Source organism: Achromobacter sp. SIMBA_011, from assembly GCF_046535435.1.
In the GTDB taxonomy this organism is placed as follows: Bacteria; Pseudomonadota; Gammaproteobacteria; order Burkholderiales; family Burkholderiaceae_B; genus Achromobacter; species Achromobacter dolens.
Genome location: NZ_JAWRWN010000007.1, coordinates 1 through 54875, shown reverse-complemented (window position 1 = coordinate 54875; position 54875 = coordinate 1). Strand labels below are relative to the sequence as shown.

59 protein-coding genes, 1 other RNA gene and 1 pseudogene (1 of these 61 running past the window's edge) are annotated in these 54875 nt (G+C 66.5%); 27 read left to right on the top strand and 34 right to left on the bottom strand.

Annotated features, from left to right (window positions below):
- Both gltS and SB816_RS21995 read right to left on the bottom strand, forming a co-directional pair.
- A pseudogene (gltS, locus tag SB816_RS22000) lies at positions 1–213 on the bottom strand (sodium/glutamate symporter); it reaches 1004 nt to the left of the window's first position.
- Between the two features lie 66 nt (positions 214–279).
- Positions 280–777 (bottom strand): GNAT family N-acetyltransferase, encoded by a 498-nt coding sequence (locus SB816_RS21995; RefSeq protein ID WP_054503503.1) that lies wholly within the window; start codon positions 775–777, stop codon positions 280–282.
- Positions 778–1092: 315 nt separating this feature from the next.
- Between SB816_RS21995 and SB816_RS21990 the strand changes: the two genes are divergently transcribed.
- Both SB816_RS21990 and SB816_RS21985 read left to right on the top strand, forming a co-directional pair.
- Positions 1093–2085: a glycosyltransferase family 2 protein gene (locus SB816_RS21990; protein ID WP_064526266.1), complete on the top strand. Its 993-nt coding sequence runs from the start codon at positions 1093–1095 to the stop codon at positions 2083–2085.
- Complete coding sequence (locus tag SB816_RS21985) at positions 2085–3674, top strand: glycosyltransferase family 39 protein (protein WP_116791537.1); 1590 nt, start codon at positions 2085–2087, stop codon at positions 3672–3674. Before SB816_RS21990 ends, SB816_RS21985 begins: the two co-directional genes overlap by 1 nt.
- On the opposite strand, the gene SB816_RS21980 is transcribed toward SB816_RS21985, so the two are convergent.
- Positions 3631–4026, bottom strand: a complete 396-nt coding sequence (locus SB816_RS21980; RefSeq protein WP_081273537.1) for a GtrA family protein — start codon at positions 4024–4026, stop codon at positions 3631–3633. The two genes, SB816_RS21985 and SB816_RS21980, sit on opposite strands and share 44 nt — an antisense overlap.
- Positions 4027–4062: 36 nt before the next feature.
- Between SB816_RS21980 and SB816_RS21975 the strand changes: the two genes are divergently transcribed.
- On the top strand, positions 4063–4881 hold the full coding sequence (locus SB816_RS21975; RefSeq protein ID WP_410547553.1) for a ChbG/HpnK family deacetylase: 819 nt from the start codon (positions 4063–4065) through the stop codon (positions 4879–4881).
- Positions 4882–4917: 36 nt separating this feature from the next.
- Here the strand turns inward: SB816_RS21975 and SB816_RS21970 are convergent, their stop codons facing one another.
- On the bottom strand, positions 4918–5781 hold the full coding sequence (locus SB816_RS21970) for a LysR family transcriptional regulator (RefSeq protein WP_054503506.1): 864 nt from the start codon (positions 5779–5781) through the stop codon (positions 4918–4920).
- Between the two features lie 105 nt (positions 5782–5886).
- Here SB816_RS21970 and SB816_RS21965 point away from each other — a divergent pair, with 105 nt between their 5' ends.
- Positions 5887–6378: a multidrug/biocide efflux PACE transporter gene (locus tag SB816_RS21965; RefSeq protein WP_175168066.1), complete on the top strand. Its 492-nt coding sequence runs from the start codon at positions 5887–5889 to the stop codon at positions 6376–6378.
- Here SB816_RS21965 and SB816_RS21960 read toward each other — a convergent pair.
- The 9 genes from SB816_RS21960 to SB816_RS21920 form a co-directional block, all read right to left on the bottom strand.
- Complete coding sequence (locus SB816_RS21960; RefSeq protein WP_064526163.1) at positions 6353–7003, bottom strand: GntR family transcriptional regulator; 651 nt, start codon at positions 7001–7003, stop codon at positions 6353–6355. The genes SB816_RS21965 and SB816_RS21960 overlap by 26 nt on opposite strands.
- Positions 7003–7968 (bottom strand): branched-chain amino acid ABC transporter permease, encoded by a 966-nt coding sequence (locus SB816_RS21955; protein WP_054506155.1) that lies wholly within the window; start codon positions 7966–7968, stop codon positions 7003–7005. The genes SB816_RS21960 and SB816_RS21955 overlap by 1 nt, the downstream gene beginning before the upstream one ends.
- Position 7969: 1 nt before the next feature.
- Positions 7970–8872, bottom strand: a complete 903-nt coding sequence (locus SB816_RS21950; protein ID WP_006388713.1) for a branched-chain amino acid ABC transporter permease — start codon at positions 8870–8872, stop codon at positions 7970–7972.
- A gap of 112 nt (positions 8873–8984) precedes the next feature.
- Complete coding sequence (locus SB816_RS21945) at positions 8985–10190, bottom strand: ABC transporter substrate-binding protein (RefSeq protein WP_144657037.1); 1206 nt, start codon at positions 10188–10190, stop codon at positions 8985–8987.
- A gap of 86 nt (positions 10191–10276) precedes the next feature.
- Positions 10277–10996 (bottom strand): ABC transporter ATP-binding protein, encoded by a 720-nt coding sequence (locus tag SB816_RS21940; protein WP_054503508.1) that lies wholly within the window; start codon positions 10994–10996, stop codon positions 10277–10279.
- Positions 10989–11744 (bottom strand): ABC transporter ATP-binding protein, encoded by a 756-nt coding sequence (locus SB816_RS21935; protein ID WP_054503509.1) that lies wholly within the window; start codon positions 11742–11744, stop codon positions 10989–10991. The genes SB816_RS21940 and SB816_RS21935 overlap by 8 nt, the downstream gene beginning before the upstream one ends.
- Before the next feature lie 76 nt (positions 11745–11820).
- Complete coding sequence (locus tag SB816_RS21930; RefSeq protein ID WP_054503510.1) at positions 11821–12732, bottom strand: dihydrodipicolinate synthase family protein; 912 nt, start codon at positions 12730–12732, stop codon at positions 11821–11823.
- Positions 12733–13003: 271 nt separating this feature from the next.
- On the bottom strand, positions 13004–13891 hold the full coding sequence (locus tag SB816_RS21925) for an alpha/beta hydrolase (RefSeq protein WP_064526156.1): 888 nt from the start codon (positions 13889–13891) through the stop codon (positions 13004–13006).
- Positions 13892–13962: 71 nt separating this feature from the next.
- Positions 13963–14850 carry a LysR family transcriptional regulator gene (locus tag SB816_RS21920; RefSeq protein ID WP_064526155.1) on the bottom strand — a complete coding sequence of 296 codons (888 nt, stop codon included), beginning with the start codon at positions 14848–14850 and terminating at the stop codon, positions 13963–13965.
- Positions 14851–14945: 95 nt separating this feature from the next.
- On the opposite strand from SB816_RS21920, the gene SB816_RS21915 reads away from it, so the two are divergent.
- Together SB816_RS21915 and SB816_RS21910 are read left to right on the top strand one after the other, a co-directional pair.
- A complete protein-coding gene (locus tag SB816_RS21915) occupies positions 14946–15350 on the top strand; it encodes a CidA/LrgA family protein (RefSeq protein ID WP_372415440.1) in 405 nt (134 codons plus the stop codon).
- The gene (locus SB816_RS21910; protein WP_144657042.1) at positions 15340–16032 is read left to right on the top strand and encodes an LrgB family protein; all 693 of its coding nucleotides are present in this window, start codon (positions 15340–15342) and stop codon (positions 16030–16032) included. The genes SB816_RS21915 and SB816_RS21910 overlap by 11 nt, the downstream gene beginning before the upstream one ends.
- A gap of 10 nt (positions 16033–16042) precedes the next feature.
- On the opposite strand, the gene SB816_RS21905 is transcribed toward SB816_RS21910, so the two are convergent.
- Positions 16043–16687 carry a LysE family translocator gene (locus tag SB816_RS21905; RefSeq protein ID WP_054503515.1) on the bottom strand — a complete coding sequence of 215 codons (645 nt, stop codon included), beginning with the start codon at positions 16685–16687 and terminating at the stop codon, positions 16043–16045.
- A 230-nt stretch (positions 16688–16917) separates the two neighbouring features.
- On the opposite strand from SB816_RS21905, the gene SB816_RS21900 reads away from it, so the two are divergent.
- The 4 genes from SB816_RS21900 to fusA all read left to right on the top strand — a co-directional run bounded on the left by SB816_RS21900 (position 16918) and on the right by fusA (position 21650).
- Entirely contained in the window at positions 16918–18315 is a 1398-nt protein-coding gene (locus SB816_RS21900) for a PLP-dependent aminotransferase family protein (RefSeq protein ID WP_144657102.1), read from the top strand.
- 46 nt (positions 18316–18361) lie between these two features.
- Positions 18362–18706, top strand: a complete 345-nt coding sequence (locus tag SB816_RS21895) for a TIGR01244 family sulfur transferase (RefSeq protein ID WP_025137488.1) — start codon at positions 18362–18364, stop codon at positions 18704–18706.
- A gap of 87 nt (positions 18707–18793) precedes the next feature.
- Positions 18794–19258 (top strand): universal stress protein, encoded by a 465-nt coding sequence (locus tag SB816_RS21890; protein WP_006388728.1) that lies wholly within the window; start codon positions 18794–18796, stop codon positions 19256–19258.
- 280 nt (positions 19259–19538) lie between these two features.
- Entirely contained in the window at positions 19539–21650 is a 2112-nt protein-coding gene (gene fusA, locus SB816_RS21885; protein WP_116791542.1) for an elongation factor G, read from the top strand.
- A 73-nt stretch (positions 21651–21723) separates the two neighbouring features.
- Here the strand turns inward: fusA and SB816_RS21880 are convergent, their stop codons facing one another.
- Entirely contained in the window at positions 21724–22680 is a 957-nt protein-coding gene (locus SB816_RS21880; protein ID WP_240317256.1) for a DMT family transporter, read from the bottom strand.
- Positions 22681–22924: 244 nt separating this feature from the next.
- Here SB816_RS21880 and SB816_RS21875 point away from each other — a divergent pair, with 244 nt between their 5' ends.
- Positions 22925–23395: an Lrp/AsnC family transcriptional regulator gene (locus SB816_RS21875; protein WP_006388732.1), complete on the top strand. Its 471-nt coding sequence runs from the start codon at positions 22925–22927 to the stop codon at positions 23393–23395.
- Between the two features lie 11 nt (positions 23396–23406).
- Here SB816_RS21875 and SB816_RS21870 read toward each other — a convergent pair whose 3' ends face one another.
- On the bottom strand, positions 23407–24216 hold the full coding sequence (locus SB816_RS21870) for an alpha/beta fold hydrolase (RefSeq protein ID WP_054503519.1): 810 nt from the start codon (positions 24214–24216) through the stop codon (positions 23407–23409).
- A 141-nt stretch (positions 24217–24357) separates the two neighbouring features.
- Here SB816_RS21870 and SB816_RS21865 point away from each other — a divergent pair, with 141 nt between their 5' ends.
- The gene (locus SB816_RS21865) at positions 24358–24855 is read left to right on the top strand and encodes a YbaK/EbsC family protein (RefSeq protein ID WP_049071322.1); all 498 of its coding nucleotides are present in this window, start codon (positions 24358–24360) and stop codon (positions 24853–24855) included.
- Positions 24856–24909: 54 nt separating this feature from the next.
- Here SB816_RS21865 and SB816_RS21860 read toward each other — a convergent pair whose 3' ends face one another.
- From SB816_RS21860 to SB816_RS21815, 10 genes are all read right to left on the bottom strand, one after another.
- Positions 24910–25713 (bottom strand): ABC transporter ATP-binding protein, encoded by an 804-nt coding sequence (locus SB816_RS21860; RefSeq protein WP_054503520.1) that lies wholly within the window; start codon positions 25711–25713, stop codon positions 24910–24912.
- Positions 25710–26753, bottom strand: a complete 1044-nt coding sequence (locus SB816_RS21855) for a FecCD family ABC transporter permease (protein ID WP_064526147.1) — start codon at positions 26751–26753, stop codon at positions 25710–25712. The genes SB816_RS21860 and SB816_RS21855 overlap by 4 nt, the downstream gene beginning before the upstream one ends.
- Positions 26753–27445, bottom strand: coding sequence for a tol-pal system protein YbgF (gene ybgF, locus SB816_RS21850; protein WP_049071329.1), 693 nt, complete (start codon positions 27443–27445; stop codon positions 26753–26755). Before ybgF ends, SB816_RS21855 begins: the two co-directional genes overlap by 1 nt.
- A gap of 86 nt (positions 27446–27531) precedes the next feature.
- The gene (gene pal / locus SB816_RS21845; protein WP_006388738.1) at positions 27532–28032 is read right to left on the bottom strand and encodes a peptidoglycan-associated lipoprotein Pal; all 501 of its coding nucleotides are present in this window, start codon (positions 28030–28032) and stop codon (positions 27532–27534) included.
- A 31-nt stretch (positions 28033–28063) separates the two neighbouring features.
- Positions 28064–29386 (bottom strand): Tol-Pal system beta propeller repeat protein TolB, encoded by a 1323-nt coding sequence (tolB, locus tag SB816_RS21840; protein ID WP_064526145.1) that lies wholly within the window; start codon positions 29384–29386, stop codon positions 28064–28066.
- A gap of 16 nt (positions 29387–29402) precedes the next feature.
- On the bottom strand, positions 29403–30524 hold the full coding sequence (gene tolA / locus SB816_RS21835) for a cell envelope integrity protein TolA (RefSeq protein ID WP_410547552.1): 1122 nt from the start codon (positions 30522–30524) through the stop codon (positions 29403–29405).
- Positions 30525–30563: 39 nt separating this feature from the next.
- Positions 30564–31022 (bottom strand): ExbD/TolR family protein, encoded by a 459-nt coding sequence (locus SB816_RS21830; protein WP_054503524.1) that lies wholly within the window; start codon positions 31020–31022, stop codon positions 30564–30566.
- Complete coding sequence (tolQ, locus tag SB816_RS21825; protein ID WP_054503525.1) at positions 31022–31702, bottom strand: protein TolQ; 681 nt, start codon at positions 31700–31702, stop codon at positions 31022–31024. Before tolQ ends, SB816_RS21830 begins: the two co-directional genes overlap by 1 nt.
- A 2-nt stretch (positions 31703–31704) precedes the next feature.
- Positions 31705–32127: a tol-pal system-associated acyl-CoA thioesterase gene (ybgC, locus tag SB816_RS21820; RefSeq protein ID WP_054503526.1), complete on the bottom strand. Its 423-nt coding sequence runs from the start codon at positions 32125–32127 to the stop codon at positions 31705–31707.
- A 57-nt stretch (positions 32128–32184) separates the two neighbouring features.
- Positions 32185–33915, bottom strand: coding sequence for a proline--tRNA ligase (locus SB816_RS21815; protein WP_054503527.1), 1731 nt, complete (start codon positions 33913–33915; stop codon positions 32185–32187).
- A gap of 65 nt (positions 33916–33980) precedes the next feature.
- On the opposite strand from SB816_RS21815, the gene SB816_RS21810 reads away from it, so the two are divergent.
- The 6 genes from SB816_RS21810 to SB816_RS21785 all read left to right on the top strand — a co-directional run bounded on the left by SB816_RS21810 (position 33981) and on the right by SB816_RS21785 (position 40020).
- Positions 33981–34553, top strand: coding sequence for an RNA pyrophosphohydrolase (locus tag SB816_RS21810; RefSeq protein ID WP_006392918.1), 573 nt, complete (start codon positions 33981–33983; stop codon positions 34551–34553).
- Positions 34534–35220, top strand: coding sequence for a response regulator (locus SB816_RS21805; protein ID WP_020925157.1), 687 nt, complete (start codon positions 34534–34536; stop codon positions 35218–35220). Before SB816_RS21810 ends, SB816_RS21805 begins: the two co-directional genes overlap by 20 nt.
- A gap of 7 nt (positions 35221–35227) precedes the next feature.
- Entirely contained in the window at positions 35228–36760 is a 1533-nt protein-coding gene (locus SB816_RS21800; protein WP_231133066.1) for a sensor histidine kinase, read from the top strand.
- Positions 36761–36973: 213 nt separating this feature from the next.
- A complete protein-coding gene (locus SB816_RS21795; RefSeq protein ID WP_054503528.1) occupies positions 36974–37453 on the top strand; it encodes a tripartite tricarboxylate transporter TctB family protein in 480 nt (159 codons plus the stop codon).
- A gap of 6 nt (positions 37454–37459) precedes the next feature.
- The gene (locus tag SB816_RS21790; protein WP_410547551.1) at positions 37460–38977 is read left to right on the top strand and encodes a tripartite tricarboxylate transporter permease; all 1518 of its coding nucleotides are present in this window, start codon (positions 37460–37462) and stop codon (positions 38975–38977) included.
- A 113-nt stretch (positions 38978–39090) separates the two neighbouring features.
- Positions 39091–40020: a 2-hydroxyacid dehydrogenase gene (locus SB816_RS21785; RefSeq protein ID WP_054503530.1), complete on the top strand. Its 930-nt coding sequence runs from the start codon at positions 39091–39093 to the stop codon at positions 40018–40020.
- Here SB816_RS21785 and SB816_RS21780 read toward each other — a convergent pair.
- Positions 40014–40955 carry a LysR family transcriptional regulator gene (locus SB816_RS21780; protein ID WP_054503531.1) on the bottom strand — a complete coding sequence of 314 codons (942 nt, stop codon included), beginning with the start codon at positions 40953–40955 and terminating at the stop codon, positions 40014–40016. The two genes, SB816_RS21785 and SB816_RS21780, sit on opposite strands and share 7 nt — an antisense overlap.
- A 124-nt stretch (positions 40956–41079) precedes the next feature.
- On the opposite strand from SB816_RS21780, the gene SB816_RS21775 reads away from it, so the two are divergent.
- Positions 41080–41712, top strand: a complete 633-nt coding sequence (locus SB816_RS21775) for an FMN-dependent NADH-azoreductase (RefSeq protein WP_054503532.1) — start codon at positions 41080–41082, stop codon at positions 41710–41712.
- Between the two features lie 56 nt (positions 41713–41768).
- Here the strand turns inward: SB816_RS21775 and SB816_RS21770 are convergent, their stop codons facing one another.
- From SB816_RS21770 to SB816_RS21750, 5 genes are all read right to left on the bottom strand, one after another.
- Positions 41769–42674 (bottom strand): NAD(P)-dependent oxidoreductase, encoded by a 906-nt coding sequence (locus SB816_RS21770; protein WP_054503533.1) that lies wholly within the window; start codon positions 42672–42674, stop codon positions 41769–41771.
- 52 nt (positions 42675–42726) lie between these two features.
- Positions 42727–44331 (bottom strand): gamma-glutamyltransferase family protein, encoded by a 1605-nt coding sequence (locus tag SB816_RS21765; RefSeq protein ID WP_054503534.1) that lies wholly within the window; start codon positions 44329–44331, stop codon positions 42727–42729.
- Between the two features lie 203 nt (positions 44332–44534).
- Positions 44535–46040: a tripartite tricarboxylate transporter permease gene (locus SB816_RS21760; RefSeq protein WP_054503535.1), complete on the bottom strand. Its 1506-nt coding sequence runs from the start codon at positions 46038–46040 to the stop codon at positions 44535–44537.
- A gap of 13 nt (positions 46041–46053) precedes the next feature.
- On the bottom strand, positions 46054–46518 hold the full coding sequence (locus SB816_RS21755) for a tripartite tricarboxylate transporter TctB family protein (protein ID WP_049071356.1): 465 nt from the start codon (positions 46516–46518) through the stop codon (positions 46054–46056).
- 17 nt (positions 46519–46535) lie between these two features.
- Positions 46536–46922 carry a hypothetical protein gene (locus SB816_RS21750; protein WP_156330784.1) on the bottom strand — a complete coding sequence of 129 codons (387 nt, stop codon included), beginning with the start codon at positions 46920–46922 and terminating at the stop codon, positions 46536–46538.
- Positions 46923–47000: 78 nt separating this feature from the next.
- On the opposite strand from SB816_RS21750, the gene SB816_RS21745 reads away from it, so the two are divergent.
- From SB816_RS21745 to SB816_RS21730, 4 genes are all read left to right on the top strand, one after another.
- Positions 47001–47447: a hypothetical protein gene (locus SB816_RS21745; RefSeq protein WP_081273659.1), complete on the top strand. Its 447-nt coding sequence runs from the start codon at positions 47001–47003 to the stop codon at positions 47445–47447.
- Positions 47447–47758: a cell division protein ZapA gene (locus tag SB816_RS21740; protein ID WP_006388757.1), complete on the top strand. Its 312-nt coding sequence runs from the start codon at positions 47447–47449 to the stop codon at positions 47756–47758. The genes SB816_RS21745 and SB816_RS21740 overlap by 1 nt, the downstream gene beginning before the upstream one ends.
- A gap of 43 nt (positions 47759–47801) precedes the next feature.
- Positions 47802–47986, top strand: a non-coding RNA gene (gene ssrS, locus SB816_RS21735) — 6S RNA.
- A gap of 75 nt (positions 47987–48061) precedes the next feature.
- Positions 48062–48832 (top strand): SIMPL domain-containing protein, encoded by a 771-nt coding sequence (locus SB816_RS21730; protein ID WP_410547550.1) that lies wholly within the window; start codon positions 48062–48064, stop codon positions 48830–48832.
- On the opposite strand, the gene lgt is transcribed toward SB816_RS21730, so the two are convergent.
- Positions 48807–49595 carry a prolipoprotein diacylglyceryl transferase gene (gene lgt, locus SB816_RS21725; RefSeq protein WP_049071361.1) on the bottom strand — a complete coding sequence of 263 codons (789 nt, stop codon included), beginning with the start codon at positions 49593–49595 and terminating at the stop codon, positions 48807–48809. The two genes, SB816_RS21730 and lgt, sit on opposite strands and share 26 nt — an antisense overlap.
- Positions 49596–49769: 174 nt before the next feature.
- Here lgt and ilvD point away from each other — a divergent pair, with 174 nt between their 5' ends.
- From ilvD to msrA, 3 genes are read left to right on the top strand one after another with little or no spacing between them, the layout of a single operon-like run.
- The gene (gene ilvD, locus SB816_RS21720) at positions 49770–51455 is read left to right on the top strand and encodes a dihydroxy-acid dehydratase (RefSeq protein WP_054503537.1); all 1686 of its coding nucleotides are present in this window, start codon (positions 49770–49772) and stop codon (positions 51453–51455) included.
- Positions 51439–51774: a c-type cytochrome gene (locus tag SB816_RS21715; RefSeq protein WP_054503554.1), complete on the top strand. Its 336-nt coding sequence runs from the start codon at positions 51439–51441 to the stop codon at positions 51772–51774. Before ilvD ends, SB816_RS21715 begins: the two co-directional genes overlap by 17 nt.
- Before the next feature lie 38 nt (positions 51775–51812).
- Positions 51813–52367, top strand: a complete 555-nt coding sequence (gene msrA, locus SB816_RS21710) for a peptide-methionine (S)-S-oxide reductase MsrA (protein ID WP_054432677.1) — start codon at positions 51813–51815, stop codon at positions 52365–52367.
- A gap of 84 nt (positions 52368–52451) precedes the next feature.
- On the opposite strand, the gene hppD is transcribed toward msrA, so the two are convergent.
- On the bottom strand, positions 52452–53564 hold the full coding sequence (hppD, locus tag SB816_RS21705; protein WP_049071368.1) for a 4-hydroxyphenylpyruvate dioxygenase: 1113 nt from the start codon (positions 53562–53564) through the stop codon (positions 52452–52454).
- A gap of 156 nt (positions 53565–53720) precedes the next feature.
- Here hppD and SB816_RS21700 point away from each other — a divergent pair, with 156 nt between their 5' ends.
- Positions 53721–54197, top strand: a complete 477-nt coding sequence (locus tag SB816_RS21700; protein WP_054503555.1) for an Lrp/AsnC family transcriptional regulator — start codon at positions 53721–53723, stop codon at positions 54195–54197.
- Positions 54198–54875 lie beyond the last annotated feature (678 nt).

The window sequence follows — 54875 nt, the reverse complement described above, 5'->3', positions numbered from 1 at the left end:
TCGGTTTGATGCTGGTTTCCAGGGACACGGCGTGGCCGCCCCAGGTCGATAGCGCGTAGGCGCCGATCGCGAACAGCAGACCGCCGACGATCGGGTCCGGGATGCTGTAGCGCGCCAGCACGCCGATGCGGGTGGTCAGGACGCGGCCGATGGCCAGCACCAGGCAGCAGGCCAGCAGGCCAGCAGGGATTGGACGGGCGAGAGTGAAATCATGGAAACCTTCGTGCCTCGCGGGGCAACGGACGAGAGAGGCGGGCGCGCGTGGCCCCCCGGGGGAGGTCAGAGCGGAAAGGCGCGCGCCATGTAACTGGCCTGAGGGCCATAGCCCTCGAGCTTGGCGGCCAGATCGCGGCCGCCGCCGGCGACCGGCGCATAGCCATGACGCAGCCAATAACCCACGGCCGAGCCCAGCGACACCAGGCTGGCGCGTCGCAGGCCCGCCTGCGTGGCGCGCCCGGCCGCGGTGCGCAGCAGGGCCTGGCCCACGCCCAGGCCCTGCGCCGAGGGCGCCACGGCGCAGTCGTGCAGGAACCAGTGGTCGGCGGGCTCCGGCAGCGTGGTCAGCGGCGCGTCCAGGGTCGGCGGCAGACCGGCGTCCCACGGATACGAAACCAGATAGCCCAGCAGCCCGTCCCGCGGCGTGGCGGCTTGCGCCACCCAGCAGTGCGCCGGGGCCAGCGCCAGCCGGTTCAGGAAGAAATCAGCGCTTTCCAGGAGGAACCCCGGATAGGCGCCGGCCTGGACTTCGAGGATGGCGTCCACGTCGCCGGCCAGCATGGGGCGGACTCGATATTGCATAACACCCTGTGAAAACAAGAACTTCCCGCATTTTACCGACGCCCGGAAGGCGTCGCTTCACGTCTCTTAACAAATCGGGGACAGAGATTTACGCGACTTTATATCTCTGCCGGCCACCCTGCCTAGAATCGCCGGAATGCGACCAGTCTTATAGCCAGGGCATTTGATGAAAATTCGACGATGGCTTGCGCATACTGCCCGGCATAACGTCCCGCATTCCAATTTCAGAGCATCATGCATATCCAATTCCGGTCCGAGCCCCAGGGGCAACACGTCCTGACCAAAGCGTTTCCCATGGAAGCGGTCTGGGGGACGGCGGCCGCCAATGTGCCGTACGACGCCTGCGTCACCTGCGTCATTCCGTGCCTGAATGAATGCGAGAACCTGCGCGTGCTGCTGCCGCTGCTGCGCAGCCGGCTGTCGGCGTTGTGCTCCGGCTGGGAGATCATCGTCGCCGACGACGGCAGCACCGATGGCACCGAGGCGCTGATGGCCGAATGGTCCCAGTACGATGGCTTCCGCTACGTGCAACTGTCGCGCAATTTCGGCAAGGAAGCCGCGCTCAGCGCCGGGCTCGAAAGCGCCACCGGCGACGTCGTGATCTGCCTGGATGCGGACATGCAGCATCCGCCCGCCCTGATCGAGCAGATGCTGGCCCGCTGGGCCGCCGGCGCCGAGATGGTCTACGCCGTGCGCGAAACCCGCAGCGACGAGTCCTGGGTCAAGCGCACCGGCGCCCGCTGGTTCTACAAGCTGCTGAGCGGCGCCCGCGGCGTGGACGTGCCGGCCCACGCCGGCGACTTCCGCCTGATGAGCCGCAACGTGGTGGACGCGCTGAACGCGCTGCCCGAGCGCACCCGCTTCATGAAGGGGCTGTACGCCTGGGTCGGTTTCAAGGGCGAGGCGCTGCCTTACACCCCCGACGAACGCATGCACGGCGACAGCCGCTTCGGCAGCATGCGCCTGGCGCGGCTGGCGCTGGACGGCCTGACCGCCTTCACCACCTGGCCGCTGCGCCTGGTCAGCCTCGTCGGCGTGCTGTTCGCCGTGCTGGCGATGGCCTACGCGGCGTACCTGGTGATCGATTTCCTCGTGTCCGGCAACCCGGTATCCGGCTGGACCACCATCGTGACGGCCGTGCTGTTCTTCGCCGGCGTCAATCTGATCTCGCTGGGCGTGGTGGGCGAATACGTCGCCCGCATCTTCGACGAGGTCAAGGGGCGCCCGCTGTTCGTCGTGCGCCGCCGCCAGGGGCAGGCCGCCCGCGCCGACAAGGTCGCGCACTGATGGCCGCCGCGATGCAACAGCCGGCGCGTTCCGATTGGATCCCGCCGGCGGGCAGGTTCCTGCTCGCCATCGGTTTCTGGCTGGCCTTCCTGGCCTGGGTGCGGCCCCTGACGCTGCCCGACGAGGGCCGCTACGCCGGCGTCGCCTGGGACATGCTGCGCAGCGGTTCGCACATGGTGCCGCTGCTCGACGGCATGCCTTATTTCCACAAGCCGCCGCTGTACTACTGGCTGACCGAGTTGTCCTTCACGGTGTTCGGCGTGCACCCCTGGGCCGCGCGCCTGCCGTCGCTGCTGGCCTCTTGGGCCGCCATTGCCGGGCTGTACGCCTTCGTGCGCCGTTACCGCGACGCCGCCAGCGCGACGCTGACCGCGCTGGTGCTGGCCACCGTGCCGTTCTTCTACGGCGGTTCGCAATTCGCCAACCTGGACATGCTGGTCGCCGGCATGATTACCCTGTGCGTGCTGGCCGCGGCCGACACCGTGCTGCGTGTCGAGCGCGGCGAGGCCTATCGCTGGATGTCGCTGGCCGCCGCCGCGCTGGCCGGCCTGGCAGTCCTGGCCAAAGGCCTGATCGGCCTGGTGCTGCCGGGCGCCATCCTGTTCGTGTGGCTGGTCTGGAGTCGCCGCTGGCGTGGCCTGGGGGCGCTGGTCTGGCCGCCCGCGTTGCTGGTGTTTGCGGTGGTCGCGGTGCCGTGGTTCGCGCTGATGCAGATCCGCTATCCCGGGTTCTACGACTACTTCTTCGTCTACCAGCATTTCCAGCGCTTCGCCGCCTCCGGTTTCAACAACGCCCAGCCGTTCTGGTTCTACCTGCCCGTGGTGGTCGGCCTGAGCCTGCCGTGGTCCCTGTGGGGCGGCGGCATCCTGCGCAAGGCGTTCTGGGCGGAGGGCCCCCAGCGCGACCTGCGGCGCCTGGCGCTGATCTGGTTCGTGGTGGTGGTAGGCTTCTTCTCGCTGCCCAACTCCAAGCTGGTCGGCTACGTGCTGCCGGCGTTGCCGCCGCTGGCCTTCCTGCTGGCGGAAGTGATCGTCGCCGCGGCGCGCCAGAAGAGCGACGTCCTGACGCCGCGCCTGGTGCGCATCTGCGTGGCCGTCGGCGCCGGCATCTGTGTGCTGGCCATCGGCATCGCGGCCCACTCCGCCCGTGGCAGCGCCGGCCCGCTGGCCGCACAGATCCGTTCGCTGGCTCAGCCTGCCGATACCTTCGTGTCGTTGCACACCTATCCGTTCGACCTGGCGCTGTACGCCAAGGCGCCCAACCCGACCTGGGTGGTGGACGACTGGCTCAATCCGGAAGTGCCGGTGCGCGACAACTGGCGCAAGGAACTCTATGACGCCGCCAAGTTCGAGCCCCAGGTGGGCAAGCAGGTGCTGATCAGCGCCGACGAATTCCACGCCCGCCTGTGCGCGGCGCCCGATGGCGCCCGCTACTGGGTCTGGGGCACCAAGTCGGACGCGGGCAGCTACCGCGCCCTGGCCGGCCTCGAACCGGTGGCGAACAGCGTGAAATACGTGATCTGGCAGGTGGTCTCGGACGCCGCGTTCAAGCAGCGGGCTTGTGGCGGAACGCCCAAAGCCGGCTCGTGATGAAGGTGGCCACCGCCAGGCCGATCAGGATGAGCGCCAGCAGGATGTCGTAGCGGATGGCCGTTACCCTCAGCAACCAGGCGTAAGCGGATTCATTGATGATGAAGCCCGCGGCTGAAATGAAGAAGAAACGACGTACTGCTATGGTCCAGGGTGTCTTCGAATGTCTGAACGTGAGCCGATAGTGTCCGCTGAAGGACACCACGAACGCCACCAGCCAGCCGATCAGGTTGGCCAGGAGCGGGGCCGCGCCCAGGCCTTCGACGCAGGCGACCGCGACGCCCCAGTGGGTGGCGGCCGCTGCGCATCCGACGAAGACGAACAGAATGACTTGCTGAAGCAGGGCGCGCATGTGGGGCGTGTCGATGAAAAAAAGCGGGGTGAGGACTTGACCAAACGCATAGTGATTTGTGGTGACGATTTTGGCATGAATGCCGATATTGATGAAGGCATGATCGCGCTCGCCGGCATGGGCCGGCTGAGCGCGGTCAGTTGCCTGTCGCTGGGACCGACCTTCCGCGCCAATGCGGCGCGGCTGGCGGCGCAGGACGCCGATCTCGGCTTGCACGTGAACTTCACCGAGCCCTTGGGCAATGGTTTCGATGCCGACCTGCCGCCGCTGTCGAAGTTGATCCTGCATGCCTATCTGCGGCGCCTGGATGCGGCCTGGGTCGACCAGCACCTGGCGCGCCAGTTCGACGCCTTTGAGGCAGCCTTCGGTCGCGCTCCCGACTACGTCGACGGCCATCAGCACGTGCACCAGTTGCCCGTGATCCGCGAACGCCTGCTGGTCATGCTCAAGCAGCGCTACGGCGCCCGCATGCCGTGGTTGCGCCAGACGGCGCCTGGCATGCTTTGCGGCATTCCGCTGAAGGAATCGCTCAAGGCGCGCATCATCGGCGCGCTGGGCGCGGCCGAACTGGGCCGCCGCGCCAACCGTGAAGGCCTGCGCACCAACCGCCGGCTGCTGGGTGTCTACGGTTTCGAGGGGGGCAAGCGGCGCTATGCCGACCTGCTGCAGAACTGGCTGTTCAATGCCCGCGACTGCGATCTGCTGATGTGCCATCCGGCCAAGGACAGCCAGGGCGGCAGCGCCATGGCGCGCCAGCGCCGCGCCGAGTACGATGTGCTGGCCTGCCCCAAGCTGGGCGACTGGCTGGCCGCCAACGGCGTGCGCATTTCGCGCCTGCCGCACACCGCGCGCTAGGCGCGTCGTGCGCCAGGGCGTCCACGCTTGCCGACATTAGGCCCGCGTCAGGCTCTGCAGCAGCCAGGCGCCGGCCGGTCCCAGCGGGCGGCGGGTCGACCACACCGCGTCCACCCGGATCTGGCGCGGCCAGCCCGGCACCGCCAGTTCCACCAGTTGCCCGCGGCCGAAGCGCTGCAGCATCCAGCGCGGCAACTCGGTCCAGCCAAATCCCAGCGTGGCCATTTCCAGCAGCATCAGGTAGCCCGGCGCCGACCATGTCGACTGCGACGGCGCGGGGTCCTTGTCGTCCAGCTCATAGGTGCTCAGGCGCAGCTCGCGTTCGGTCTTCAGGTGGTCCCGGGTCACCCCGGAAAGCGTCGCCAGCGGATGGCCGCGGCCCACGCACAGCACGATCTCCGACGCTTCGCGCAGCGTCGCGTGGGCCATGTCGGGCGGATAGCTTTCCTGCGCCGCCATCAGCCCCAGGTGGGCGCGGCCCTGCTGCACCAGCGCGACCACGTCCTCGTATTCCGCGATCAGGCACTCGAAGCGCAGCGCCGGATAGCGCTGGTCGATCTGGCTGAGCATGTTCTCAAAGGTTTCGGACTGAAACGTATCCGACAGCACCACGGTCAGGCGCGGCTCCAGTCCGGCGGACAGTTGGCTGGCGCTACGGTTCAGGCGGTCGTTGGCCGCCAGCACCTGCAAGGCTTGGCCCAGCAGCACCTGGCCGGCCTCGGTCAGGGACGGCTGGCGCTGGCTGCGGTCGAACAGCGTCACGTTCAGGTCGACCTCGAGGTTGGCGATGGTCTCGCTGACGGTGGATTGGCTCTTGCCCAGCTTGCGGGCCGCCGCTGAAAAGGTGCCCTCGGCGGCCACCTGGGCGAAGGTGGCCAGGGATTCCAGGGAATGGCGCATGGTGGAGTGTTGTATCGGAATTTCCGATGAATTCTATCTTTATCGTACCGGAAATATCGTCGAAAATCCCCCGGTCACTGAAACAAACGACCTCAGAGGTGGGTCATGACGCAAGCCAAGAAAACCATCAAAGAGCGCTTCATCCACGCTTTCCTGTTCGAAATCCTCGCCATCGGCCTGTGCGCGCCGGTGGCCGCCTGGGCCATGGGCAAGTCGCTGTTCGAAATGGGCGTGCTGACCGCCGTGATCGCCTGGATCGCGCTGGTCTGGAACATGATCTACAACGCCGGCTTCGACCGCCTCGAAAATCGCCTGGGCATCACCCGCAACCTGCGCGTGCGCGTGATCCACGCGTTCGGCTTCGAGCTCGGGCTGATCCTGATCGTGATCCCGCTGGCCGCCTGGTGGCTGAACATCAGCCTGTGGCAGGCCTTCGTGCTGGACATCGCGCTGGTGCTGTTCTACCTGCCGTACGCCTTCTTCTACAACCTGGGCTACGACCGCGCCCGCCCGCGCGTCATGGCCTGGCTGGCGCGCGGCGCCAAGGACGCCGCCGCCCCGGTCGCGAGCGCTACGCGTCAATCACCTTGCGCGTAAACATCTCCAGGTAGTCCATCAGCGAATCCGCGCCCTGGATGGCCGCCGCTTCGTCGCCCGTGGCGATGCCGGCGGCCATGGCCATGTGGCGGCGCGCGCCCTCGGCGATGTCGCCTTCGTGCTGGTAGGCGTACCAGAAGCGCCGGCACTGGATGATCAGCGGTTCCACCGCATTCACGGCCGAGACGTTGCGGCAGGCGCTGTGGCAGACGTGGTCGAGCAACTGGTCGGCCTGCATGTAGTCGTCAAGGTTGCCGCCCTCGGCCGCGCGCACCATCTGCGTCGCGCATTCGACAATCTGGGCGCGTTGCGCCGGCGTGGCGCGGCGCGCCGCGCTGGCGGCGATCAACTGCTCCAGCGCCCGGCGGGTCTGGATCAGGTCCATGTGGTCGGCAAGCTGGATCATCGAGACCCGCAGGCCGCGCCGCGGTTCCTGGCGGATCAGGCCGGCCGCCACCATGCGCAGCAACGCTTCGCGCAGCGGGGTGCGGCCCAGGCCGGTCTTTTCGATCAGATCCGCTTCAACGACCGCGCTGCCCGGCTGCAATTGCAGGGTGGCGATCATGCTTTCGATCTGGTCGTAGGCGACGTCTGCCGCGCGCCTTTTGGGTTCTGCTCCTGCCATCAACGGTTGTTTTCCTTCGTTTTGCGCCACTGCGTGTAGGCCAGCCATTCGCCGACGAACCCGCGCCGGAAGAACGACACGCACAACACGAAAATCAACCCGATGACGATGGTGACGACATCGCCCAGGGTGGCCAGGTAGTTCTGCAGGCTGACGACCAGCGTGGCGCCCACCACGGGGCCCCACACGGTGCCGATCCCGCCCAGCAGCGTCATCAGCAGGACTTCGGTGGAGGTGGCCAGCGACACGTCGTTGAGCGCCACCAGTTGCAGCACCAGCGCCTTGAGCGAGCCGGCCAGGCCGGCCACCGAAGCCGACAGCACGAACGCCAGCAGCTTGCACCGATCCGTATCGTACCCCAGCGAAATGGCCCGCGGCGCGTTGTCGCGGATGGTCTTGAGCACCTGTCCGAAGGGCGAATGGATGACCCGGTAGACGAACAGGAACCCCAGCACGAACACGCCCAGCGTGAAGTAATACATGTTGGTGTCGGCGCTCAGGTCCACCAGGCCCAGGAACTTGCCGCGCGGAATGCCCTGCATGCCGTCCTCGCCGCGCGTCCAGCGGACCTGCACCGCCATGAAGTAGGCCACCTGCGACAGCGCCAGCGTGATCATGGCGAAGTAGATGCCGGTGCGGCGGATCGCCAGCCAGCCGATGGCATAGCCGATGGCGGCGGCCATGGCCACGCCGCACAGCATTGCCAGCTCGGGCGGCAGGCCGGCCGCGCCGTACAGGATCATCATTTCGCCGGCGGCATAGCCGGCCCAGCCGAAGAAGGCGGCATGGCCGAACGACACCAGGCCGGTGAAGCCGGTCAGCAGGTTGAAGGCCAGCGCGAACAGCGCGAAGCACAGCACCTTCATCACGAACACCGGATAGACCACTTGCGGGAACCACGGGACCAGCAGCGCCGGCACCAGCAGCAGCGCGAGGATGCGGATGGAAAGAGGGAAGCGCGACACCTTATTTCTCCTTGCCGAACAGGCCCGCGGGGCGCGTCAGCAGCACCACCGCCATCACGATGAACACGACCACGGTGGACGCTTCGGGGTAGAACACCTTGGCCAGGCCCTCCAGCAGGCCCAGCGCCAGGCCGGTGACGATGGCGCCCATGATCGAGCCGAGGCCGCCGATCACCACCACCGCGAACACGATATTGAGCAGGTTGGAGCCCATCAGCGGGTTGATCTGCATGACGGGCGCGGCCAGCACGCCCGCCACGCCGGCCAGCGCCACGCCGAAGCCGTAGGTCAGCGTGATCATCACCGGCACGTTGACGCCGAAGGCCTGCAGCAGCCGGGCGTTCTCGGTGCCGGCGCGCAGCAGCGCGCCCAGGCGGGTGCGCTCGAACAGGTACCAGGTCAGCAGGCAAAGCAGCAGCGACGCCACCACCACGAAGGCGCGGTACGCCGGCAGGAACATGAAGCCCAGGTCGAAGCCGCCCTGCAGGATCTCGGGCGGCTCGTAGCCCACGCCGGAGATGCCGTAGAAGTAGCGGAACCCGCCTTCCATCATCAGCGCGATGCCGAAGGTCAGCAGCAGGCCGTACAGGTGGTCCAGATGGTAGAGCCGCTTGAGCAGCGTCTTCTCGATGACCACCCCGACCGCGCCGACAATCAGCGGCGCCAGCACCAGGGCCGCCCAGAAGTTGATCTGCGCGCCCGGGCCCAGCAGTTGCGGCAGCTGGGTGAAGCCGATCCACGCCAGGAACGCTGCCATCATGAACTGGGCGCCGTGGGTGAAATTGACGATGTTGAGCAGGCCGAAGATGATGGCCAGCCCCATGCTGAGGATGGCGTAGAAGCAGCCGTTGATCAGCCCCACCAGCAGTTGGGCGAGCAGGGCGGGAAGCGAGATGTCGAACATAGTGGGCGGCGATCGGACACGGGACGCGTCGGTTTGCGGGAGGCGCGCGTTGCCGCGCGCCGCGGGCGGATCGAACCGGCGCCAGGCGCAAGCCGCCCGGCGCCAGCGGGCGTCAGGACTTGTTCAGCGCGCAGGCGGCCTGCGGCTTGGGAAAGACCTCGTCGCCCTTGAGCACCGACTTCACGTGGTAGTAGTCCCAAGGCGCCTTGGACTCGGCCGGCGCCTTCACCTGCAACAGCAGCATGTCGTGCACCAGCGCGCCATCCGCGCGCAGCTTGCCGTTGCGGATCACGGCGTCGTTGATGGTCATCTCGCGCAGCTTGGCCATGACCGCCGGCGCCTCGTCGGTGCCGGCCGCCTCGATCGCCTTCAGGTAGGACAGCGTGGCCGAGTAGACGCCCGCCTGCGAGGCCGTCGGCATCTTCTTGGCCTTCTCGAAGAACTTCCTGGCCCAGGCGCGCGAGGCGTCGTCGTAGTCCCAGTAGAACGCCTCGGTCAGGTACATGCCCTGTGCCTTGGCCAGGCCCATGCTGTGCACGTCCGAAATGTAGGTGAGCAGCGGCGCCACGATCTGCTTCTTGGTGATGCCGAATTCGTTGGCCTGCTTGACCGCGTTGACGGTGTCGTTGCCGGCGTTGGCCAGGGCGATCACGTCGGCCTTGGAGGCCTGCGCCTTCAGCAGGAACGACGAGAAATCGTTGCCGGGGAAGGGGTGGCGCGACACGCCGACGACGCTGCCGCCGTTCTCCTGGATGACTTCGGTGGCGTCCTTCTCCAGCGAATGGCCGAAGGTGTAGTCGGCGGTGATGAAGTACCAGCTCTTCTTGCCTTCCTTGACCAGCGCGCGCGCCGTGCCGGCCGCCAGCGCGTAGGTGTTGGTGGTCCATTGCGCGTTCAGCGGCGAGCACTTCTCGCCCAGGATCGCCGTCGACAGGCCCGCGGACGGCATGGTCACGCGGTTCTTCTGGCGCGCGATCTCCATCACGGCCAGCGCGGTCGACGCGGTGGGGAAGTCGGTGATCATGTCGACCTTGCCCTGGTCGAACCATTCGCGCGCCAGGTTGGCGGCGACGTCGGGCTTGTTCTGATGGTCGGCGGCCACCACCTCGACCGGCTTGCCCAGCACCTTGTTGCCCATCTCCTCGGCCGCCATGCGCGCCGCGATCACCGAGCCGTTGCCGGCCAGGTCGGAATAGACGCCGGACAGGTCGGTCAGCACGCCGACCTTGACGATGCCGTCGCTGATGCCGGCCTCGGCGTGGGCGGCGCCCGCCAGGCCGATGGCGCACAGCGCCGCTGCGATTCGATTCAATTTCATCTGACTACGCTCCGTAGGGGAATGGGGGGACTGCGGTCGGAAGCAACACGGGAACTGCAATGACGGGGAACTGCGCGCGACGGCCTTCAGATGCCGAGCAGGGTGTTGAGCCGGTCCTGCGACCGCTCGACCTCGGCCCGCTCGATCACGGCGGCCACCTGGCCATGTTCGATGACGTAATGGCGGTCCGCCAGGTGCCGGGCGAAGCGGAAGTTCTGCTCGACCAGCACGGTGGTGTAGCCGCGCTCCTGCAATTGCCGGATCACCCGGCCCAGCGCCTGCACGATGACGGGCGCCAGGCCTTCGGTGATTTCATCGAGCAGCAGCAGGCGGGCGCCGGTGCGCAGGATGCGCGCCATCGCCAGCATCTGCTGCTCGCCGCCCGACAGCCGCGTTCCGGGGCTGTGGGCGCGTTCCTTCAGGTTGGGGAACATCGTGTAGATCTCTTCCACCGACATGCCGTCCGGCCCCACCGAGGGCAGCAGCATGAGGTTCTCCTCGGCGGTCAGCGAGGCGTAGATGCCGCGCTCTTCGGGGCAATAGCCGATGCCCCGGCGCGCGATCTTGTGCGGCGGCAGGCCGATGGTTTCCTGGCCTTGCACCTTGATGGAGCCGCTACGCCGGCCCACCAGGCCCAGCACCGACTTCAGGGTCGAGCTGCGGCCCGCGCCATTGCGGCCCAGCAGCGTGATGCACTCGCCCGCCTTCACGTCCAGGTCGATGCCGTGCAGGATGTGCGATTCGCCATACCAGGCGTGCAGATCGCGGATCTCCAGCATGGACCGCGCCGGGGTCTTGTCATTCATCTTCCGCTCCCATGTACGCTTCGCGCACCGCGGGGTTCGCGGACACCTCGGCGTACGGACCCTCGGCCAGGATCTCGCCGCGTTGCAGGACGGTGATGGTGTCGCAGATGTCGGCCACCACCTTCATGTTGTGTTCCACCATCAGGATGCTGCGGCCGGCCGAGACCTGCTTGATCAGGTGCTTGACGCGGTCCACGTCCTCGTGGCCCATGCCTTGCGTCGGCTCATCCAGCAACAGCAGTTCCGGCTCCAGCGCCAGCGTGGTGGCGATCTCCAGCGTGCGCTTGCGGCCGTAGGGCAGGTCACCGGCGGCCACGTCCAGTTGCCCGCGCAGGCCGACCTGGTCGAGCAGCTCCTCGACCCGCGCATGCAGCCGCTCCAGCGAGCGCTCCGAACGCCAGAAGCAGTAGTCCACGCCCAGCTTGCGCTGCAAGGCCACGCGCACGTTCTCGCGCACCGACAACTGCGCAAACACCGCCGAGATCTGGAACGAGCGCACGATGCCGCGCCGCGCCGTCTGCGCCGGCCGTTCGCCGGTGATGTCGACGCCGTCGTAGACGATCTGGCCGCGGGTCGGGATGTGGAACTTGGTGAGCAGGTTGAAGACCGTGGTCTTGCCGGCCCCGTTGGGACCGATCAGCGCATGGATCGCGCCGCGCCTGACGCTCAGGTTGACGTCGTTGACCGCCACGAAGCCGCGGAATTCCTTGGTGAGGCCCCGGGTCTGAAGGATGATGTCGCTGTGCATGGTGTCCGAGAGGCTGGCGGGAGGATGGCGCGCCCCGGCCCTGCGGGCGCGCCGGTCCTGCTTCGGGCTGGGTCGTTTACTTCGACTGGTATTGCCGCGGCCGCTTGGCCAGCGCCGCTTCGATGATGCCGGCGCAGCGCTCGCGCTCGGCGCCCACCAGCGGCAGGCGCGGACGACGCACGTGCTCGTTGCCGACGCCGGCCAGGGTCTCGGCCAGCTTGATGTTCTGCACCAGCTTGGTCGACACATCCAGGTGCAGCAGCGGCGTGAACCACTGGTACAGCGCCAGCGCTTCCTGCCACTTGCCGGCCTTCATCAGGTCGTACAGCGCCACGGTCTCGCGCGGGAAGGCGGTCACCAGGCCGGCCAGCAGGCCGTCGGCGCCCAGCGCCAGGGCTTCGAACGACAGGTCGTCGACGCCGATGAACAGTTGATAGCGGTCGCCCAGCTTGTTGCGCAGGTCGGTCACGCGGCGGATGTCGTCGCTGCTTTCCTTGATCGCCACCAGCCAGGGGCAGTCGGCCAGCTCGGCCATGTGCTCGGGCTTGAGGTCGACGCGGTAGGCGACCGGGTTGTTGTAGATCATGCAGGGCTTGGCGGCGGCCTCGGCCATGGTGCGGATGCTCTGCATCGCCTCGCGCGCATCGGCCACGTAGATGAGCGACGGCATCAGCATGAAGCCGTCCACGCCCAGGTCCACCGCCGCCTTGATGAAGCGCAGCGCCTCGCGGGTGCTGGTTTCCGACACGTTGGCCAGCACGGGGATGCGGCCGCCGCTGACTTCCACGGCGCAACGCGTCACCGCCAGCTTTTCCTCCAGCGTCAGGGTGCTGGCTTCACCGAGCGAACCGCAGGTGACGAGGCCATGCACGCCGTTGTCGATCAGGAAGCCGAAGTGCTTGCGCATCGCTTCGAAGTCGAGGGTTTCGTCGGCATGGAACTTACTGGTTACGGCAGGAAAGACGCCCTGCCAACGCACGTTACTCAACTGGATTCTCCTCGGATGGCCGGCGCCGCGAAGGAAGGGCGGCGGGTGGGAGAAAGTCTAATATCCGTTAAATATATTTAGAAGATATTTTGATATGGGAGTTTCCCGAGAGCGGGTTTCCCCGGGGAGGACGGTGTGGGCGCTCGAAGGCGCAGGGGAATGGGCGGGAAGGGGCGCCAGCGAAATGCCGCGCGCGCCCGCGGGATCCGGCGGGCACGCCCGATCCCTCGGGCGCGAAGGATGGCTCGCCCGTGGTGGCGCGGCGCGAGGGTCAGCCGGCCTTGCGTTGATAGGCGCGGCTGGCGTCGCGCATGAAGGTCTTCACGGCGTCGTCGTATTGCTCGCCGCTGCGGAACGCGCCCGAATGCGTCGCGCCCTCGATCTTGACCAGCCGCTTCAGTTCGGGCGCCACTCCCCGGGCGGCGGCGTAAAGCTCGTCGCTCATGGTGTGCGGCACTACGCGATCGGCGGTGCCATGCATGAACAGCATCGGCGTGTGGAGCTGCGCCAGCGTCTGCACCGAGTCGAACGGTTGCGTGACCAGCAGGCTGGCGCCGGGCACGCGGCCCCACTTCATGGTGGACAGCATCGCGCTGATGCTGGTGAAACTGGATTCGACGATCAGCCCGGCGAAGTCCGGTTGCTCCGGGCGCGCCGCCAGGTTGATCGCAATGGCGCCGCCCAGGCTGTGGCCATAGACGAAGCGGCGCGCCGGGTCCGGTTGCAGGCGGGCCAATTCCTTCAAGCCGGCCATGGCATCTTCCAGCGCGCTGGCCTCGGACGGCAGGCGCGGCGTCGACGCGCCGAAACCGCGGTAGTCGATGGCCAGGATCGAATAGCCCTTGCGGGTCCAGCCGTCGATGCGGAAGGCGCTGCCGTTCAGGTTCCAGCGCGCGCCATGCAGATACAGCACGGTGGGCGCGTCGGCCTGCGGGCTTTGCCAGTACCAGGCCCGAACCTTGTCGCCGTTGGCCAGCGCCAGGTCGTAGACCTGCGTGCCCTTGGCCGGCTCGCGCCACCAGGTCTGCGGCTCGGATTGCGGCGAGAAGATGGTCTGGCGCTGCCAGGAGTCGAGCTGCGAGCAGCCGACCACGCTGGCGGCGGCGAGCACGGCGGCGCCGATCAGGCGGCGCAGGGTGAGGCGGGGCAGGGCGGGCATGGAGGATATGACCCGCGCCGACGGGCACGGTTCCGCCGCCAGCATACAACGGCGGTTGTTGACGGCTCGCGTCAAGCGGTATCCGGATGCATCTCGCGCGCCAGCGCCAGCCAGGCCTGGGCGGCGTGCGAAAGATAGCCGCCGCGGCGCCACACCAGGCCCATTTCCCAGTCCGTGCCGGGATCGCGCAACGGCACCCGCGCCACGCCCGCATGCCGCTCCTCGTTGGCCTTCAGGCGCGGCAGGAAGGCGACCCCCAGGCCGGCCATGACCAGCGCCGCGATGAAGTCGGTCTGGCCGCTGCGGGCGGCAATCGCCGGGGTGAAGCCGGCCCGCTGGCAGGCATCGAGGATGACGCGGTTCAGCGCGAAGCCGGTCTCGAACAGGATGAAGGGCGAGTCGCGCAGTTGTTCCAGGTCGATGGCGGCGGCGCGCGCGCCAGCATGGTCGGCGGGCAACAGCGCGATCAACGGCTCGCGCGCCACCGGCTGCCAATCGAGTTCGCCGGATTCCGGGCGCAGCGACGCGGCCAGTTCGATTTCGCCGGCCATCACCATTTCCTCGAGCCGATGGCCGCCATGTTCCAGCAGGCTGATCTCGATCTGCGGATAGCGGCTGCGAAAGCGCGCGAACATCGGCGCGAACAGCGCGTTGCTGCCCAGTGGCGGCAGGCCCAGCCGCAACACGCCGCGTTTCAGGCCGCGCAGCTCGTCCAGCTCGGCGTAGAGATCGTCGCGTTCGGCCAACATCTTGACCGCGCGCCGGTAGACGATCTCGCCTGCCTCGGTCAGCCGCGGCGGCTGCGCCTGGCGGTCGAGCAAGGGCATGCCGATTTCATCCTCCAGTTGCCGCACGGCCTTGCTGACCGTGGGCTGGGTGGCGAACACGACCTTGGCCGCCTGGGAAAAACCGCCCTGGCGGACCACCTCCACCAAGGCGCGCAAGGGGCGCAGATCCATAACTATGCCTGATTGGAATGGGTTGAATTCATCAAATTCATTTTATCTATGCCCTGGCCAGGCGTAAAACGTTTCCATCCCAAGGAATTTCACCCATGTCTCGCCCACGCTATCCCGTTCTCCTGCGCAGCCTGCTGCGCCGCAGCCGCTTGCTGCAGATCGTCCTCATCACCCTGTTTTCCCTGTTCGGCCAGATGCTGGCCAATGCCGCCGGCCTGCCGGTGCCGGGCGGCGTCATCGGCATGGCGCTGGTGCTGGCGTTGCTGGCTTCGGGCCTGCTGCGCGTTCGCAACGTGCACCGGGGCGCGAGCTGGTTGCTGGGCGAGATGCTGCTGTTCTTCGTGCCCGCGGTGATGTCGTTGCTGGACCACCGCGAATTCCTGGGCGTGCTGGGCGCCAAGCTGTTGGCCGTGATCCTGCTGGGCACAGCGCTGGTCATGGCGGGCACAGCGCTGACGATCGACCTCGGCTACCGATGGATGAACCGCCATGCGGGCTGAATTCAACCTGCTGTTCTGGCCGCTGGCCACCGTGTTGGCCTATGCCTGCGCACGCCTGTTCTATCGCCGCTATGCGTACTGGTGGACGTCGACGCTGGTGGTGGCGCCGGCCCTGTTGCTGATGCTGGCGTTGCTCCTGCATACCGGCTATCGCGACTACATGTCGGGCTCGCACTGGCTGATGCTGATGCTGGGGCCGGTGATCGTTGCCTTCGCGCTGCCGCTGTACGAGCAGCGCGCGCTTATCCGCCGCTACTGGCCGGTGCTGGCGGCGGGGGTGGTGGTCGGCAGCGCCATCGCCGGACTCAGCGCCTGGTTGCTGGGCAGCCTGCTGGACCTGCCGCCGGATCTGCGGCTGAGCCTGTTGCCGCGCTCGGTGGCCACGCCGTTCGCGGTGGCGGTGTCGTCGCACGTCGGCGGCGTACCCGACCTGACCGCGGTGTTCGTCATCGTCACCGGCGTCTTCGGCGCGGCCATCGGCCAGCTCATGCGCCGCTGGCTGCCCCTGCGTTCAGCCCTGGCTCGGGGCGCCCTGTTCGGCATGGGCGCCCACGGCGCCGGCACGGCCAAGGCACGCGAACTGGCGGCCGAAGAGGGCGCGGTGGCCGGCCTGGTGATGGTGATGGCAGGGCTGTTCAACGTGCTGGTCACGCCCGCCGTGGTGGTGGCGCTGCGGGCCTGATCCGGCCGCGTCAGTGGAAGGCTTCCAGCGCCACCGGATACAGCGAGGCCACCAGCAGCAGCGCCATGCTGACGTTGAAGGCGCGGATCGCCCACGGCTTGTGCAGCACGCGCCGCAGTGCGGTGCCGAAGGTGACCCAGATGCCGATGCTCGGCAGGTTGACGATGCCGCACACCACCGTGGCGATGACCAGGTTGGCGAAGAAGCCGGCCTGCGGCGTATAGGTGGCGATCACGCCGACGGCCATCACCCAGGCCTTGGGGTTGACCCACTGGAAGGCGGCGGCCTGCAGGAAGGTCATCGGCTTGCCGCTGACGGCGCCATCCTCCATGCCGCCCGAGTTGGCGATCTTCCAGGCCAGGTACAGCAGGTAGGCTGCGCCCACGTATTTGAGCACCGTGTAAAGCTGCGGCACCTGTTGGAACACTGATCCCAGCCCTACGCCCACCAGGAAAATCATCAGCGTGAAGCCGAGGTTCACGCCCAGCAGGTGCGGCATGCTGCGGCGAAAGCCGAAGTTCAGGCCGGACGCGGCCAGCATGACGTTGTTCGGCCCCGGCGTGATCGAACTGACCAGGGCGAACATTGCCAGGGGACCCAGCAAGGACAGGGAAGCGAGCGGCACGTCGGCCAGGCTGGCGGGGAACAACGTCATTTCTTGACTCCAATGAAACAGGGCTGCGGCCGGTCCCCGTGGCAGCCCTGGCCGCAGCCTTGCCATGGCGATGCGGCGGGGCGGTCCGCGGGGCTTGCGGGCTGATGCCATTGCTGTCACTCTACGCATAGTTATCGGTACAGTACCGGTACACTTATACATGTCACTTCAACCGCTGGCCTGGTGAAATCCCCATGACAGTTACTTCGCCTTCCATGCCCTGGCAGCCGGTGCGCCAGGCCGACGCCACGCTGGTGGCGCAATTGGCCGACGGCCTGGCCCGGCGCATCGACGAGCAGGGCTTGCGGCCGGGGACGCGCCTGCCGTCCATCCGCAAGATGGCCGAGCAGTCCGGCGTCAGCCGTTTCACGGTGGTGGAAGCCTACGACCGGCTGGTGGCGCGCGGTCTGGTCCAATCGCGGCGCGGCGCCGGCTTTTTCGTGCGCGCGCGCAGCGGGCCGCTGGCCCCGGTCGCCGTGCCCGCTTCCACGCAGAATTTCACGCCGCCGGCGCGGGTCGATATCGCCTGGCTGCTGCGTAGCATGTTCCGCGAGGGCGGCGGGCCAGGCATGCCGGGCGGCGCCGGCTTGCTGCCGGCCGACTGGCTCGATCCCGAAATGGTGGCGGGCGCGGTGCGTGCGGTGGGCCGCTCGGTGCGCGGCCATCTCGTTTCCTACGGCCATCCGCAGGGGTTTTCGCCGCTGCGCCAGCAGATCGCCGCCTCGCTGCAGAGCGACGGCGTGCCGGCCCATCCCGAACGCAATCTGCTCACCACCAATGGCGTCACCCATGCCCTGGACCTGATCGCCCGCCTGTTGGTGCAGCCCGGCGACACCGTGCTGGTCGAGGATCCGGCCTGGTTCGTCATCTTTGGCCGCCTGGCCGCCTTCGGCGCCCGGCTGATCGGCGTGCCGCGCGGTCCCGACGGTCCCGACACCGCCTTGCTGGAGCAACTGGCGGCGCAGCACAAGCCGAAGCTGTTCATCATCAACAGCGCGGTCCACAACCCCACCGGCCACACTTTGTCGGCGGGCGCCGCCTACGACATCCTGCGCATCGCCGAGCGTCACGATTTCATGGTGGTGGAAGACGACACCTACGGCGAGCTGCATCCGGGCGGCGCCATGAAGCTGGCGGTGCTGGACCGGCTCAATCGCGTGATCCTGGTCAGCGGCTATTCCAAGATGCTGGCGGCCAGCCTGCGCGTGGGCTATCTGGCCGCCAATCCCGACATCCTGCAGAAGCTGGCCGACCTGAAGATGCTGGCCGGGCTGACTTCGCCCGAGCTGGGCGAACGGGTGGTGCACCGGGTGCTGATGGAAGGACAGTACCGGCGCCATATCGAGCGCGTGCGGCTGCGGGTGGACGAGGCCCGCCAGCGCTGCCTGAAGGGCCTGCAGAAGCTCGGCCTGACGATCCGGCACGAGCCGCAGGCAGGCATGTTCGTGTGGGCCGATTGCGGGCGCGACAGCGAGGTGCTGGCTCGCGCCGCCGCCGACCAGGGCATGCTGCTGGCGCCCGGCACGCTGTTCTCGCCATCCCAGGGGCCGTCGACCATGTTGCGGTTCTCGGTGCCGATGGTCGATGACCGGGGCGTGTGGAATATGCTGGAAAAGCTTTTCGCCTGAAACGGCTCCTACAATAATACGCAGTCATCCCCATCAAGGAATCGCCATGTCCGCACCCATCAAACCCCTCACCGAGAATTTCGCCGTCGCCCCGCAACTGGGCCCCGACGACATGGCCGACGTGGCCGCCGCCGGCTACAAGAGCGTCATCATCAACCGTCCCGACTTCGAGGGCGGCCCCGACCAGCCGACCGCCGCCGACGTGTCCAAGGCCGCCGCCGCCGCCGGCCTGAAAATCGAATACCAGCCGGTCGTCGGCAGCGCCATGACCGCCGCCGATGTGGTCCGCTTCGCCGAATTGCTGCGCACCCTGCCGGGCCCGGTGCTGGCGTACTGCCGCACCGGCACCCGCTGCACCAATCTGTTCGCCGCCGCCCAGCAACTGGGTTGACGCGCATCAAGGACCCCGGGTTCGCTTGATGTGAACCTGGCGGGTTTCCGGTAGCATGGAGCTTCCTCTCAAACAGGAGCAGGCAAGATGTTCAAGAAGATCCTGATTCCCACCGACGGCTCGCCGCTGTCGGCCCAAGCCGCCAACGCCGGCATTTCCTTCGCGCGCTCGGTGGGCGCTGACGTCGTCGCCCTCTACGTGACGCAGCCGTTCGCCGCCACCATCGGTTTCGACGGCATGGCCGCGGCCTACGCCATCACCGACGAAGACTACGAAAAGGCCTCGGCCGAGCAGGCCGACAAGTACCTCAAGCAGATCACCGACCGCGCCGACACCGCCGGCGTGAAGTCCGAGGCGCGCGCCGTGTCCAACTTCAATGTGGCCGACGGCATCGTCCAGGCAGCCGCCGACGCCGGTTGCGACCTGATCTTCATCGGCAGCCACGGCCGCAGTGGCCTGTCGCGCCTGCTGCTGGGCAGCGTCACCGCCAAGGTGCTGTCGCTGGCCAGCACCGCCGTGCTGGTGTACCGCGTCAAGGAAGAAAAGAAGTAAATCCGGCCTCGTTGCCCGTGTCAGGCCGCTGTCAGGCCTCCCGGCGCCGATGCCGGGCCCGGCCCCTCCTGGCGAGGGGCTTTTTCTTGTCCGCGCCATTCCCTATGACCCATATGGCTAAAGCTTGTAAACCGGCCCGCGGCGCGTAATATTTACGGATAAGTGCGGGCGCGGTTTCGCAACACCCGAGCACACCTCTCAACGCGGCATGGCGCCCGCCGCGGCAGTATCCGGTCGGACCTGCCGCCTACTCCTGGTGATTACTGCAAGGAACGAGGCCATGACTCGCAAGACGCCTATCGAGCTATACCGGAACATCGGCATCAGCGCCCACATCGACGCGGGCAAGACGACGACCACCGAGCGCATCCTCTTCTATACCGGTATCACCCACAAGATCGGCGAAGTGCACAACGGCGCCGCCGTGATGGACTGGATGGAGCAGGAACAGGAACGCGGCATCACCATCACGTCCGCCGCCACCACCGCCTTCTGGAAGGGCATGGGCGGCAATTATCCCGAACACCGCATCAACATCATCGACACGCCGGGCCACGTCGACTTCACCATCGAGGTCGAGCGCTCCATGCGCGTGCTGGATGGCGCGGTCATGGTCTATGACGCGGTCGGCGGCGTGCAGCCGCAATCCGAGACCGTCTGGCGCCAGGCCAACAAGTACCGCGTGCCGCGGCTGGCCTTCGTCAACAAGATGGACCGCGTCGGCGCGGACTTCCTGCGCGTGCAGCGCCAGATCAGCGAACGTCTCAAGGGCGACGCCGTGCCGGTGCAACTGCCGGTGGGCGCCGAGGACGGCTTCGAGGGCGTCATCGACCTTGTCAAGATGAAGGCCATCATCTGGGACGACGCCAGCCAGGGCGTGCGTTTCGAGTACCGTGACATTCCACCGGCGCTGCAGGCGCAGGCGCAGGAATGGCACGACAAGATGGTCGAGAAGGCCGCCGAGGCCAATGAAACGCTGCTGGAGAAATACCTGGGCGGCGAGGCGCTGACCGAGGCCGAGATCAAGCAGGGCCTGCGCCAGCGCACGGTCGCCAACGAGATCGTGCCGATGCTGTGCGGCAGCGCCTTCAAGAACAAGGGCGTGCAGGCCATGCTGGATGCCGTCATCGACTACCTGCCGTCGCCGGTCGACGTGCCCGCCATCAAGGGCCACGACGAGCGCGACCACGAGATCGAGCGCCATCCCACCGACAAGGAACCGTTCTCGGCGCTGGCCTTCAAGATCATGACCGACCCGTTCGTCGGCCAGTTGGTGTTCTTCCGCGTCTACTCCGGGGTGGTCAAGTCCGGCGACTCGGTCTACAACCCGGTCAAGGAAAAGAAGGAACGCCTGGGCCGCATCCTGCAGATGCACGCCAACGAGCGGCGCGAGATCACCGAGGTCTATGCCGGCGACATCGCCGCCGCGGTAGGCGTCAAGGACGTCACCACGGGCGATACGCTGACCGATCCGGCGCACGTCATCGTGCTGGAGCGCATGGTGTTCCCCGAGCCGGTCATCTCGCAGGCGGTCGAGCCCAAGACCAAGGCCGACCAGGAAAAGATGGGCATCGCCCTGGGCCGGCTGGCGCAGGAAGATCCCTCGTTCCGCGTGCGCACCGACGAGGAGTCCGGCCAGACCATCATTTCCGGCATGGGCGAGCTGCACCTGGAAATCCTGGTCGACCGCATGAAGCGCGAGTTCGGCGTCGAGGCCACGGTGGGCAAGCCGCAGGTGGCCTATCGCGAGACCATCCGCAAGACCTGTGACGAAGTCGAAGGCAAGTTCGTCAAGCAGTCGGGCGGCCGCGGCCAGTACGGCCACGTGGTGCTCAAGCTCGAGCCGCAGGAGCCTGGCAAGGGCTACGAGTTCGTCGATGCCATCAAGGGCGGCGTGGTGCCGCGCGAGTTCATCCCGGCGGTGGACAAGGGCATCCGCGAGGCGCTCAACGCCGGCGTGCTGGCGGGCTATCCGGTGGTCGATGTGAAGGTGACGCTGTTCTTCGGTTCGTACCACGACGTGGACTCGAACGAGAACGCCTTCAAGATGGCCGGTTCGATGGCCTTCAAGGAAGGCATGCGGCGCGCCGACCCGGTGCTGCTGGAGCCGATGATGCAGGTCGAGGTGGAAACGCCCGAGGACTTCACCGGCAACGTCATGGGCGACCTGTCGTCCCGTCGTGGCATGGTCCAGGGCATGGAAGACATCGCCGGGGGCGGCGGCAAGGTGGTGCGGGCCGAGGTGCCGCTGGCCGAGATGTTCGGCTACTCCACCTCGCTGCGCTCGCTGACGCAGGGCCGCGCCACCTACACGATGGAGTTCAAGCACTACGCCGAAGCGCCGCGCCAGGTGGCGCAGGAAGTGATCGCGGCCCAGGGCACGGGCCGCTGAATCCGGAATCGCTCGTAACAAGGGCCACCCGCGCGGTGGCCCTTTTTTCTTTCTCGCGCTTCAGGCTGGCACGTCAGGCCGGCGCGGCGGCGCCGGCCGTCGCCGTCCGCATGCGCGAGGACGCCAGCTTCACGCCCAGCAGGATCATCACGAAGCCATAAGCATGGAACAGTTGCGGCGCCTCGCCCAGCAGTGGCCAGGCCAGCAGCGCGGCATACACCGGCACCAAAAACATCGACAGGCCCGCGGTGGCGGGGCCGGCGCGGCTGATCAGCCGGCCGTAGACGTAATACGCGCCCAGGCTCGGCACGACCGCCAGGAACAGCAGGACCGCCGCCAGCCGTGGATCGCTCCAGGGCGGGATGGCGCCGGTGGCGGCCTCGATGCCGGCGAACGGCGCCAGCGCGATCGCGCCGCCCAGCATCATCGCCGCCAGCCGCGCGCCATCCGGCACCGCCGGCTGCGCCAGGCGCTTCTGCAGCACCGTATAGAGCGCCCAGCCGGTGGCGGCCAGCAGCACCCACAGGTCGCCCTGGCCGAACGCCAGCCGCGCCAGCGCCCAGGCGTCGCCGCGCGTCAGCACCACCAGCACGCCGCCCAGCGCCAGCGCCAGCCCGGCGGCGCGCAGGGGCGAGAGAGGCTTGCGCCAGATGACCGCTTCCAGCAGCGCCACCAGGATCGGGCTGCACGAGAAGATCAGCGCGATATTGGTGGCGCTGGTGCTTTGGGCGCCGATGTACTGCGGCGCCACCGCCACGCCCATGCCCAGCACCGCCAGCGGCAGCAGCGTGGGCAGGCCGCGCCACAGCGCCTGGCGATGCCGCAGCAAGGCCGGCGCGGCCAGCGGCAACAGGATCAGGAAGGCGATCAGCCAGCGGCCGAAAGCCAGGAACACGGGGGGAAGGGCGGCGTCGTGGGCCCAGCGGGCGGCCACCATGTTGGAGGCGAAGAGCGCCGGCGCGGCCAGGAGCATGGCGGTGCCGGACAGGCCCAGGCCGGTTCTTGCGGGGACTGCTGCTGCGTGAGACATGATTTCCCGCCGCGCGGATCGGCGCGCGGCACACTGCGGTGGACTACACCGGCGTCGGCGCCGGGTTGTGCCACGGCGCGGGCGCTGGATCCGACGGGCGGGGTAATGCCCGTCTTGATGGAGAGTCTACGACCGGGTCGGGAAAATAGGTTTTCTGATTCCCGCCAATTTAGCGGTATTGAGGGAATATATATCCTCTAGAATCAGCTTTTGCAGGGATAGTCTCTTCTACGGATTTTCCGCCGTGTCCACGCCACCCAAAATCGACGAAACCGACCGCAAGATCCTGCGCGCGCTGCGCACCGACGGCCGCCTCACCAACCTGAAGCTGGCCGAGCAGGTCGGCCTGTCGCCCACGCCCTGCTGGAACCGGGTCAAGGCGCTGGAGGACGCGGGCGTGATCGAGGGCTATGCGGCCCTGTTGAACCAGAAGGCGCTGGGCCTGCCCGACACGGTCATGATCGAGGTCACGCTCGAGCACCACGACGATGACACGCTGGCGCGCTTCGGCGAGGCGATCACCCGCCTGCCGCAAGTGGTGGAAGCGTTCCTGGTGACGGGCGAATACGACTACCTGATCAAGGTCGCGGTGGCCGGCACCGAGGGTTATGAAGAGTTCCTGCGCAAGCGGCTCTACAAGCTGCCCGGCGTGCGGCACAGCCGCTCGACCTTCGTGCTCAAGCGCCTCAAGCACACGCCGTCGGTCGAGCCCTGACGGCGCGCCGCTCAGCCGCGCAGGAACGATTCGATGGCGCCGTTGAAGGCGCGCGGGTTGCCCAGGTTCATGCCATGCGACGAGCCGGCAATGTCCACCCGCCGCGATTGCGGCAGCCAGCTCTCCAGCGCGTCGAGCACGGCGGGGTAGGGATCGGGGCTCAACGCGCCGCCGATGAGCAGCGTCGGCAGCGTCAGCGAGGCAATCTCCTGCGGACTCAGCGAGGCCGGCGTCTCGCGGGCCTGGCCGAACAGCGTGCCGGCGTTGTCGCGCACCATTTCCTTGAACCAGGGCACCATGCGTTGCCAGGTGTCCGGCCCGGTCACCGTGTCCACGAACAGCGCCAGGCCTTCTTCCACGGCGCCGTCGCGGATCAGTTCGAGCGCCCGCTGGCGAAAACCGCCCCGGGCGTCGTCGCCGCCAGGCAGCGGCAGGCCGGGGTCGGCCAGCGTCAGGCTGCGCAGTGCGTCGGGGCGGGCCAGCGCGGCTTCCAGGGCCACGCGGCCGCCGCGCGAATGGCCCACCAGATGGGCGGGACCGCCCGCCACCTTGTCGATGAACGCCAGCACGTCGGCGCCGTGCTGCGCCACCGAGAAACCGTCGCCTTCGCCATCCCAGCTTTCGGGCCAATAGCGGCGCAGGCACACCGCCAGCACCCGGAATGAACGGCCCAGCGGCGCCATCTGCGATTTCCAGTAGCGACAGTCCGACAGCGAGCCGTGCACCAGCACCAGGGGCGCCCCTTCGCCGTATTCGGTGTAGGACATGGCATAGCCGCCGATATCGGCGCTTTGCAGGGGCAGGACGGGTTCGGAACGCATCGGGTCGGGGTCGGGAAGGCCAGCCGCGCATTCTAGCCGTTTCACTCCCTCGGCAGCGGCACGCCCGCGCCCGCGGCGGGGGCATTCGCCGGGCTGATAAACTCGATTCCCGATCTTTTTGTCTTGAACGGAGTTCGCCAGATGTCCCTCGCCACCCCCGCCGATCTTCCCGAGTCCGCCCAACGCGTCGCCCGCCTGCTGGCCGAGATGGGCCATGACAAGCCGGTGGTGGTGCTACCGCAGACGGGCAAGACCTCGGCCGAGGCGGCGGCGGGGCTGGGGTGCGAGGTGGCACAGATCGCCAAGTCGATCATCTTCCGCCGGGCCGCCGACGACGCGCCGGTGCTGGTCATCGCCAGCGGTATCAACCGCGTCGATGAGTCCAAGGTCGCGGAGCAGGTCGGCGCGCTGGCCAAGGCGGACGCCAAGTTCGTGCGCGAGATGACCGGTTACGCCATCGGCGGCGTCTGCCCGATCGGTCACGCGGTCAAGCCCGTGATGCTGCTCGACCAGGACCTGTTCCAGTACGACAGCCTGTGGGCGGCGGCGGGGCACCCGCACGCGGTCTTCAACCTGACGCCGCGGCAATTGGCCGCCATGACTGGCGCGCCGGTCGCCGACGTGGCGCAGCGCGCCTAGCGCCGCCTGGAAAGCCCCGCGCCATGGCGCGGGCAGACGAACGCCGCCGCGGGGTCAGTGCGGATCGGCCTCCAGATCGTCGATCAGCACCTGCAGCCGTCCCCGCGAGCAGGCCTCGACCCGGCCCCGCACGCCATACACGGCGGCCAGTGCGGCCGGCGTGATGACGTCGGCCGGCGCGCCCGCGGCAACCAGCCTGCCGCCATGGATCATCACCGCCCGGTCGGCGTGCTGCAGCGCCACGTTCAGGTCATGCAGAACGATCACCGTGATCAGCCCGTGGTCGGCGGTTTCCTGTTTCAGCAGCCGCATCACATGGAACTGGTAATTCAGGTCCAGCGCCGACAGCGGTTCGTCCAGCAGCAGCACGCGCGGCCGCCGCACCAGCGCCTGCGCCAGCCCCACCAGTTGCTTCTGGCCGCCGGACAGCGCGTCCAGGTAAGACAGCGCCAGATGGCCGATGCCCAACCGTTCCAGCAGCCGGTCGATCCCGTGCAGGTCCGTCGGCGGACCCTCGGCCTCACTGGCGCGGGCCGCTACCAGCACCGATTCGAACACGCGCAGGTGCACGGCGGCCGGCAGGCTTTGCGGCAGATAGACCAGATGGCGCGCGCGGGTGGCGAAATCCATCCGCGCCAGCTCCAGATCGTTTAGTCGCGCACGTCCGGCGCGCACCTTCACCAGTCCCGCCAGCGCCTTGAGCAGCGTCGATTTGCCGCTGCCATTGGGGCCCAGCAGGGCCGTGACCTCGCCAGCGCCCAGGCGCGGCAAGGACAGGTCGTGCAGCACGTCCGTGCCGCCATAGCCGGCGCTGATGCCATCGATCGCCAGCGCCGGCGCACGCGTGGCGCCCGTCATGGCAGCCTCCGGCGCAGCACCACCGCGACGAAGAATGGAATGCCGATCAGCGAGGTGACGATCCCGACCGGCACGATGACGCCGGGCGCGAGGTTCTTGGACGCCACCGAGGCCAGCGACAGGATGACGCCGCCCACCAGCGCGCTGCCCGGCAGGAAAAAGCGGTGATCCTCGCCCACCAGCCGGCGGGCGATATGGGGCGCGATCAGGCCGATGAAACCGATGGTGCCGACGAACGCCACCGCCAGCGCCGACAGCAGGCTGACGCGCGCCAGCGCCGTCACGCGCACGCGGCGCACGTCCACGCCGAAACTGGCGGCGCGTTCCTCGCCCAGCCGCAGCGCGGTCAGTTTCCAGGACTGGCGCATGGCCAGCGGCAGCGCCAGCGCGAACGCCAATCCCAGGGCGGTGACCGTGGTCCAGCTCGAGCGCGCCAGGCTGCCCATGGTCCAGAACACCAGGCTCTGCAGCGCCTCGGCGCTGGCGGTGAACTGCACCAGCGACACCAGCGCGTTGAAGGTGAACACCATGGCGATGCCGAACAACACCACGCCCGAGGTGTTGATGCCGCCCCGGCGTGCCACGCCGTCCAGCAGCAGGGCCGCCAGCATGGCGAACAGGAAGGCATTGCCGGCGATCAGCCAGCCGTCGGGGATGCCGGGCACGCCCAGGTGCAGCACGATGGCCAGCGACGCGCCGAAGGCGGCCGCCGACGACACGCCCAACGTGAATGGGCTCGCCAGGGGATTGTTCAGGATGGTCTGCATTTCCGCGCCCGCCAGGCCCAGCGCCATGCCGACCAGCGCGGCCATCAGGGCGTAAGGTAGCCGGATGTCCCAGACGATCACGCGCAGCGTCGGATCGGCCGACGCCGGCGCGCTCAGTGTGCGCCACAACTCGCCCCAGCCCAGGCCCGAGGGGCCGAGCGTGAAGTCGAGCAGCAGCCCAATGCAAATCGCCGCCAGCAGCAGGGCGATGAGCCCCGCGCGGCGGCGCAGGATGTGCCGGTAGGCGGCGACCGCTGAAGCGGCTTGCGCCATTACTGCAGCAGTTGCAGGCGGCTCTTGGCCGTGTTGGCGGCCGGCGTGGTCGGGTAGTCGCGGACGATGCGCTGCAGCGTGGTCTTGGCGCCGGCGCGGTTGTTCATCTCGATCTGGCTGCCGGCGATCACCAGCAGGGCGTCGGGGGCGCGGGCGTTGTCGGGGGCCTTCTGCACCATGGCGTTCAATTGCTCGATGGCGCCCTTGAAATCCTTCAGCGCGTAGCGGCTGCTGCCCAGGTAGAACTGGGCGCTGGGCGCGAGCTGGCTGGCGGGGTAGAGCGCGGTGAAGGCGGCCAGCGATTCGGACGCCTCCTTGTACTGGCCCTTGCGGAACAGGTCGATGGCGCCGTCGTAGGCGGCCTGCTCCTGCGGGTCGCCGGCCGTGGCGCCCGGCGGGTTGGCGCCGCCTGGCGCGCCGCCCGGCTTATTGGCGCTGGGCTGCTGGCGCGACACCAGTTCGAGCTGGTCGCGCAATTGGGCGATTTCCTGCTGCAGCGCCTGGATCTGGTCGGCCAATTGCAGTTTGGCCCGTTGGCTCTGCTCGTTCTGTTGCTGCACCTGCTGGCGCAAATCCAGGATGGCCTTGCGGGCCTCATCATCGGAGAAAGCGTGGGCGGGCGCCGTCAGGGCGGCCAGCACCAGGCCAGTGGCCGCCATCAGGGGACGCAGGGACAGAACGTTATCGCGCATGAAAATTCCCGGGGGATAAAAACAAACGTCGGGACGGCCGGTTGACCGTCCCGACGCGTGGTGGGGCACTTAACTATACGAAAAGCTTAACGCTGATAAACGATATCGGCGCGGCGGTTTTCCGCAAAGTCGGCTTCCGACGAGCCAGTCGCCTTCGGCTTTTCTTTACCGAAGCTGATGGTTTCGATCTGGTTGTCGCTGACGCCCAGCAGGGTCATCATGCGACGCACGGCGTCGGCACGGCGCTGGCCCAGGGCCAGGTTGTATTCGGCGCCGCCGCGTTCGTCGGTGTTGCCTTCGATCTTGATTTTCTGCTGCTGGTGCGAAGCCAGGTAGCGGGCGTGGGTTTCCACCAAGCCGCGGTACTGGTCGGACACCGTGTAGCTGTCGAAGTCAAAGTATACCGAGCGCTGTTGCGCCAGGATGCTTTGGGGATTGAAGGGATCAAGGATCTGGCCGGAGGCCGAGGATCCTTGGCCAGCGCCTCCGCCCTGACCCGCTTTATCGTCGAGAGGGACGGAGCTGCAAGCTGCCAGGGTGGCGGCCAGAGCGGCGATGGTTAGGCTTTTGGCAATGCGCGACTTCATGATAGTTCCTTTGCAAAGAGAGTCACACGTGTTATCGGGTAAATGGGCCCCAAGTCGGTTCACGTATTTCCCCATTCAGTACCGAAAGCGTCTGCCGTACGCGGCCATCGCTCGAAACGCCCGCAAGCACGCTACGGCCGTTTTGAATCGCGGCGTAGAGGACTTGCATGCCGTTCGGCGCGAAGCTTGGCGACTGATCGTCACGACCATCGGTCAACAAGTTCTCCGAGCCGGAGGACAGGTTCAACGATGCGATCCGGAACGCGCCGTCGCGTCTGGCAACGTACAGCAGCGTCGATCCATCTGGGGAAATTCGGGGTGAGATGTTGTAACCACCATTAAACGTGAGGCGGCGAGCATCGCCACCGTCCAGGCCGGTTTGATAGATTTGCGGCCCGCCGCTGCGGTCACTGGTAAAGATAATGGAACGGCCGTCCGGCGTAAAGCTCGGCTCGGTGTCAATCCCGGGAGAACGCGTAACTCGCTTCATATTCGAGCCGCCGGCCGCGCTAACGATGTAAATTTGCGACAGACCGTCACGCGTCAGGGCCACGGCAAGCTGGGTGCCGTCGGGCGACCAGCCGGGGGCGCTGTTGTTGCCCTTGAAGTTGGCGACCGGCACGCGGGCGCTGGTGGCCAGGGTGTGCACGTACACCACCGGCTTGCCGGATTCGAAGCTAACGTACGCCAGCTTGGAGCCATCGGGCGACCAGGACGGCGAGATGATCGGCTCGCGCGAACGCAGGGCGACCTGCGGATTCTGGCCATCGGCGTCCGCCACCTGCAGTTCATAGGTGGCGCCTTGCTTGAGCACGTAGGCGATGCGGGTCGAGAACACGCCGCGCACGCCGGTGATCTTTTCATAGATGCGGTCGGCGATCTGGTGGGCGACGCGGCGCAGTTCCTGCTCGGTGCCGGAGAACGCGACGCCATCCAACTGGCCCTTCTTGACCGTGTCGGCCAGGCGGTAGCGGACGTCGTAGCGGCCGTCGTTGCCGCGCACGATGCTGCCATAGGCGATGAAGTCGGCGCCCTTGGCGCGCCAGTCGTCATGGGCGATGGGCGAATCGACGTTCAGGCCCGAACCGGCCGCGTTGATGAGGCGGAACTGGCCGGTGCGGGTCAGGTCGGCGCGGATCACTTCGGCCAGGGCGCGGCCGTGGGCATCATCCACCGCGAAATCGGCGATGGCGACGGGATATTGGGTGGCGCCGGTGCCGGAGATATCGACACGCAACTGCGCCTGGGCGGGCCTGATGGCCATCAGGCAGGCAAGCGCCAGCAGCAACAGGCCGAATCCATACGATCGCCAGAGAACGAGGGGGGAAGCTCGTCGGCTATGGGCGGGAGTCATAATCAGCAATCTCCTGTCAATCATACATTCTGTACACAACGTCAATGATGGGCTCGTAGCGGCCGGTCGAAGGCTTGGGGAAGGGGTTGCAACGGCGGATGCCGGTCTCGACAGCGCGGTCGAAGCCCGGGTTGCCGGAGGAACTGGTCAGCGTGACCCCGTTAACCTTCCCGTCAGAACCTAACTGTACCCGGTATTGGGCCGTCGGATTGTCCGATCCGCTGCGCGGCGGCGGCGGGTAGGCCACGCCGGGCTGCACGCAGGCGCGCACCTTGGCGCCGTAGCCGCTATCGCGCCCGCCACCGGCCTGGTTGCGGTCGGCGGTGCCGCCGGGAATGCCGGCCGCGCCCAGGGCGTCGTTGCGGAACGCGTCCTTCAGGGCCTTGTCGGCAGCGGCCTTCTTGGCGGCTTCTTCCTTGGCCTTCTTCTCGGCGGCGGCCTTTTCGGCGGCGGCCTTGTCAGCCGCGGCTTTCTCGGCAGCGGCCTTCTCCGCTGCGGCCTTTTCGGCGGCGGCTTTCTCGGCCGCCTTCTTGGCGGCGTCGTCCTTGGCCTTCTTTTCGGCGGCAGCCTTCTCGGCCGCGGCCTTCTCGGCAGCGGCCTTGTCGGCGGCGGCCTTGTCCGCAGCGGCCTTCTCGGCGGCCTGGCGTTCCTGTTCCAGGCGCTTCTTTTCCTTCAGCTCGGCCTGCTTGCGCTCTTCCTCCAGGCGCGCCTTTTCCTTGGCAACCTCGGCGGCCTGCCGTGCCCGCTCTTCCTGCTCCTTCTTTTTCTTGGCTTCCTGCAGCGCGATTTCCGGATCCACCTCGTCAGGCTTGGGCTGGGCTTGCGGTTCCGGCTTGGGCGGCGGAGGGGGAGGCGGCGGCTCCGGCGTCTTTTCCGGTTCCGGCTGGGGTTGCGGCTTGGGCTGGGGCTTGGGCGGTTCGGGCTGTGGCTGCGGCGGGGGCGAGACGGGCGAATTGCCGTCGGCCCACAACTGCACTTCCACCGGCCCCGGGTTTTCGGTGCGCCAGTTCAGGTTGAAGATCAACACGGCCAGCAGCAGCGCGTGCACCAGCAACGCCAGGACCAGGGCGATCCGGTTGTCGTTGTTGGGCGGCGTGGCCGGGGGGCCGCTGTGGTGTCGAATGATGGGTGGCGTCATGAGCGTTGCAAGCCGGCGGCGCCGGCGGAGGACGTCGCGTTAGCGTTTCTTCGCGGTAGCGGGCTGGTTGCCGCCGGCGGATTGGTCCACCAGCAGGCCCAGGCGGGTGATGCCATTGGTACGCAGTTCGTCCATGACCTTCACGACCGTCTCGTACGGCACCTTGCCGTCGGCCGCGATCACCACCGGCGTTTCCGCGGTGATGCGCGAGCGCACCTGCGCCACCAGTTCGGGGCGGGCGATGTCCTGCAGCGTGGCGCCAGGCTCGCGCATGCGCAGCGCGATCTTGCCGTCTTCCGAAATCTGGACTTCCAGCGGCTTGACCGGGACATCGGATGCCGCGCCCACCGAGGGCAACTGGATCAGGCCCGGCGTGATCAGCGGCGCGGTCACCATGAAGATGACCAGCAGCACCAGCATCACGTCGATGTACGGCACCACATTGATGTCGGCCTTCATGCGGCGGCCGGATCTGCCGCGCGAGCTTACCGAGGGCATTAGCGCACCTGCCGTTGCAGAATGTTCAGGAATTCATCGACGAAGCTGTCGAAGCGGATCGAGATGCGGTCGATGTCGTTGGTGAAACGGTTGTAGGCGACCACCGCGGGGATGGCGGCGAACAGGCCGATGGCGGTGGCGATCAGCGCTTCGGCGATGCCGGGAGCCACCGACGCCAGCGTGGCCTGCTGCATGTTCGACAGGCCGATGAAGGCGTGCATGATGCCCCAGACCGTGCCCAGCAGGCCGATGTAGGGCGAGACCGAACCGGCCGAGGCCAGGAAGTTCAGGTGCGACTCCAGGGCGTCCATTTCGCGCTGGTAGGCGGCGCGCATGGCGCGGCGGGGGCCGTCGAGCAGGGCGGTGGCGTCGGTGCTGGCGTTGCCGCGGCGGGCCTTGAGGAATTCGGTCATGCCGGCGTCGAAGATGCGGGCCAGGGCGCCTTGCTCGTCGCGGCGCGAGGCCACGGCCTGCTGCAGCATCGACAGGTCGCCACCGGACCAGAAGTCATCCTCGAAGCGGCGGGTCTGGGCATGGGCACGCTTGATGGCCAGCCGCTTGGCGAAAATATAGGTCCAGGACATGATCGAGATGCCCAGGAGCATCAGCATGATCAGTTGCACCGGCACGCTGGCGTGCGAAATCAACGAAAGCAACGACATGTCGTTGGTGGCTTGCATGGTTATTCCTGAATTGATTCCAGTTTGGCGCGGACGTCGGCCGGCAGTTCCACCGGCCGCATGTTGACGGCATCGACGCAGCAGACTTGGATATTGCCTTCGGCAAGCAGTTCCCCGTCCCGTTCTGCGCGCTGCGCGAAGTGTATCGAAGCGCGGCCCAGTCGTGTGACCCGGCTGCGTATGGTAAGCAAATCGTCCAGTCTGGCCGGCTTGCGGTACGACATGTCCAGCGAGCGGACGACGAACAGCCGTTGCTCGCTGGCGGCCAGGCCGGACTGGTTGACCCCCAGGTCGCGCAGCCACTCGGTGCGGGCGCGCTCCAGGAATTTTAGGTAGTTGGCGTAGAAAACCACCCCGCCCGCGTCCGTGTCTTCATAGTAGACGCGGACCTGCAGGCGGGATTCGGCGGACTTCGGAACGGTCACGATGCGGGCTTCGATGATGCGGGTCGGGACGCGAAAAGTCCGTAGTTGCTATAAGGTTTACAGCGTGTCGAGTTTCGTCAGCACGGCTTCAAGCGCGGACTCTACCGGAATCTTGGCCGCTTCGGTTTCCCGACGGGCCTGCAATTCCACCACACCGTCGTTCAGGCCGCGTTCTCCAACTGTTACACGGAGCGGCGCGCCGATCAATTCCCACTCGGCAAACATCACGCCGGGGCGGGCATCGCGGTCGTCCAGGATGACGTCCACGCCGCGCGCCAGCAGCGATTCGTACAGTTTCAAGGAGGTGTTACGCACGGTTTCGCTTTTGCCCCAGCCGACCGGGCAGATCACCACTTCGAACGGTGCCAGGGCGCGCGGCCAGATGATGCCGCGTGCGTCGTGGTTCTGTTCGATGGCGGCGCCGACGATGCGGGTCACGCCGATACCGTAGCAGCCCATCTCCAGGACGGCTGGCTTGCCGGTCTCGTCCAGGAAGGTCGCCTTGAGGGCTTCGGAGTATTTTTTACCCAGATAAAAAACGTGTCCCACCTCGATGCCGCGCTGGATCGACAGCGTGCCCTTGCCGTCCGGCGAGGGGTCGCCGGCGACCACGTTGCGCAGGTCGGCCACCAGTTCGGGCTCGGGCAGGTCGCGGCCCCAGTTCACGCCCTGGATGTGGAAGTCTTCGCGGTTGGCGCCGCAGACGAAGTCGGCCATGTTGGCCACGGTGCGGTCGGCGATGACGTGCACCGGGCGCGCAGTGCGCACCGGGCCCAGGTAGCCCGGCTTGCAGCCGAAGTGTTCGACGATCTCGGTCTCGGTCGCGAAACGGAAGCCGGCCAGGCCCGGCAGCTTGCCGGCCTTGATTTCGTTCAGCTCGTGGTCGCCACGCAGCAGCAGCAGCCAGATGTCGACCTTGCCCTTGTCGCCGTCGGTGGCCAGGACGATCGACTTGACTGTCTGCTCCAGCGGCAGGCCCAGCAGGCGGGCCACGTCCTCGCACTTGGCGGCGCCCGGGGTGGCCACGTCGGCCATCGCCTGGGTGGCCGCGCCGCGCGTGGGGTACAGGCTGGGCGCTTCGGCCAGCTCGATGTTGGCGGCGTAGTCGGAGTCGGCGTTGTAGACCAGCAGGTCCTCGCCGGTGTCGGCGATCACCTGGAATTCATGGCTGCGGGTGCCGCCGATGGAGCCGGTGTCGGCCGCCACCGCGCGGAATTCCAGGCCCAGGCGGCCGAAAATGCGCATGTACGCGGCGTACATGGTGTCGTAGCTCTTCTGGGCGCCGGCTTCGTCGCGGTCGAAGGAGTAGGCGTCCTTCATGGTGAATTCACGGCCGCGCATCAGGCCGAAGCGGGGACGGCGCTCGTCCCGGAACTTGGTCTGGATGTGATAGAAGTTCACCGGCAGTTGGCGGTAGCTGTGGATCTCGTTGCGGGCGATGTCGGTGATCACCTCTTCCGAGGTGGGCTGCAGCACGAAATCGCGCTGGTGCCGGTCCTTGATGCGCAGCAGTTCCGCGCCGTACTGTTCCCAGCGGCCGGATTCCATCCAGAGTTCGGCGGGCTGGACCACCGGCATCAGCAGCTCGATCGCGCCGGCGGCGTTCATTTCCTCGCGGATGATGGCCTCGACCTTGCGGATGACCTTCAGGCCGAGGGGCATGTAGGTGTAGATGCCGCCCGCCAGCTTGCGGATCATCCCGGCCCGGGTCATGAGCTGGTGGCTGGCGACTTCCGCTTCGGAAGGGGCTTCTTTGAGGGTGTTGATATGGTAGTTGGATGCGCGCATGTTTAAAGGTGGCAGCAGATACGTATAATCGACTGTAATTGTATTGAATTCGGTGGGGGTGGCCCATGCTTGACCGCGAAGGCTACCGCCCCAATGTCGGCATCATTCTCGTCAATAGCAGAAACGAGGTCTTTTGGGGCAAGCGTATCAGGGAACATGCCTGGCAGTTCCCGCAGGGCGGCATCAAGTACGGCGAAAGCCCGGTGCAGGCCATGTATCGCGAGCTCCATGAAGAGGTGGGCCTGAAGCCCGAGCATGTCCGTATTTTGGGGCGTACACGCGATTGGTTACGTTATAACGTGCCCGATCACTTCGTCCGGCGTGAGTGGCGCGGCCACTATAAAGGACAAAAGCAGATTTGGTTCTTGTTGCGCCTGGTGGGACGTGACAGCGACGTATGCCTGCGCGCGACGCAGCATCCGGAATTCGACGCCTGGCGCTGGAGCCAGTACTGGGTGCCGCTGGATGCCGTGATCGAGTTCAAGCGGGACGTCTATACCCAGGCGTTGAACGAGTTGTCGGCAATCCTCTTTCGGCGTCACCACGAAACCCGCTACCTGCGTCAGCGCGTGCATGGGCAGCGGGCGGCAGAGAACTTGCCCGAAGGAACGGACGGTCATGCGCATATTATTGGTTGAAGATGAACGGGACATGGCGTCCTGGCTGATGCGCGCGCTCGCGCAGAGCGGATTCGTGCCGGACCACGCGGCCGACGCCCGCACGGCCGAAGCGTTCATGGCGGGCACCGAGTACGACGCCATCGTCATGGACCTGCGCCTGCCCGACAAGCACGGCCTGGTGGTGCTGCGCGAGATGCGCAACCGCGACGATCGCACCCCGGTGCTGCTGCTGACCGCCCAGGGCGCGCTGCAGGACCGCGTGCGCGGCCTCAACCTGGGCGCCGACGACTTCCTGACCAAGCCGTTCGCCCTCGAAGAACTTGAAGCCCGCCTGACCGCGCTGGTGCGCCGCAGCCGCGGCCGCCAGCATCCGCGCCTGCAATGTGGCTCGCTGTCCTACGACAGCGAAAGCCGCGCCTTCACGCTCGACGGCTCCCTGCTGTTCCTGACCCCGCGCGAGCACGCCGCCCTGGCGGCGCTGCTGACGCGCAGCGGCTATCCCGTGGACAAATCGCAGTTGTTCGGCAAGGTCTTCACCCACGACAGCGAAGCCAACCCCGACGCCATCGAGGTGGTGCTGCACCGCCTGCGCAAGAAGCTGGCCGGCAGCGACGTGCGCATCGTGACCGTCCGCGGACTGGGCTACATGCTGGAAAGCGTGGCCAGCGAAGCCGCCGACTCCTGACTCGCTCGTGAGCCTCCGGATTCCAGGGCTGCCGCGAGTCGGCATCCGCGCGCTGCTGATCATCCTGCTGCTGCCCGGCGTGGTGGCGCTGCTGGTCATCGACAGCCTGAACGACTACCGTACCCTGTCCGAGATCACCAACGAGGCCTACGATAGCGCCCTGCTCGAACCCGCCCGCGTGCTCGAGAGCAGCCTGGAGTTCGCGCCCGACGGTTCGCTGCAAGTGGCCACGCCGCTGTACGCCCAGGTCATGCTGGAATCGCGGGCCGGCCTGCGCAAGTATTTCCGCATCGAGCAGATCGACCCGCCCCTGCCGGATGAGTCGCCGGTGCCGGCCGAACAGGGCAAGACCCTGCTGGGCATGCCGGAACTGCCGCGGCCGCCCACCTGGCCGCGCTCCAATGGCCTGCCGGTGTTCTACGACGGGGTCTACCGCAACGATCCGGTACGGGTGGTGTCGCTGGTGCGCGATCTGTACTACCAGGGCGTCCACCGCCAGGTGCTGGTGCTGGTGGCCGAAAGCACGGGCAAGCGCATCGAGGCCGAAGACAGCGCCCGCCGCCAGGAAATCCTGCGCGACGCCCGCATGCTGGCGCTGGTCGTGCTGTTGGTCTGGTGGGGCGTGTCCTGGGCCCTGAAGCCGTTGCGGCGGCTGCGCGCCGACATCCGCAACCGCCGGCCCGAAGACCTGACCCCGCTCGACGCCTCGCGCGTGCCGAGCGAAGTGGCGCCGCTGGTCGACGCCGTCAACCACCACATCGCCCGCTACCGCCGCGTGCTGGACGAGCAGTCGCACTTCTTGGCCGACGCCTCGCACCAACTGCGCACGCCGCTGGCCATCATGCTGACCCAGGCCCAGTACGCCCTGCGAGAGCGCGACCCGGCCCGGGCCCAGGAAGGGTTGCGCGCCATCGTCGACCAGTTGGGGCGCACCCGCCGCCTGACCGAGCAGTTGCTGTCGCTGGCGCATGCCAACCAGGCCGACCAGGTGCCCCGCCAACTGCTCGACCTGAACGCTGTCTCGCGCGAGGTGGTGCTGCAGTACCTGCCGCTGGCGCACGAGAAACAGCAGGACCTGGGGTGGGTGCAGGCCACCAACGAGCAGGGCCACGAGGTCGAGGTCCCGGTCTCCGGCAACGAGGCCGAGCTGCACGAGGCCCTTTCCAACCTGGTGCACAACGCCATCCACTACGCGCCCGTGGGGGCGCGCATCACGGTCTCGGTCGGCCGCCACGGCGATCGCGCCGAAGTGGCCGTGTCCGACAACGGCCCGGGGCTCGATCCGGACCTGCGCGCGCGGGCTTTCGCCCGCTTCGAGCGGGTCGGCACGGACAAACCGGTCACATCCTCCGGTTCCGGCCTCGGATTGGCGATCGCGCGCGCCTACGCCCGCCGCAACGATGGCGACATCGATCTGCGCGACGGCGAACCCAACGCGCAGGGCGGCGTCGGCCTGGCCTCCGTCGTGTGGCTGCCCCTGGCCACCACCGTGTCGCAATATCCCCGGCCTGCCGAAGTGCCCTTCACCGGCGACCAGTAATCGCCAAAGCTTTCAATCTTTCTCCCTGGCCTTCATAGCGCCGCTCGTGGATTCCCATCAGGGATAACCCCCGAATTCAGGGACTCGACAGCGCATAGAAAGCGAATTAGCAGGTTCCATCCTTAACCTGCGAACCGGCCTGTTGTTGAAAAGGCCGGGTGGCGCTCGTTCCGGGCGGCATCCCAGGGGCCCGCACGGCCCTGCTTCAGGAGGATGGAAGTGCAAAAAACAATTAATAGAAAGGACTATTACGGCGGCGCCCTGATGGTCCTAGTCGGATTGGGGGCGATCTACGGTGGTACGGACTATCACATTGGAACGCTCAGCCACATGGGCCCCGGGTTCTTTCCCGCGGCATTGGGCGGCCTGCTCGCATTGACGGGGATCCTGATCGCCATCTCGGCACGCTCCGGCGAGGCCACGCCGCCGGCGCCGGGCGACGGCCACGCGCATGGCCTGCCGGATTTCCGCGGCAGCGCCTGCATCCTGCTGGGCACGCTGGCGTTCCTGCTGCTGGGCCACTATGGCGGCCTGCTGCCAGCGACCTTCGCTATCGTCTTCATCTCCGCCCTGGGCGACCGCAAGAACACGGTCAAGCAGGCGTTCGTACTGTCGCTCGGCATGTCCGTGATCGCGGTGGTGGTTTTCTGGTGGGCGCTGCAACTGCAGCTGCCGCTGTTTCGCTGGGGTTGATGCGTCATGATTTCTCAAGCTTTGACCGACCTCTGGTACGGCTTCGGCGTCGCCTTCCAGCTCCACAACCTGATGTGGTCGTTCTTCGGCGTGCTGGTGGGTAACCTCATCGGCGTGCTGCCCGGCATGGGCGCGCTGTCGGCCATCTCGATCCTGCTGCCGCTGACTTACGTGATGCAGCCGGTGCCTGCCATCCTGATGCTGGCCGGCATCTTCTACGGTTCGCAGTACGGCGGCGCCATCGGCGCGATCCTGCTCAACCTGCCTTCGCACCCGCCGCACGCGGTGACGTGTCTTGACGGGTATCCATTGACCAAACAGGGCAAGGGAGGAACGGCGCTCGGCATCACGATGATCTGCTCGTTCTTCGCGGCCTCGGTCGGCATCATCGTCATGATCTTCGCCTCGCCGCTGCTGGTCGAAGTCGCCTTCAAGTTCGGCCCGACCGAGATTTTCTCGATCATGCTGCTGGGCCTGCTGGCCGGCGCCACCATGTCGCGCGGTTCGCCGCTCAAAGGCGTGGCCATGACGCTGTTCGGCCTGATGTGCGGCGTGGTCGGCACCGACGTGAACACCGGCACCATCCGCTTCTCGTTCGGCCTGCTCGACCTGTCCGACGGCCTGGAACTGGTGGCGATCTCGATGGGCCTGTTCGGCGTGGCCGACTTCCTGATGAGCGTCAACCGCATGACCATCATCGGCAGCGGCGCCAAGCTGCGCCTGCGCGACATGCGTCCCAGCAAGCAGGAACTGAAGACGGCCTTCTGGCCGATGGTGCGCGGCACCGCCGTGGGCACGCTGTTCGGCGCCATGCCCGGCACCGGCCCGACCATCACCACCTTCGTGGCCTACGCGCTGGAACGCAAGATCTCCAAGACGCCCGAGAAGTTCGGCACCGGCATGATCGCCGGCGTGGCCTCGCCCGAAGCCTCGTCGCACTCGAAGACGCAGGTCGACTTCATCCCCACGATGAGCCTGGGCATCCCCGGCGACGCGGTGATGGCGCTGATCCTGGGCGCGCTGCTGATCCAGGGCATCCAGCCCGGCCCGCAACTGATCACCGAGCATCCGGACATCTTCTGGGGCCTGATCGCCAGCTTCTGGGTTGGCAACGTGCTGCTCATGGTGCTCAACGTGCCGCTGATCGGCGTCTGGGTCAAGCTGCTGCAGGTGCCTTACCGCTACCTGTTCCCGTCGGCGCTGTTCTTCATCGCGGTGGGCGTGTTCAGCACCCAGAACAGTCTCTTCCAGATCTGGGAAGTGCTGGCTTTTGGCGTGATCGGCGCCGTCCTGATGACGCTGGAATTCTCGGTCGCGCCGATCCTGCTCGGCTTCGTGCTGGGGCCCATGGTCGAAGAGAACTTCCGCCGCGCCTTGCTGTTGTCGCGCGGTGACCTGGCGGTGTTCATCGAACGTCCGATCAGCGCCTGGTTCATCGGCGCCAGCGCGCTGCTCATCCTGCTGCAGGTGTGGGCCTTCCTGCGCCGCGGCAAGAACAAGCCGCAGGTCACCCAGGCCGCCTGACCGGCTCCGCGTTCCGCGTGTCAGACACGGCCCGGCGTTCACGCCGGGCCGTTTGATTTGTGCGCCATCTTCCCCCATGCTTGCGATTTCCCGAGCCTGTCCGGATCTACGCCATGCATATCCTTTTCGCCTGCCCCCTGCACGACCCCGACGTCTGGGTCCCGCGCCTGCAAGCCGCCATGCCCGGCTGTCGCATTTCCGTCTGGAATCCCGATGGCCCGCCCTCCGGCGCCGAGGTCGCCCTGGTGTGGAAGCCGCCGGCGGAACTGTTCCGGCACGAGACCCGCATCGAGACGCTGTTCAATCTGGGCGCGGGCGTGGATGCCTTGCTCAAGATGAAGGAAATCCCGCCGCACGTGCGCATCGTCCGCCTCGAGGACGCGGGCATGTCGGTGCAGATGGCCGAATATGCGCTGTACGCGCTGCTGCGCGTGTCGCGCGACTTCCAGGCCTTTGACGAATCGCAGGCGCGCCAGCACTGGGATACCCGCGAAGGCACGCGCCAGGCCGACTGGCCGGTGGGCGTGCTGGGCCTGGGCCAGGTGGGCGCGCGCGTGGCGCAGACGCTGGCCGAGTTCGGTTATCCGGTGGCGGGCTGGTCGCGCACGCCGCGCGAGATCCCCGGCGTGGAGTCCTTCTCCGGGCAGGACGCGTTGCCGGCCTTCCTGGCGCGCACCCGCTTCCTGGTGAACGTGCTGCCTCTCACGCCCGACACCCGTGGCATCCTCAACCGCGACACGCTTGGCCAACTGCTGCCCGAGGCGCACCTGGTCAACGTCGGCCGTGGTGAACACCTGGTCGAGGACGACCTGGTGCGGATGCTGGAAGAGGGCGAGATCGCCGGCGCGACGCTCGACGTGTTCCATACCGAGCCGCTGCCCAAGGACCATCCGTTCTGGCGCGATCCGCGCGTGCATGTCACGCCGCACATCGCCGCCCGCACGCTGCGCGACGAAAGCATCGAGCAGATTGCCGGCAAGGTCGCCCGGCTGATGCGCGGCGAGCCCATCACCGGCGTGGTCGAGCGCGAGCGCGGCTACTGAGCGGCAGGCGCCGTGGCGCCTTGCTTCTCCAGGCGCTGGTAGGTGGGGGGCAGGCGCTGCGACAGGAAATCCAGCAGGGTGCGCACCGCCGGCATCATGCCGCGCCGGGACGGATAGATGCAGTGGACGATGCCTTCCGGCGACTGCCACTGCGGCAGGACCGGCACCAGTTGGCCGCGCCGCAGTTCCTCCTGGGTCGCGATCGACGGCAGCAGCGCGATGCCGCGGCCGCGCACGGCGGCCTCCACCAGCACGATGAAGTCGTTGCACGACAACTGCGGCTTGAGTTCGATATGCACCTCTTCGCCCTTGTCGTTGCGCAGCGGCCAACGCACCTCATTCTGCGGATCGCTGAAGCTCAACGTCGTGTGCGAGGCCAGGTCCTGCGGGGTGTCGGGCGCACCGTGGCGCTGCAGGTAGCCGGGGCTGGCCACCAGCGTGCCGCGCGCGGTGCCCAGGTGGCGTACCACCAGTTCGGCATCGGTATCGAGCTTGGTCCTCACGCGCAAGGCCAGGTCCACGCCTTCGCGGATCAGGTCGACCCGGCGGTTGGTCACCAGCAGTTGTACCGAGATTGCCGGCCAGGCATCGAGGAATTCCGGCAGCAGCGGCGCCAGCACGTCTTGCGCGATCGACACCGGGCAACTGACCACCACCGGCCCCGCGGGCTGGGACTGCAACTGGCGCATGGCATCGTCGGCCGCGCGGGCCGAGGCGGCCATTTCCCGGCAGTAATGCAGGTAGCGCTCGCCGGCTGCGGTCAGGCGCAGGCGTCGGGTGGTGCGCTGCAAAAGCCTTACCCCCAGGCTTTCCTCCAGGTGCGAAATGCGGCGCGACAGGCGCGATTTGGGGATATCCAGCGCCCGCGCGGCGGCGCTGAAACCGCCCTGCTCGACGACTTGAGAAAAGTAGTAGAGGTCGTTTAGGTCTTGCATGATTGTTCTATACCTGGAACGAATAGTTCATCATAAATGGGTTTATGTGAATAATTAAGCGATCTACAGTGACGTCATGCATTCAGGACGCGCGCTTTTCGCGGTCCGCACTGGAGATCACGTTATGAAAACCCTTGTCATCCTGTCCTCGATTCTGGGCGAGCGCTCGCACAGCAAGCAATTGGCCGACCATATGGTTGCCCGCGTCAAGCAGGCCGATCCGGCCGCCGTCGTCACCGTGCGCGATATCGGCGCCGAGCCGCTGCCCTATTTCGACGGCGCGACCGCCGGCGCCCTGTTCACGCCGGCCGACGCCCGCAGCGTCGAGCAGCAGCGTATCGTCGAACGCAGCGACGCGCTGGTGGCCGAGCTGATGCAGGCGGACCGCATCGTGTTCGCCGTGCCGGTCTACAACTTCAACCTGCCGGCGCAGTTCAAGACCTACCTGGACCATGTCGCCCGTGCCGGCGTCACGTTCCGTTATACGCCGGAAGGCGTTCCCGAGGGCTTGGTGAAGGGTAAGCAGGTGTTCGTGCTGACGGCGCGTGGCGGCAAGGCCGAAGGCACGCCCAACGACACCATGACGCCGTACCTGCGGCAGATGCTGGGCTTCCTGGGCATGAACGAGGTCACGTTCATCGCCGCCGAAGGCATGGCGATGGGCGAAGTCGCGGCGCTCGAAGGCGTGGCGCTGGCGCGCCAGCGCATCGACGCCCTCGACCTGGCCCCGGCGCGAGGCGCACTGCAGGCGGCTTGATGCAATGAAAAAAAAGCGGCCCCGCGGGGCCGCTTTTTTTCACGTCGAGCGGGAGGTCAATCGCGCAGGCGCTTGATCAGGCTGGACGTATCCCAGCGGCCGCCGCCCATTTTCTGCACATCGCCGTAGAACTGGTCCACCAGCGCCGTCAGTGGCAGCCGGGCGCCGTTGTGGCGCGCCTCGGCCAGCACCAGGCCGAGATCCTTGCGCATCCAGTCGACCGCGAAGCCGAAGTCGAACTTGTCGTCGACCATGGTGCCGCCACGGTTCTCCATCTGCCAGCTTTGCGCGGCGCCCTTGCTGATGACATCCAGCACCAGTTTCATGTCCAGGTCGGCGGCCTGGCCGAACGCCACGGCTTCCGACAGACCTTGCACGATGCCGGCGATACAGATCTGGTTGACCATCTTGGCCAGTTGTCCGGCTCCCGGGGGGCCCACGCGCGTCACCGCGCGGCCGAACGCCTGCGCCACGGGCTTGATGGCATCGAACACCGCCTGTTCGCCGCCGCACATGACCGTCAGCACGCCGTTGACGGCGCCGGCCTGGCCGCCGGACACTGGCGCATCGATGAAATTCAGGCCCAGGTCCTTGGCTTGCGCGTACAGCTCGCGCGCCACGTCCGCCGAGGCGGTGGTGTGGTCCACGAACACCGCGCCCGGCGCCATGCCGGCGAATGCGCCATCCGGCCCGAGGGTGACGCTGCGCAGGTCGTCGTCATTGCCGACGCAGGCAAACACGATCTGCGCGCCCGCCACGGCTTCGCGCGGCGTCATCGCGCTGTGGCCGCCGAATTCGCTGGCCCAGGCCTGCGCCTTGGACGGCGTGCGGTTGTAGACGGTGACGTCGTGCCCGGCGCGGGCCAGATGGCCGGCCATGGGCAGGCCCATCACGCCCAATCCGAGGAATGCGACTTTCTGGGCCACGACTGCGTCGTAGCTCTTGGTACCGATCGATGCCATGCAGGGAACTCCGCGTTGGAAAGGAAAACCTGAGGCAGTAACCTTAACGCAATCAAAAGCCGGCGGCGAGCCCGTCGCGACGGCTGTCGCTGGCGCTGACGTAGCCATCCACTGCCGGGTCGCCCAGGCGCCAGATGAACTGGCCGGAACCGAAATCCATGTACGGGTCATCGATGCCCTCGAGCACGTGGCCGCGGGCGCGCAGGCCTTGCGCCACGGCGGCGGACATCGAGGACTCCACATCCACCGCCAGCCCCTGGTTCCATTTCCAGCGCGGCGCGTCGCAAGCGGCCTGCGGCTGCTGGCCGTAGTCGAGCATGCGCACCAGCGTCTGTACCTGGCCTTGCGGCTGCATGTTGCCGCCCATCACGCCGAAGCTCATGACCGGCGCGCCGTCGCGCATCAGGAAGCCCGGGATGATGGTGTGGAAGGGGCGCTTGCCACCCGCCACCGCGTTGGGGTGGTCGGCTTCGGTGCTGAAGCAATGGCCACGGTTCTGCAGGCTGACGCCGGTGCCCGGCACCACCACGCCCGAACCGAACCCCATGTAGTTCGATTGGATGAAGCTGACCATCATGCCGCTGCGGTCGGCGGCGGTCAGGTAGACCGTGCCGCCCTGCGGCGCATGACCGCAGGCGAATGCCTGGGCGACATTCGGATCGATCAGCCGCGCGCGTTCGGCCAGGTAGTCGGCGCGCAGCATCTGTTCGGGCGTCACGCGCATGTGGCGCGCGTCCGCGACGTGCGCATAGACATCGGCGAACGCCAGCTTCATGGCCTCGAGCAACAGATGCTGGGTGTCGGGATGATCGATCGGCCGCGCCGCCAGGTCGAAGTTCTGCAGGATCCCGAGCGCGATGAGGGCGGCGATGCCCTGGCCGTTGGGCGGAATCTGGTGCAGCGTATGGCCGCGATACGCCTGGCTGACGGGCGTCACCCATTCCGGCGCGTAGTCGCGCAGGTCGGCCAGCGTCATGGCGGCCTCGTGGGCCTGCGCATGGGCCACCAGCTTGTGGGCCGTTTCGCCTTCGTAGAAATCACGGCCGCCGCTGGCGGCGATGCGCTTGAGCGTCGCCGCGGCGCCTTTCAGCGTGAAGTGCTCGCCGATGTGCGGCGCCCGGCCCCGCGGCAGGAAGTGTTCGGCGAAACCGGGTTGCGGCTGCAGCACGTCGGCTTGTGCGGCCCACTTCTGGTGCACCATGGGGCTGACGGCGAAGCCGCGCTCGGCATAGTCGATGGCGGGCGCCAGCACGTCGGCGAACGACACGCGGCCCAGTTTTTCATGCAGCGCGGCCCAGCCGGCCACGCAGCCCGGCACCGTGACGCTGTCCCAACCGCGGGTCGGGATCATGCCCTGGTGCCGGCGGCGGAAATAGTCGGGGCTCCAGGCTGCCGGCGCCGGGCCCGAGGCATTCAGGCCATGCAGCTTGGAGCCGTCCCAGACGATGGCGAAGCAATCCGATCCCAGGCCATTGCTGACGGGTTCGGTCAGCGTCAGCGTCGCGGCCGCGGCGATGGCCGCATCCACCGCGTTGCCGCCGCCGGCCAATACGCGCAGCCCGGCCTGCGCCGCCAGCGGCTGCGAAGTGGCCACGATGTTGCGGGCGAAGACCGGCGTACGCGTTGTGGGATAGGGGTTGTTCCAGTCGAAATTCATCTCGAATCATCGCGTGGGGGTAAACCCGTAGCTTAACGTAGATGCCGGCGTTTGCATCCACACTCTGTATTGCGTTGTAGCAACTAGTTTCTTATAACGCGTACGGTTGGCGCCGGCGCAACCGCGAACCCAAATAAAAACCCCCGGCAAGCCGGGGGGTCGGGTGGGGAGCGAAACCGCCGCGCAACGCGGCGGCGCCGTCCTCAATCTTCTTCGACGAAGGTCTCTTCGCGCTTCTTGCGGATCGCCGGCAGGGCCACCAGGATCACCAGGAACACCGCCACGGCCAGCAGCGAGGCCGACAGCGGACGCGTCACGAAGGTGCTGAAGTCGCCGCGCGACAGCAGCAGGGCGCGTCGGAAGTTCTCTTCCATCATAGGGCCGAGCACCAGGCCCAGCAGCAGCGGCGCGCCTTCGCACTTCAGCTTCGACCAGACATAGCCCACGATACCGAACATGGCCGTCGTGAAGATGTCGAACGAGTTGTAGTTGAGCGAGTACACACCGATGGTGCAGAACACCAGGATCGCGGGGAACAGGATGCGGTAGGGCACCTTGAGCAGCTTGACCCACAGGCCGATCAGCGGCAGGTTCAGCACCACCAGCATCAGGTTGCCGATCCACATCGAGGCGATCAGGCCCCAGAACAGCTCGGGGTGGCTCGTCATCACTTGCGGGCCGGGCTGGATGTTGTGGATCGTCATCGCGCCGACCATCAGCGCCATCACGGCGTTGCCCGGGATACCCAGGGTCAGCAGCGGGATGAACGAGGTCTGCGCGGCCGCGTTGTTGGCCGATTCCGGGCCCGCCAGGCCGGCCGGATGGCCCTTGCCGAAGCGTTCCGGATTCTTCGAGATCTTCTTTTCCAGCGTGTACGACGCGAACGACGACAGCACCGCGCCGCCGCCCGGCAGGATGCCCAGGGCCGAACCCAGGGCCGTGCCACGCAGCACGGCAGGCGCGGATTCCTTGAATTCCTGCTTGTTCGGGTACAGGGTGCCGATCTTGTCGGTGATGTCGACGCGGTTTTCCTTCTGCTCGAGGTTGGTCATGATTTCGGCGAAGCCGAACACGCCCATGGCCACGATGGCGAAGTCGATGCCGTCCTGCAGTTCCGGCACGCCGAAGTCGAAGCGGGCCACGCCCGAGTTGACGTCGGTGCCGACCATGCCCAGCAGCAGACCCAGGATGATCATCGCGATCGCCTTGGGCAGCGAGCCCGAGGCCAGCACCACGGCGCCGACCAGGCCCAGGCACATCAGCGAGAAGTACTCGGCGGGGCCGAACTTGAAGGCGACTTCAGCCAGCGGGGGCGCGAAGGCGGCCAGCAGCAGCGTGGCCACGCAACCGGCGAAGAACGAACCCAGGGCGGCGATGGCCAGCGCGGCGCCAGCACGGCCGTTGCGGGCCATCTGGTGACCGTCCAGCACGGTCACCACCGCGGACGTTTCCCCTGGCAATGCCACCAGGATGGCCGTGGTCGAACCACCGTACTGGGCGCCGTAATAGATACCCGCCAGCATGATCAGGCCGGCCACCGGCGGCAGCACGTACGTGATCGGCAGCAGCATCGCAATGGTCGGGACCGGGCCGATGCCCGGCAGCACGCCGATCAGCGTACCCAGGACGCAGCCCAGCAGCGCGTACAACAGGTTCTCGGGCGTGAACGCCACCGAGAAACCCAACATCAGGTTGTCAAACAATTCCATGACCGGTTGCTCCTCAGTTCATGCCCAGAAACGACGGCCACAGCGGGAAAATCAGCCCCAGCCCCTTGACGAACGCCAGATACGAGAACACCACCAGGAAGATGCCGTTGGCGACGGCGACCTTGAGGCTGAACTCGTGGCTGGCCAGGCTGCTGAGTACCACCAGCAGGAACACCGAGATATAGATGCCCAGCAGTTTCAGGACCAGGCCATAGACGACCACGGATCCGACCACGAGGAACACGATGCGCCAGTCGAACTTGTCGACGTGGGTTTCCTGGGCCTTCTTCGACATCGAGCCAAGCAGCACGATGGCACCCAGCAATGCGAGAACAATGCCCAGCCAGAAAGGAAAATACCCGGGGCCCATCCGGGCGGCAGTACCCATTTGGTAGCTGCTGGCTTGCCAGGCGAATCCCAGTCCAAGGGCGATGAACATCACCCCCGACCAGAAGTCCTGTCGATTGCGTAGCTGCATGATTGGTTGGCTCCTGTTTACAGCATGTAGATAAAAAGAGGTTTGTGGTCCGCCGCACTGGCAGAAAGCCATGTGACAGGCACAAAAAAGGCACGACTCGGTGCCCGGTGTTCTTCTGAAAGCTTCGGCGCGGCTTCTTGAAAGGGCGAATGGTAATGGACGCCCGCAACGATGCAAACCCTGTAAGCTAGGTGAAAGCCTGGGGTTTTCCCTAAAATTGGGGAACTCCCGATCCCCAGATGTAACGGGGCGGGCAGATTGAGGGTTGTTTGAAAGCTAAGTGAAAGTTGATAGAAAGAAATGCGAAAGCGGGGCCGCTTGATCTGCCGCTTGCCGGGCGCGAGGGACTTTTCTAGTTGTGCCTGATCGGGTATGTTGCCCGCCGCCGGCAATGCCGCCTGCATTTCCTACTGAATATTGCCGTGTTTCTCACCTTGCGTGAAGCGGCCCGATTCCCCACTGGATGGTTTACGATAGCGCCCATGCTGCAAGACCTAGACCAACTCGCCGCCCGTATTGGGCAACTGGTGCAACGCACCCGGCAACTGCATGCCGAGCGTGACGCATTGCGTATGCGCCTGAATGAAACCGAAGCCGAGCAGCGTGTGCTCAAGCAGCGCGCCGCCGAGCGTGAGGCCGACATCGCCGTGCTGCAGGGCAAGCTGCAAGACAACGACGGCGCCGTCACCGCGATGCTGGAGCAGGCGCAGAAGGCCGAAGTGGCCCTGCGCGAACAGCTCGCTCGCGAAACCGCCGAGCGCCAGTCGCTCGAGGCGCGCTTCGCGGCCCGGGAAACCGAAATGCAGGGCACCCTGCAGAGCCGCGACACCGAACTACAGCGCCTGCGTGTGGCCGCCGCCGCGGCCCGCGAGCGCATCGACGCCGTCCTGGCCCGTCTGCCGGGTGCGCCGTCCGGAGAGCAACACTGATGGAACGCGTAGACGTAACAATCCTCGGGCGTGATTATTCGCTGGCGTGTTCGGCCGAGGAAAAGCCCACGCTGTTGGCCGCCGTGCGCCACGTCGACCAGCTCATGCTGCGCATCCAGGGCACCGGCAAGGTCTCCAGCAACGAACGCATCGCCGTCATGGCTGCGCTGCAGGTCGCTGGCGAGCTGCTCGCCATGAAAGCGCCGGATGGTCCGCTGGGTGGTTTGGCGGTCGGCGACTTCAAGCGTAGAATCGAGGACATGAACGCAGTCCTGGACGACGCGCTGTCAGGGCAAGAAAAGCTGCTCTGACGTTCATAAGCGGTTTTTACCCAGTTTTTTCAAGTTTTTCAGTTTGTCCCTGCCGTGTCCGTGACCTGGCCATACATTCTCTGAACCTATGTCTTATGGCATATTGGTTGCGGGAGTGCAGAGCTGGAGCGATTGTCTCTCGTAGACGAACCCGACGCTCTTCGGAACGCGACCACCTTGAACCTCAGGGTTCGAGATGCCGGCCTTGACGGCACAGGCGGGGCATCTATCCCAGCGGACCTGCCATGAGCGCAGGTCCGCGCCGGGCGCCTCCCCCATCGTCCTCCCTCATAGGACCAGTCCATGTTGAAATCCCCCGTTTTTTCGCTGACCAAACTTGGCGCGGCGTGCGCGGCCGTGGCCGCTCTGTCGATGGCGCAACCCGTCTTCGCACAGAACCCGGCGCCGACGTCCGCCGCTGCGGAGTCCGCCGCCAACCGGTCGCCGGAACTGACCCTGCAGGCCACCGCCTCGTCCGAGGTCAAGCAGGACACGGTGCACATCTCGCTGTCGGCCGAGACCGAAGCGGCGGACCAACCCACCGCCGGCAAGAAGCTGACTGAAATGCTGGACGACGTGGCCAAGCGCGCGCGTGACACCAAGGGCGTCGACGTGCGCACCGGCAGCTTCAACGTCTGGCCCAATTCCACCAGCAGCAGCAAGGGCAAGACCAGCACGACCTGGCGCGGCCAGGGCGAGATCATTCTCGAATCGAAGGATTTTGCGGCGGCCGCCGCGCTGGCCTCGAAGCTGTCCGACAAGACCGCCATTTCCAACATCAGCTTCTCGCTGTCGCGCGAAGTGCGCGAGGCCGAGGAGCGCAAGCTGCTCAAGGAGGCCGCGCAGGCCTTCAAGGATCGCGCGCTGGCCGCGGCCAACGCCTTCGGCTTCTCGGGCTACCGCCTGAGCAAGCTCGAACTCGGCGGCGCCGGCGGTGTCACGCCGATGCCGCGCATGATGGGCGCCATGGCCAAGGACGCCTCCGGCGGCGCCGGCTATAGCGCGGACGTCCCCCTGGAAGCAGGGGACGTCACGGTCAGCATTTCGGTCAACGGGACGATCGTTTTGCAGTAAGCACGAACATGATGGCGCCCAGGGCGACCATCGGCAGGGACAGCCACTGTCCCATGCTCAACCCACCCGCGAGCAGGCCCAGGAAGTTGTCCGGCTCGCGGGTGAATTCCACCAGGAAACGGAACGTTCCGTAGCCCATCAGGAATACCGCGCTCACCTGGCCCAGGGGTCGCGGTTTGCTCGAAAACCACCACATCAGCGCGAACAGCACGATGCCTTCCAGCCCCAGTTCATACAGTTGGGACGGATGGCGCGCGATGCCGTCGCCGCTGCTCGGGAACACCATCGCCCACGGCACGTCGGTGGGGCGGCCCCACAACTCGCCATTGATGAAATTGCCCAGTCGGCCAAAGCCCAGCCCCAGCGGGATCAGCGGCGCGATGAAATCGCTGACGGCGAAGAAGGGCAGGCCCTTCTTGCGGGCGAACAGCAGCATCACCAGGATCACGCCGATCAACCCGCCGTGGAAAGACATGCCGCCTTCCCACAGGTAGGCCACTTCCAGCGGATGCGCCAGGTAATAGCTCGGCTTGTAGAACAGCACATAGCCCAGCCGCCCGCCCAGCACCACGCCCAGCACGCTGTAGAAGATCAGGTCCTCCAGGTCGCGCACGTTCAGGGAGGTGGTATGGCCGCGCGTGATGCGGCGCCGGCCCAGCACGTATACCAGCGCGAAGCCCACCAGGTACATCAGCCCGTACCAATGGATGGACAGGGGCCCGATCTGCAGGGCAACGGGGTCGAATTTTGGATATTGCAGCATGTTCCGCCCGACACAATGAAGTTGAATGATAATAACCGGCGAGCCCCGCGGTAGATCGGCATGCAAGCCCAGGCATGCCGGTGTATCCCGAGACCCGCCCGCGAGCGAGCTGGCTACCCACCCGGGCGCGATCGCCATGTCCGCGTCCTGACGGCCGACAGGAGACAACAGACCATGTCGCACAACGAACGTTCCCGCCACATCACGCACGGCGTCGCCCGCGCGCCCAACCGCGCCATGTATTACGCGCTGGGCTACCAGGAAGCCGACTTCGACAATCCCATGATCGGCGTGGCCAATGGCCATTCGACCATCACGCCGTGCAACAGCGGCCTGCAGCGCCTGGCCGATGCCGCCATCGAGGCCATCCGCGGCGCCAAGGCCAATCCGCAGGTGTTCGGTACGCCCACCATTTCCGATGGCATGTCCATGGGCACCGAGGGCATGAAGTACTCCCTGGTGTCGCGCGAAGTCATCGCCGACTGTATCGAGACCGCCGCGCAGGGCCAGTGGATGGACGGCGTGGTGGTCATCGGCGGCTGCGACAAGAACATGCCGGGCGGCATGATCGCCCTGGCGCGCATGAACGTGCCGGGCATCTACGTCTATGGCGGCACCATCAAGCCGGGCCGCTATCAGGGCAAGGACCTGACCATCGTCTCGGTGTTCGAAGCGGTCGGCGAATACACCATGGGGCGCATGGACGAGGCCGACTTCAAGCAGATCGAGAAATGCGCCATCCCCGGCTCGGGTTCCTGTGGCGGCATGTACACCGCCAACACCATGAGCTCTGCCTTCGAAGCCATGGGCATGAGCCTGCCGTATTCCAGCACCATGGCCAACGAGGACGAAGAGAAAGTCGTCTCGGCGGCCGAGTCCGCCCGGGTATTGGTCGAGGCCGTCCGCCGCGGCCTGCGTCCGCGCGACATCATCACGCGCGAGTCCATCGAGAACGCCGTTTCCGTCATCATGGCAACGGGCGGCTCGACCAATGCCGTGCTGCATTTCCTGGCCATCGCCCACGCCGCCGAGGTGCCCTGGACCATCGACGACTTCGAACGCATCCGCCAGCGCGTGCCAGTGCTGTGCGACCTCAAGCCGTCCGGCAAATACGTGGCGACCGACCTGCATCGCGCCGGCGGCATTCCGCAGGTCATGAAGCTGCTGCTCAACGCCGGCCTGCTGCACGGCGACTGCATCACCATCACCGGCCAGACCGTGGCGCAATCGCTGGCCGACGTGCCCGATACGCCGCGCGCCGATCAGGACGTGATCATGCCGCTGGACCGCGCCCTCTATCCCCAGGGCCACCTGGCCATCCTCAAGGGCAACCTGTCGCCGGAAGGCTGCGTGGCCAAGATCACCGGTCTGAAGAACCCGGTCATCACCGGACCGGCGCGGGTCTTCGATTCCGAGGATGACGCCATGGCCGCCATCATGGCGCGCCAGATCCGTGACGGCGACGTGGTGGTGATCCGCTACGAAGGGCCGAAGGGCGGACCCGGCATGCGTGAAATGCTGGCGCCGACTTCCGCGCTGGTGGGGCAGGGCCTGGGAGAAACCGTCGGCCTCATCACCGACGGCCGCTTTTCGGGAGGCACGTGGGGCATGGTGGTGGGCCACGTGGCACCCGAGGCCTTCGTCGGCGGCCCGATCGCGCTGATCCGCGAGGGCGATTCGGTTACCATCGATGCCCACAAGCTGCTGTTGCAGCTCAATATCAGCGACGAAGAAATGGCGGCTCGTCGCCAGGCCTGGGTCCAGCCCAAGCCGCGTTATACACGCGGTGTGCTTGCCAAGTTCGGCAAGCTCGCCAGCACCGCGAGCCGTGGGGCGGTAACCGATGCATTTGATACGTAGTCTGTTGGCGGTCGCCGCCGGCCTGCTGGCCGCCGGCGCGGCCCAGGGGCAAACCACCGGCCTGGATCTGGCCAAGAGCAAGGCCTGCATGGCCTGTCACCAGGTCGACGTCAAGCGCGTCGGACCGCCGCTGGCCAGCGTGGCCGAGCGCTACGCCGGGCAGGGAGATGCCATGGTGGATTACCTGGCGGGCAAGATCCGCGGAGGCGGCCGCGGCGCCTGGGGCGCCGTGCCGATGCCGGCGCAAACCCACGTCAGCCAGGAAGACGCCCGCCTGCTGGCCGAATGGATCCTGACGCTGGCGCCAGCCAAGAAGTAGTCGTATCGTCTCTGGAAAGTTTCAGGAAAGGAATCGTCATGGCTGAACAACCCTCCCCGGGCAATGAAGTCGCCGTTCTGGGCGGCGGCTGTTTCTGGTGCGTCGAGGCGGTCTTCACCGACCTGCGCGGCGTCAAGAGCGTGCTGCCCGGCTACAGCGGCGGACACGTCGACAACCCCAGCTACGAGCAGGTCTGCGGCAAGGACACCGGCCACATCGAAGTGGCGCGCGTCGAATTCGATCCCGCCGAGCTGTCGTACAGCGACCTGCTGCGCGTCTTCTTCGCCACCCACGACCCGACCACTCCGGGGCGCCAGGGCAACGACATCGGCCCGCAGTACGAATCGGCCATCTTCTGGCAGAACGACACCCAGCGCGAGCAGGCCGAGGCCGTCATCGCGGAGGTCGAGGCGCAGAAGGTCTACGACGCGCCCATCGTGACCAAGCTGCTGGCGCCCGCGCGCTTCTGGCAGGCCGAGGACTATCACCGCGATTATTTCGCGCTGCATCCCGAGCAGGGCTATTGCCAGTTCGTGATCGCGCCCAAGGTCGCCAAGTTCCGCAAGCAGTTCCAGGATCGCCTGAAGAAATAAGGCAGGCGAAAAAAAACCTCGCGCAAGGCGAGGTTTCAAGGCCGGCGCCAGGTACGTGGGTACCGGCGCTGGCGGGGGAAGCGGTCAGTCGACGGCTTTCACCACGCCGCGGCGCATCTGGTCCAGCTCGATGGACTCGAACAGCGCCTTGAAATTGCCTTCGCCGAAACCGTCGTTGCCCTTGCGCTGGATGATCTCGAAGAAGATCGGGCCGATCTGGTTCTCGGTGAAGATCTGCAGCAGCAGGCCGCCGTCGGGGGCGCCATCCAGCAGGATGCGGTTCTTCTGCAGGCGCGCCACGTCCTCGCCATGGTTGGGCAGGCGGCGATCCAGCAGCTCGTAGTAGGTTTCCGGCGTATCCAGGAACACCACGCCGTTGGCGCGCAGCGCCTCGATCGTGCCGTAGATGTCCTCGGTGGCCATGGCGATGTGCTGGATGCCTTCGCCGCGGTACAGGTCCAGGTATTCCTGGATCTGGCCCTTCTCCTCGGTGCCTTCCTCGTTGATGGGAATGCGGATGTTGCCGCACGGCGAGGTCATGGCCTTGGACTTCACACCCGTCACCTTGCCCTCGATGTCGAAGTAGCGCACCTCGCGGAAATTGAACAGGCGCTCGTAGAACTCCGACCACTCGGCCATGCGGCCCTTGTGCACGTTGTGCGTCAGGTGGTCCACCAGCGTCAGCCCGGCGCCGCGGTGGTTCAGGTCGGCCTGGGCGTTCTGCGGATCCACCGGCACGAAGTCGACGTCATAGATGCTGATGTCGCCGATGCCGCCATGGCCCTCCTTGCCATTCCAGCGGTCCACCAGGTAGATCAGCGAATCGCCAATGCCCTTGATGGCGGGAATGTTCAGTTCCATCGGGCCGCTGTGCGAGTCGAAACCCCACGCGCCCAGTTCCAGCGCGCGCTTGTACGCGGCGGCCGCGTCCTGCACGCGGAAACCGATCGCACAGATCGACGGGCCGTGCAGGCGGGCGAAGCGCTGCGCGAAGGAATCGGGTTCGGCGTTGATCAGGAAGTTCACGCCGCCCTGGCGGTACAGCGTCACGTCCTTGTGGCGATGCTTGGCGATTGCCTTGAAGCCCAGCAGTTCGAACACCTTGCGCAGCGCGGCGGGGTCCGGCGCGGCATATTCGATGAATTCGAACCCGGCGGTGCCCATCGGGTTGTCCCAGGGTTGGAAAGCGCTGCTCATGAGTCTGCTCCCTTGAGTCGTTGTAGAGGCGACTTGTCGTTCAAGTCTAGGATGAAGATTGTAGGGAGGAAAGGCAGGCAGACAATTGCAAACATGTCGCGAAAGGGGCAAGGTTGAGCAATAATATTGCCCAGGATAAAAAATATGGGGCTGAAAATGTCTGACATGGAGCTGGATAGGACAGATATAAGGATCCTGGCCGAATTGCAACGGGATGGCCGCCTGAGCAACCAGGAGCTGGCTGATCGCGTCTCGCTGTCCCCAAGTCCCTGCCTGCGGCGGGTGCGGCGGCTGGAAGAGAAGGGCTTCATCAAGAAGTACGTGGCGCTGATCGACGCCGAGAAGGTCGGACTGGGCCTGCTGGCCTACGTCAACATCCGCCTGAACAAGCACAGCGGCTCCAGCCACGCACCCATGAGCGATTTCGCCCGCGACGTTCAGCTCTGGCCGGAAGTGGTCGAGTGCTACGCCATGTCTGGCGACATGGACTACCTGCTGCGCATCCAGGTCGCGGACCTCGCGCACTTCTCCAAGTTCGCCATGGACACCCTGATGCGCCATCCGGCGGTGGTCGACATGCGGTCGTTCTTCGCGCTGCAGCAGATCAAGGAAACGACAGAGTTGCGGCTGTAGCGGAGCGGGATGCGTCCGTTCGTGTCTATCAGGCCTTCTATATCGGCCCCTCCATATAGGATGTCTATATATAGAGAGACCAGAGTGCGTGGCCGTGGGCGGATGTTCCCCGCCCACGGCGCCTCCTTACACGGCGCCTCCTTATATAGGCCGCGATCAGGCGAAACCCTCGGCCAGGTCCACTGCACCTGGGCGTAGGGGCGAAAACGGATATGGCCCTATGGAGAACCGAGACGCCTCTATATAGAGTGGAGATGTATATCCATCTCGGCGCGCTACATGGGTGCCGTCAGCCGCGGGGTGCTTCGCGCAGGGCTCGGGCCTGGTGATACGCATTCCATGTAGAGCAGATGGCGCAGAACGGATGGCTTTTCCATGGAAAATGCGGGGTGCGTCCCCGGAAATCATCATCTTTCTGCAAAACGAGTGTCATGCCGGCGTGACAAGCCAAAATTCTGTGCTATAGTCTCGCTCCTTCGCAGTTCACGCAGTTTTGTGAGCCGCGAAGCCAGGCAAGTGCAACGGATTTGACGCTATGGCGACGAATCTGCCGCAGGGCAGCAAGGCGGTGAGTCAGCGATGATTCTCTCGAACCGGCGGTCAGCGAATTTTGCGTAAGTCGGTGCAAATCAGGCAGAAGCCAGTTGCACGATCTGCAAAAATTGTGCTATAGTCTTG

Coding starts and splice junctions, on each gene's coding strand:
- SB816_RS21940 (WP_054503508.1), bottom strand. CDS start 10,996: ATGAATGACAAGACCCCGGCGCGGTCCATGCTGGAGATCCGCGATCTG.
- SB816_RS21865 (WP_049071322.1), top strand. CDS start 24,358: ATGTCCCTCGCCACCCCCGCCGATCTTCCCGAGTCCGCCCAACGCGTC.
- SB816_RS21970 (WP_054503506.1), bottom strand. CDS start 5,781: ATGCGCCATTCCCTGGAATCCCTGGCCACCTTCGCCCAGGTGGCCGCC.
- SB816_RS21855 (WP_064526147.1), bottom strand. CDS start 26,753: ATGGCGCAAGCCGCTTCAGCGGTCGCCGCCTACCGGCACATCCTGCGC.
- SB816_RS21760 (WP_054503535.1), bottom strand. CDS start 46,040: ATGGAATTGTTTGACAACCTGATGTTGGGTTTCTCGGTGGCGTTCACG.
- SB816_RS21985 (WP_116791537.1), top strand. CDS start 2,085: ATGGCCGCCGCGATGCAACAGCCGGCGCGTTCCGATTGGATCCCGCCG.
- SB816_RS21895 (WP_025137488.1), top strand. CDS start 18,362: ATGTCCGCACCCATCAAACCCCTCACCGAGAATTTCGCCGTCGCCCCG.
- ybgF (WP_049071329.1), bottom strand. CDS start 27,445: ATGCGCGATAACGTTCTGTCCCTGCGTCCCCTGATGGCGGCCACTGGC.
- SB816_RS21805 (WP_020925157.1), top strand. CDS start 34,534: ATGCGCATATTATTGGTTGAAGATGAACGGGACATGGCGTCCTGGCTG.
- SB816_RS21870 (WP_054503519.1), bottom strand. CDS start 24,216: ATGCGTTCCGAACCCGTCCTGCCCCTGCAAAGCGCCGATATCGGCGGC.
- SB816_RS21715 (WP_054503554.1), top strand. CDS start 51,439: ATGCATTTGATACGTAGTCTGTTGGCGGTCGCCGCCGGCCTGCTGGCC.
- SB816_RS21770 (WP_054503533.1), bottom strand. CDS start 42,674: ATGGCATCGATCGGTACCAAGAGCTACGACGCAGTCGTGGCCCAGAAA.
- SB816_RS21730 (WP_410547550.1), top strand. CDS start 48,062: ATGTTGAAATCCCCCGTTTTTTCGCTGACCAAACTTGGCGCGGCGTGC.
- ilvD (WP_054503537.1), top strand. CDS start 49,770: ATGTCGCACAACGAACGTTCCCGCCACATCACGCACGGCGTCGCCCGC.
- msrA (WP_054432677.1), top strand. CDS start 51,813: ATGGCTGAACAACCCTCCCCGGGCAATGAAGTCGCCGTTCTGGGCGGC.
- SB816_RS21815 (WP_054503527.1), bottom strand. CDS start 33,915: ATGCGCGCATCCAACTACCATATCAACACCCTCAAAGAAGCCCCTTCC.
- SB816_RS21945 (WP_144657037.1), bottom strand. CDS start 10,190: ATGAAATTGAATCGAATCGCAGCGGCGCTGTGCGCCATCGGCCTGGCG.
- lgt (WP_049071361.1), bottom strand. CDS start 49,595: ATGCTGCAATATCCAAAATTCGACCCCGTTGCCCTGCAGATCGGGCCC.
- SB816_RS21860 (WP_054503520.1), bottom strand. CDS start 25,713: ATGACGGGCGCCACGCGTGCGCCGGCGCTGGCGATCGATGGCATCAGC.
- SB816_RS21830 (WP_054503524.1), bottom strand. CDS start 31,022: ATGCCCTCGGTAAGCTCGCGCGGCAGATCCGGCCGCCGCATGAAGGCC.
- SB816_RS21795 (WP_054503528.1), top strand. CDS start 36,974: ATGGAAGTGCAAAAAACAATTAATAGAAAGGACTATTACGGCGGCGCC.
- SB816_RS21950 (WP_006388713.1), bottom strand. CDS start 8,872: ATGTTCGACATCTCGCTTCCCGCCCTGCTCGCCCAACTGCTGGTGGGG.
- SB816_RS21745 (WP_081273659.1), top strand. CDS start 47,001: ATGCTGCAAGACCTAGACCAACTCGCCGCCCGTATTGGGCAACTGGTG.
- SB816_RS21775 (WP_054503532.1), top strand. CDS start 41,080: ATGAAAACCCTTGTCATCCTGTCCTCGATTCTGGGCGAGCGCTCGCAC.
- fusA (WP_116791542.1), top strand. CDS start 19,539: ATGACTCGCAAGACGCCTATCGAGCTATACCGGAACATCGGCATCAGC.
- SB816_RS21920 (WP_064526155.1), bottom strand. CDS start 14,850: ATGGATCTGCGCCCCTTGCGCGCCTTGGTGGAGGTGGTCCGCCAGGGC.
- SB816_RS21905 (WP_054503515.1), bottom strand. CDS start 16,687: ATGACGTTGTTCCCCGCCAGCCTGGCCGACGTGCCGCTCGCTTCCCTG.
- SB816_RS21965 (WP_175168066.1), top strand. CDS start 5,887: ATGACGCAAGCCAAGAAAACCATCAAAGAGCGCTTCATCCACGCTTTC.
- pal (WP_006388738.1), bottom strand. CDS start 28,032: ATGAAGTCGCGCATTGCCAAAAGCCTAACCATCGCCGCTCTGGCCGCC.
- SB816_RS21990 (WP_064526266.1), top strand. CDS start 1,093: ATGGAAGCGGTCTGGGGGACGGCGGCCGCCAATGTGCCGTACGACGCC.
- SB816_RS21960 (WP_064526163.1), bottom strand. CDS start 7,003: ATGGCAGGAGCAGAACCCAAAAGGCGCGCGGCAGACGTCGCCTACGAC.
- SB816_RS21890 (WP_006388728.1), top strand. CDS start 18,794: ATGTTCAAGAAGATCCTGATTCCCACCGACGGCTCGCCGCTGTCGGCC.
- SB816_RS21700 (WP_054503555.1), top strand. CDS start 53,721: ATGTCTGACATGGAGCTGGATAGGACAGATATAAGGATCCTGGCCGAA.
- SB816_RS21880 (WP_240317256.1), bottom strand. CDS start 22,680: ATGTCTCACGCAGCAGCAGTCCCCGCAAGAACCGGCCTGGGCCTGTCC.
- SB816_RS21980 (WP_081273537.1), bottom strand. CDS start 4,026: ATGCGCGCCCTGCTTCAGCAAGTCATTCTGTTCGTCTTCGTCGGATGC.
- SB816_RS21910 (WP_144657042.1), top strand. CDS start 15,340: ATGCGGGCTGAATTCAACCTGCTGTTCTGGCCGCTGGCCACCGTGTTG.
- SB816_RS21790 (WP_410547551.1), top strand. CDS start 37,460: ATGATTTCTCAAGCTTTGACCGACCTCTGGTACGGCTTCGGCGTCGCC.
- SB816_RS21935 (WP_054503509.1), bottom strand. CDS start 11,744: ATGCACAGCGACATCATCCTTCAGACCCGGGGCCTCACCAAGGAATTC.
- tolQ (WP_054503525.1), bottom strand. CDS start 31,702: ATGCAAGCCACCAACGACATGTCGTTGCTTTCGTTGATTTCGCACGCC.
- SB816_RS21785 (WP_054503530.1), top strand. CDS start 39,091: ATGCATATCCTTTTCGCCTGCCCCCTGCACGACCCCGACGTCTGGGTC.
- SB816_RS21780 (WP_054503531.1), bottom strand. CDS start 40,955: ATGCAAGACCTAAACGACCTCTACTACTTTTCTCAAGTCGTCGAGCAG.
- SB816_RS21810 (WP_006392918.1), top strand. CDS start 33,981: ATGCTTGACCGCGAAGGCTACCGCCCCAATGTCGGCATCATTCTCGTC.
- SB816_RS21755 (WP_049071356.1), bottom strand. CDS start 46,518: ATGCAGCTACGCAATCGACAGGACTTCTGGTCGGGGGTGATGTTCATC.
- hppD (WP_049071368.1), bottom strand. CDS start 53,564: ATGAGCAGCGCTTTCCAACCCTGGGACAACCCGATGGGCACCGCCGGG.
- tolA (WP_410547552.1), bottom strand. CDS start 30,524: ATGACGCCACCCATCATTCGACACCACAGCGGCCCCCCGGCCACGCCG.
- SB816_RS21915 (WP_372415440.1), top strand. CDS start 14,946: ATGTCTCGCCCACGCTATCCCGTTCTCCTGCGCAGCCTGCTGCGCCGC.
- SB816_RS21995 (WP_054503503.1), bottom strand. CDS start 777: ATGCTGGCCGGCGACGTGGACGCCATCCTCGAAGTCCAGGCCGGCGCC.
- tolB (WP_064526145.1), bottom strand. CDS start 29,386: ATGACTCCCGCCCATAGCCGACGAGCTTCCCCCCTCGTTCTCTGGCGA.
- SB816_RS21925 (WP_064526156.1), bottom strand. CDS start 13,891: ATGCCCGCCCTGCCCCGCCTCACCCTGCGCCGCCTGATCGGCGCCGCC.
- SB816_RS21765 (WP_054503534.1), bottom strand. CDS start 44,331: ATGAATTTCGACTGGAACAACCCCTATCCCACAACGCGTACGCCGGTC.
- SB816_RS21740 (WP_006388757.1), top strand. CDS start 47,447: ATGGAACGCGTAGACGTAACAATCCTCGGGCGTGATTATTCGCTGGCG.
- SB816_RS21750 (WP_156330784.1), bottom strand. CDS start 46,922: ATGCAGGCGGCATTGCCGGCGGCGGGCAACATACCCGATCAGGCACAA.